Raw genomic sequence first — 56077 nt, 5'->3', positions numbered from 1 at the left:
GTAGGCGACGCCCATCAGCACGACGAACACGATGCCCATCCAGTACGCGCTGAAGTTGCCCGCGGTGAGGCCGGCGAGGACGTTCAGCGACGCGCCGCCTTCCTTCGACGCGGTCACGACCTCGCGCACGTGGCCCGACTCGACCGACGTGAAGACCTTGATGAGCTCGGGGATGATCGCGCCCGCGAGCGTGCCGCAGCTGACGATCACCGAGAGCTTCCACCACGCGCTCGACGCGCCGCCGAGCTCGGGGATCAGCGCCGCGCTGACGCCGAACGTCGCGAGGATCGACACGATCGACGTGAGCCACACGAGCACCGTGAGCGGGTGCTCGAAATTGAACTTGCCGAGGTTGCCGTAGCGGCTCTTCGCGATCGCCTCGTTCACGAGGTACGAGGCGGCGCTCGCCACGACCATCACGACGCGGATCATGAAGAGCCACACGAGCAGCATCTTCTGCGCCTCGGCGGCCTCCGGGCTCGTGAGCACGAGGAGGATGAACGAGATGAGCGCGACGCCGGTCACGCCGTAGGTCTCGAAACCGTCGGCGCTGGGACCGACCGAGTCACCCGCGTTGTCGCCCGTGCAGTCCGCGATGACGCCGGGGTTGCGCGCGTCGTCTTCCTTGATCTTGAAGACGATCTTCATGAGGTCCGAGCCGATGTCGGCGATCTTCGTGAAGATGCCGCCCGCGATGCGCAGCGCCGACGCGCCGAGCGACTCGCCGATCGCGAAGCCGACGAAGCACGGGCCCGCGAACTCACCCGGCACGAAGACCAGGATGAGGAGCATCATCATCAGCTCGACCGAGATGAGCATCATGCCGATGCTCATGCCGGCCTTGAGCGGGATCGCGTAGACCGGGTGTCCCTTGCCCTGGAGCGACGCGAACGCGGTGCGCGAGTTCGCGAACGTGTTGACGCGGATGCCGTACCACGCGACGCCGTAGCTGCCGGCCACGCCGATCAGCGCGAACACGAGGATCATCCCGACGCGCATCCAGCGCTCGCCCGCGGGCAGGTGCGCGAACGCGAACACGCCGTAGTACACGACCATGATCGCCCCGATGAAGGCGAACAGGATCATGATGAAGCGGCCCTGGGTGATCAGGTACGTCTTGCACGTCTCGTAGATCAGCTCGCTGATGTCGAGCATGGTCTTGTGGACCGGCATCGCCTTCAGCTGGTTGAAGATCACGAAGCCGAACGCGAGACCGAGCGCGCACACCGCGAGGCCGCTCATCAAGAGCGTGCGGCCGTCGATGCCGAGCATCGTCACGGTCGAGAAGTCGGGCAGGCGGAGGTTGGCCTCGCCGCCTGCGGCGTGGCCGGTCTCCTGAGCGAGCGCGAGGCTTGGCGCCGCGAACGCCGCGAGCGCGGCAGCGGCGGCTGCCACGCGAGCAAGAAGCGAGGACAGACGGCTGGACATGAGGACTCCTGGGGTCTCCGAACGACCGGAAGCTCCGGACGGTCAATGGCACCGCTGGGCGGGGTGTCGGGGTCGAGCGCCTTCCCTATTCCCGCGCGCCCACCCTCGGCGGGGCCGCCTCATAGCAACGGACGCCGGCCATGTCTACACCCGTTCCCCCCGCCGCGTCTCGGGAGGAGGAAGGGTCGGCGTCCGGTGGGGTAGAATCCTCCGCCGACGGCGGTACGCGGGCGGAGGTGCGGATGCGACGGGGCGTGTGGTGGGGGATCGCGGTGGTGGTCGCGACGATCGCGGTGGGGTGCGGCGAGTCGCACCCACCCGGCGACGACGGCGGGGCTGACGACTTCGACGCGGGCGAGCACGACGCCTCGACCGTCCCCGGGCAGGACGCCGGAACGATCCCCGACGACGACGCGGGCGCGCCGGGCGACGACGCATCGCCGCCCGACCTCGACGCGGGACCGCCCGAGAGCTGCGACTCGCCGGGCGTCGTGGAGGACGTGCCCTGCGGCAACTGCGGCACCGTCTCGCGCTTCTGCACCGCCTCGCGCGTCTGGGAGTACGCGGAGTGCGAGGGCGAGGGCGTCTGCGCGCCCGGCACCATCGACGCGGTCGAGTGCGGCAACTGCGGCACCCAGACGGCGCGCTGCACCACGGCGTGCGTCTGGGAGCGCACCGGTGGCTGCACCGCCGAGGGCGAGTGCGCGCCCGGCACGCGCACCCGCAGCAGCGAGACCTGCACCGCTCCGCAGACCCGCGAATTCCTGTGCAACGACGCGTGCACGTTCGAGCCCGCCAGCGAGTGCTCGGCCGACGCGTGCCCGACCCCCGGCATGCTCCAGGAGGTGCCCTGCGGCATGTGCGGCACCCGCGAGCGCTTCTGCACGTCGGCGCGCGTCTGGGAGTACGGCCCGTGCGGGGGCGAAGGCGTCTGCATGCCCGGCACCACCGGTCCCGTCGCGTGCGGCAACTGCGGCACGCGCACCGCGCGCTGCAACACGTCGTGCGAGTGGGACGGCAGCGGCACGTGCACCGGCGAGGGCGTCTGCGCGCCCGGCACCGTCACCCGGAGCGGCGCGCTCTGCCCGCCCATGCAGACGCAGCGCGTGCAGTGCACCGACTCGTGCACGTACACGCCGCTCGACGCGTGCCGCGGCACGGTGCCGGTCGACGTCATGGTGCTGCTCGACGTGACCGGCTCGCACGCGACCTACGTGCGCGACAACGTCGCGAACTTCGGCACGCGCCTCGTCGCGCCGCTGCTCGCGATCGACGACGTCGCGGTGGGCGTCGCGTGGTACGCGGACTTCCCGATCGATCCGTTCGGCGTCACCGGGGATCGTCCCTTCGAAGGCGGTGTGCAGCCGACGCGCACGCGCGCCGAGATCGACGCGGCGTTCGCCGCGGCCCCGCAGCGCAACGGCAACGACCTGCCGGAGAGCGCCGTGGAGGCGCTCTCGATCCTCGCGGGCGGCACCCCGCCCGCGTCGGCGATCCCCCTCGCGTGCTCGACCGGCCGCACCGCCGGAGGCTGTTGGCGCAGCGGCGTGCGTCGCGTGATCGTCGTCTACACCGACGCCTCGAGCCACAACGGACCGAGCCCCACGTCGACCGCGCTGCACTCGCCCTACACCACGATCCCGACGGCGGCGACGTGGCCCGCGGTGCGCTCGCGGCTCATGACGGACGGCACCTTGCTGCTGGTCCTCTACCGCTCGAACAGCGACGGCGACGCGCCCGGGCAGTACGACGAGATGCTGCGGGATCTCGGGCAGCCCGCGTCGGATCGCATCGCCGCGGACACCCTCACCACGGCCCTCGACGCGGTGGTCGCGCGGGTGCGGTCGATCGCGATGCCCTGAGCCCGTGTGGGGCCGTGGAGGGCGCGCAAGCAGGTTCGCGTTGCGCGCGCGCCCAGCCTTTCCGATGATTGGGGTGCTCGATGTCGCGCCCCGCCCCGTCCGAAGCTCCGCTCGTGTCCGCCGCCGACTCGTTCGTCGGTCGGGTGCTCGAGCAGCGGTACCGCGTCGAGCAGCGTCTCGGCGAGGGCGGGCTGGGCACCGTGTACCGAGCGCAGCACCTGAAGCTCGCGCGCAACGTCGCGGTGAAGGTGCTGCGCGACGATCTGCGCGGCATCCCGCAGCTGCGCGCGCGCTTCGAGCGCGAGGTGAAGGCGCTCTCGTCGCTCTCGCACCCGAACGTCGTCACGATCACGGACTACGGCGTCGAGGGCGGCATGCCCTTCCTCGTGATGGAGCTCGTGGAGGGCGTCGAGCTCGCGAAGATCGTCGGCGAGCCGCTGCCGCCCGAGCGCGCGCTCATGATCGTGCGCCAGATCCTCGCGAGCCTCGCCTACGCGCACGAGCGCGACGTGGTGCACCGCGACCTGAAGCCCGCGAACGTGATCGTGCGGCAGCTGCCCGACGGGCGCGATCACGTCACGGTGCTCGACTTCGGGCTCGCGAAGTTCGTCGGCGACGATCCCGGCGGCGACCTCACGCGCAGCGGGCTCGTCGTCGGCACGCCCGCGTACATGCCGCCCGAGCAGATGGCCGCGGGCGCGCGCCGCGCCGACGCGCGCTCGGATCTCTACGCGGCCGGGCTGATCCTGTTCGAGCTGATCGCGGGGCGTCGTCCCTTCACGTTCGAAGAGCCTGCCGAGCTCTTGCGTGCGCACCTCGTGATGCAGCCGCCGACGCTCGCCGAGGCGCTGCCGGGATCGGTCGTGCGGCCCGAGCTCGAGGAGCTCGTCGCGCGCGCGCTCGCGAAGTCGCCCGACGATCGCTTCCCCGATGCGCGCGCGATGATCGACGCGATGGACGCGCTGCCGTACGAGCCGCTGGTGCGCGGAGGCGTCGGTGGCCACGACGCGCGGCGCGACACGACGCGCCCCGCGCGGCCGACGCCGATCTCCGCGGCCGCCGCGGCGAGCGAGCGCCCGGCGCCGACTCCGACCGCCGCGGAGCGCGCGCGCTCGATGGGCATGCGCGCGGGGATCGCGGCGATCGTGTTCCTGATGACGATCGCGGGCATCGCGTGGACGGCGCGGCGCGCGACGACGGAGCCCGTCGCGGACGCGCCGACGACCGAGCCGGCGCCCCCGGCAGCCCCGCTCGCGCGCAGCGAGGGCCCGGGCACGATCGCGACCCAGCCGACCGCGCCGGTCGCGGCGGCGGAGGTCACGCCGCGCGATCACGATCCCGTCGCTGCGGGCGCCGAGGACACCGAGGCGCTGGTCGGCGAGGAGGACGAGGGCGAGGTCGCGCCCGAGGTCGAGGCGCCGTTCGTCGCGCCGGTGCGGGTCGGACCGCGACCGCCGGCGCGCAACCCGCTGCGAGGTCGCTTGCCGGGCGTGCTCTCGCGCGTCGACGCGCGCATCGAGCGGGGCCGTCCGATCGGCGCGGGCGACATCCGCGCGCTCCAGCGTTATCGCAACGACCGCCCGGGCGACGTGCGGGGCCGCTTGGTGCTCGGTCACGCGTACGCGGCGCGCGGCTGGCTCTCGCCTGCGATGGACCAGTACGAGCGCGCGGTGGGCGTCGACGAGAGCGTGCGCGGCGATCCGGCGATCCTCGAGAACCTGCTGCGCGCGGTGCGCACGGAGTCGCTCAACGCGCGGGCGAGCGAGCTCGTGGTGCGGATCTTCGGCGCCGAGGCGCAAGCGGGCGTGCGACGAGCGATCTCTCGAGTGCGTGATCCCGGGGAGCGCGGGCGGCTCGAAGCGCTCTCTGCTCGGCTCCGGTAGCTCGTCGACTCCGCGCGGGTCCCATCGATCTCGCTCGCACCCGCCCTCGTCCTCGCCCCCGCGGCCCCCGTGCGTCCGCGCTTGCACTTCCGCTACTCTCCCGCGCCATGCATGGCCACCGCTCGGTTCCAGCCGCTCGCGCTCTGATCCTCGCTCTCGCCCTCTCGACCGCCTGCGGGGGCTCCGACTCGTCCGAGGAGACCGTCGACACCACGCCGATCGTCGGCGTCATGGAGCTCCCCATCTCGCTCCGCGGCGATCCGACCGCGCCGAGCGATGCGCTCCGCGTCGAGATCAGCCCGACCGAGCTGCGCCTCGAGAGCCGTCCCGTCTACACGCTCGAGCGCGGGCGCGTGCCCGCCGCCGAGGTCACGCCCGACGGGCTCACCCAGCTCCGCACCGCGCTCCAGGCCGCGCCCGCCCGACCGCGCGTCGCGCTCACCGCGCACGGCATGGTCCCGTACGGCACGCTCGTGCGCACCATCCAGACGCTCACGGCCGCCGGCTATCGCGACATCCTCCTCGCGGTGCGCCCGGTCTCGACCACCGGCGCCGCGCCCACCGCGCCGAGCTGGATGCCGCTCTCCTCGCCGCAGATCGCGCCCTTCGGCCCCGAGCCCGTCGATCCCGCGACCTACGGCGGCCCGGCGCGCGGCTGGGGCGACTTCACCTCGCGCTGGGAGGAGTCGTACGACGCGTGCCGCGCCGCCGGCCCCGGCCAGTACGTCGACTGCGATCCCAAAGCGAGCGTCACGCCCGAGGACGGGCAGATGCAGGTCGTGCTCTGGGCGCGCGGCCGCGGCATGCAGGTGCGCTTCAACCGCGTCGGCGCGCCCCCGCCCGAGCCGAGCAAGGCGCCGAGCGGCCCCGCGCTCATCGAGGGCGTGCGCGCCGCGCCGACCGGCGAGGGCGAGGAGATCCCGCCCGACCCGTCGACGACCGGCGCCTTCGCGTTCCGCGCCGAGGTCGCGACCGCCGCCGACTCCGCGATCTCCGGCGTGACGCGCCCGGTGTGCGGCGCCGCCGCGTGCCCGACCGTCGTCGAGGCCGACGAGGAGACGCCGGTGATGCGCGTCGTCTCGCTGCTCGGCGCCGCGTTCCCGAACGGCGCGACGCCGCCCCACCTCGTCCTCCGCATGCCCGCCGCGCGCTGATCGCGCCTCGTCGCCGGGCTGCGACGGTCAGCCCGGCGACGAGCGTGTGCGCGAGCGCGATCACGACGCGGGGGCGACCGGCTCGGGCTCCTCGTCGTCCTGCTCGTCGTCGCGCGAGGGCACCAGGAGCCGCTCGAGCCCTGCGAGCGGCGGGAGCGAGATCGGCGCGCCGGCTCGCTGCGCGTCACGGAGCGCCGAGACGATCGCCCGGAGGATCGCCAGCACGAGCCCGTCGTGCCGATCGAGGGTTCGCTGATCGACGGCCTGGGGCGGCGTGAGCGTCGCGCTCGTCCCCGAGAGGCGCTCGGTCTCCGCGGCGAGCGCCTCGAGCCGTGCGACGAGCGCGTCGTCGTAGCCGTAGCTGTCGAGCACGACGACCAGCGACTCGTCGCGGCGCGCGTCGGCGAGGATGCGCGCGACCGTGCGGACGCTCGCCACGACGGACGACGCCGTCGCAGCCTTCCCCGCCGCGCGCTCGAGCTCCGCGCGCTGCGGTGCATCGCGCGGCAGCACGTTGCGCAGGAGGTGCGTCGCGACCGCGCGGCGCTCGCGCAGCGCCGTCGCGCGCGACGTCTTGAGCGCCTCCCGCCGTCCGGCGATCTCGCTCGCGACGTCGCGCAGCTGCTGCTCGTGCGCGAGATCGAGCCGCGCGAGCTCGCGCGCCTCGGACACCGCGAGCGTCAGGAGCTCGAGCGCGAGCCCCTGCGGCGCCCGGCCCAGCTTGCGCACCGCGAGGAGCGCGGCGGCGACCACGTTCGGCGCGACCGCGACGATCTCCTCGGTGCGGAAGCCGGTGCCGAGCTCCACGAGCTTGTCGTCGCCGTAGGCACGCACGATCGCGTCGCGCACCGCGGCGACGCGCGCCGCACTCACCGGCGTCAGCTCGCGCTCGATCTCGTCGAGCGACCACGCGCGGCTCGTATCGAGGCCAACGCGGCCCTTCGCGGCTGTCCGCCGCGTCGTCGCCGCCTTCTTGATGGGGGTTGCCTTCTTGGATCGCTTCTTCGCAGCAGCCATGCGCGCGAACGTAGGCGACCTCCCGCGCAGAGCGCGAGGCCCGCGAACGCGGACCCCCGGCCCGCCCGCCGCAGGAAAGCGCGCGTCGAGCACAGGAAAACCCCCGTCGAGCACAGGAAAACCCCCGTCGAGCACAACGCGCGGCGCGTCGAGGACAGCAGAACGCCGTCGAGCACAGCGCGCGACCCGTCGCGCACAGCAGAACGACGTCGAGCACAGCGCGCGACCCGTCGAGCACAGCAGAGCGACGTCGAGCACAGCGCGCGGCGCGTCGAGCACAGCAGAGCGACGTCGAGCACAGCGCGCAGCGCGTCGAGCACAGCAGAACGACGTCGAGCACAGCGCGCGACGCGTCGAGCACAGCAGAGCGTCGTCGAGCACAACGCGCGACCCGTCGAGCACAACACAGCGTCGTCGAGCACAGCGCGCGGCGCGTCGCGCACAACACAGCGTCGTCGAGCACAGCGCGCGACCCGTCGAGCACAGCACAGCGTCGTCGAGCGCAGCGCGCGCGCCTCGAGCACGACGCAACATCGGGGCGAGGCCCGAAGGGCGAGCCCGGCGAATCGGCTCACGATGCCCGAAGGGCGAGTCGGTCCACCACACCGCGCGCCGTTCCCCTCCGCGCGCGGCCGAGACCTCACCAGCAGGGCGCGTGGCAGGGGGCCCGAGCGCTTCCGCAGCGACCCACCCGACGGCAGCCACGTCCCCGCCTGGTTCTCGGCATCGCGGACGCGATGCCGAGAACGATCCCGCCCCCCGACGCCCCACCGTCACTGCAAGCCGGTCGCGAGGCTTAGCGAGGGCCCCTTGCCACGCGCCCCCGCCGAGACCTACTCCCGCGCGGAGATCCCCGAGAGCTTCTCCGGGTTGATCACCAGATCGATCTCCACGATCCGATCCCCATCGATCGTCACCGCCATCACCCCGAGCGGCCGCCCCGCGATGCTCCACGCGATCCCGGTGCGCCCGTTGATCTCCATCAGCTCGAAGCGCACGTCCGCGGACGCCTTGCGCGCCAGCCCGACCACGAAGCGCGCGACACGATCGTCGCCCTGCACCGCACGGCGCGCCGCCTTCGCGCGACCGCCGCCGTCGGAGCGCGCGACCACGTCCTTCGCGAGCATCGCCTGCAGCCCGCCGAGATCGCCCTCCCCGATCGCCATCGCGAAGCGCATCACGAGCTCGCGGTGCCGGTCGGGATCCGCGGGGAAGCGCGGGCGCCCTTCCTTCACGTGCGCCCTCGCGCGCGACATCAGCTGCCGCACCGCGACCTCGTCGCGCTCGAGGATCGCCGCGACCTCGGCGTGCGAGTAGTCGAACACCTCGTGCAGCAGGAACACCGCGCGCTCGAGCGGCGAGAGGCGCTCCAGCAAGAGCAGGAACGCGAGCGAGAGCGACTCGGCGTCCTCGGGATCGCGCGGCTGCACCACCGCGCCCGCGACGTCGGTGCGCACCGGCTCGGGCAGCCACTCGCCGGTGTACTGCTCGCGCCGCGCGCGCGCCGAGCGCAGCTGATCGAGGCAGATGCGCGTGACCACCGTCGCGAGCCACGCGCGCGGCGACGCCACGTCGGCTCTGCTTGCTCGATCGTTCGTCGCAGCCCGTCCGACGCCGCCACGATCTCCGCCGCGCTCGGCATCTGCCGATGCCGACTCGGCTGCGTTCGCGGCATCGTTGAACGGGCTGCTCGGGGCACCCTGCGCGCGCACGAACGCCTCCTGCACCGCGTCCTCGGCCTCGGCGACGCTGCCGAGCATCCGGTACGCGAGCCCGATCAGGAACGAGCGGTGCTCGCTGTAGAGCGCGGCGGGGTCGTTCTTCATGCGGCCTCCGGCGGCGCGGCGAGGCGCTCGGGATCGCGCGCCGGGAGCGCGTGCAGGCGGACGCGCGGGAAGCGGAACTCCCACCAGCCGTCGCGCTCGAGCTCGACGCTGCGCACCGTGTAGCGGCAGATCATCTCCTTCACGATCGCACCGAGGCGGCCCGACAGGAAGGTCGTGCGCGGGGTGCCGCGCGGATCCATCAGCTGCACCAGGCCCTCGCGGCGGCCGAGGCTGATGCAGTAGGTCGCGTCGGACCAGTCGAGCGCGTGCTCGGGCTCGCCGCCGAGCGAGCGCACCGCGTTCTCGGCGGCGTGCACGCCCATCGGCATCGCGCTCTTGCACCCGAACGGGACCGCGGAGCCGAGCACGCCGCTCGGCGCGGCGCAGTCGCCCGCGACGTAGACGTCGGGCGCGCCCTCGAGGCGCAGCATCGCGTCGACGCGGGCGCGGCCGCGCGCGTCGACCGGGAAGCCCCAGGCGCGCAGCGACCCGGGGATCGCGAAGCCGACCGCGCCGACGCACACGTCGAAGGGCAGGCGCTCGCCCGCGATCACCACCGCGCCCGCCTCGACGCGCTCGACCCGCGCGTGCTCGCGCAGCGTGACGCCGAGGCGCGCGAAGACGCGGCGCAGGTGCTCGACGGCGCGCGGGTGGAGGCCGGGGCCGACCTCGCCCGACGTCACGAGCGTCACGCGGAGGCCGCGGTGGCGCTCGGCGAGCTCGGTCGCGCCCTCGATGCCGGTGAGGCCGCCGCCGATCACGACGAGGTGCCCCTCGCGCTGCGCGGCGTCGCGCGCGGCGACCTCGAGCTCCGCGACCGCGTCGGGCTCGAGCGTGAACGCGTGCTCCGCGGCGCCGGGGATCGCGCTCGCGTCGACGCGGCTTCCGATCGCGACGATCAGGCGATCGAAGCGCATCCGCTCGCCGCTCGAGAGCGTCACCTCGTGGCCGGCGCGATCGACCGACTCGACGCGCCCGCGGACGATCCGCACCCGCGTGCCGCGCAGCAGCGTCGCGAGGGGACGCGCGGGGTCGACGGTGCCCGACGCCGCCTCGTGGAGCCGGACGCGCTCGATCATCGCGTCGCGATCCGAGATCAGCACGACCTCGCCGCGATGGCGGAGGCGACGCGACGCGCGCAGCGCCGCCATCACACCGGCGTACCCACCACCGACCACGATCACCCGGGGCTTGGTCTCCATGCTCGCCTTCTCCTTCGTCGTTCGCCCCCAGGACGAGGCAGGCCGGCGGGACGTGACATCGGAGGCCGCTTGCTCGCGATCGCGGGACTCTGAGACGATCACCCCCATGCGCGGTCGCTTCGCACGTCTTCTGATCGTCTCGGTGCTGGTGTCGGGGTGCAGCACGATCGTGGACCCCGACGAGGGTCGCCTCGATCCCCCGGCGGGGAGCGACGGCGGCGGCGGTGTGCTCGACGCGGGCGGGGTCGACGCGGGCGACGAGCCGGGGGTCGACGCCGGGCCTCCGCCGATCGACGGAGGCGGCGGCGAGTGCGTCCCGAGCTGCGTGGGGTCGACGCTGACGCGCTGCGAGGGCGGCAGGCCGGTGGTCGAGGCGTGCGCGCTGCCGTGCGCGACCGAGGGCGTGCGGTGCGGCGAGATGATCCCGTCGAACGTCGGCGCGGAGCTGTGGACGACCGAGGCGCGCGACGTGGTGGTCGCGGGGACCGCGCGCTTCGACACGAGCGCGTGCACCTCGACGATGTCGCTGGCGCGGGTGGTGCCGCAGAGCGCGGGGCCCTCGGTGTGCGTGCTGCAGGTGCGCAACCTGCGCGTCGAGAGCGGCGCGACGCTGAGCGTGGTGGGGAACCTGCCGCTGGCGATCCTGGCGACCGGGGACGTGGAGATCCGCGGGACGCTCGACGCGAGCGCGGCGCTGGAGCGGCCGGGGCCGGGCGGTGGCGCGGGCGGGCGCCCGGGCGCGATCGACGGCAGCGGGTGGGGCCCGGGACGCGGCGGCACGCGGATGGGCAGCTTCGACGACGGCGGGGGCGGCGGCGGCGGGCTCTGCGGGAGCGGCGGCGCCGGCGGCGCGGGCGGCGACGCGGCGGGCGGCGCGGCAGGACCGGCGACCGACGCGCAGCTGCTCGTGCCGCTGCGGGGCGGGAGCGGCGGCGGGCTCGGGCTCGGCGCGACCGGCGGCGGCCCCGGCGCGACGGGCACGTTCGGGCTGGGCGGCGGGGGAGGCGGCGGCGTTCAGATCAGCGCGCTGGGGCGCATCCGGGTCGAGGGCGCGATCCTGGTCGGCGGCGGCGGCGGGCGCGCGGGGCGCAGCGTGGAGGCCGGCAACTGGGGCGCGGGCGGCGGCGGCGGGAGCGGCGGCGGCATCCTGCTCGAGGCGCCGGAGGTGGCGTTCGAGGGCAGCGGGACGCTGGGCGCGACCGGAGGAGGCGGCGGCGGGAGCGCGAGCGCCGGGACGAGCGGCGGCGACGGCGAGGACGGGCGCGTGTCGCTGACCTCGGCGAGCGGCGGCGCGAGCGGCGGCCCGGAGTACGGCGCGAGCGGCGGCGACTCGGGCGGCGGCGAGGTGCTCGCGGGGCGCGCGGGCGAGGCGAACGAGGCGCGGAGCGCGAACGGCGGCGGAGGCGGCGGCGGCGCGGGCTGCATCGTGGTGCGCACCGCGGACGGGACGCTGCCGCCGGGCGTCGAGGACGGATGGAGCCCGGGCGGCGCGGGCGGCGTGTTCGTCGCGCCGGTGCTGGTGCGCTGACGCTCAGCTCAGCCGGGCGAGGCGCGCTTCGGCGATCGCGAGGCCGGGCGCGCGCTCGAGGACGCGGCGCCACGCGGCGCGCGCGGCGTCGCGATCGCCCTGGCGCTCGCGGAGCAGCGCGAGGTTCATGAGCGGGTTGGGATCGACGGGATCGAGCTGCGCGGCGTGCTCGAGCGTGGTCTCCGCGTCGGCGGCGCGGTCGAGGTGGACGAGGCACGCGCCGAGGCCGTTGTGCGCCGCCGCGAGCTGGGGCGCGCGGGTGATCGCCTCGCGGAACGCGGTCGCGCCGGCGTCGTACTGCTCGAGCAGCACGAGCGCGTTGCCGAGCTTGAGCCACGAGGCCGCGTCGGCGTCCTCGCGCTCGATCGCGCGGCGGTAGACGTCGACCGACTCGCTCACCCGGCCGACGTCGCGCAGCAGATCGCCGAGCGCGAGGAGCGGCTCGGCGTCGTTCGGGGCGAGCTCCGACGCGCGCTCGAAGTCGGCGACGGCGGCGTCGAGATCGCCGGTCGCGGCGCGCGCGAGGCCGCGCCCGAGGTGCGCGCCCGCGTCGGCGGGGGCGCGGGTGATCGCCTCGCCGAACGCGTCGCGGGCCTCGTCGTGGCGGCGCGCGACGCGCAGCAGGCGACCGAGGTTGATCCACGGGTCCTGGCCGAGCGGATCGAGCTCGGTCGCGCGGCGGTACGCGCGCTCGGCGCCCTCGACGTCGCCGAGCTGCTCGCGGGCGAGCCCGAGGCGGTTCCACACCGGCGCGCAGCGCGGCTCCTGCACCGCGAGCACGTCGAGATGGGCGCGCGCGGCGGCGCCGTCGCTCGCGTCGAGCGCGAGATCGGCGGCGAGCATGCGTCCGCGCGCGTGATCGGGGGCACGCTCGAGCGCGGCCTCGACCTCGCGGCGCGCGTCGGCGTCGAGCATGCGTCCGCGCGAGAGCGCGGCGGCGAGCACGTGGAGCTCGGGCGTCTCGCCGAGGTGCGTGAGCGCCGTCGCGAGCTCGCCCTCGGCGAGGATGAGATCGCCGCGCTGGAGATCCTCGATCGCCTCGGCGTAGTGGGTGAGGCCGCGGAGCTCGGCGTCGTCGCGCCCGAGATCGCGCGCGCGCTCGAGCAGCGAGATCGCGGTCGAGGCCTGGATGCGATCGAGGGTGGGCGCCTCGACGAACGGGGCGTCGAGGCGCGCGCGCGCCTCGGCGACGAGCTGATCGGCGGTCGCGTCGCGATCGGCGCCGAGGGCGAGCGCGCCCGCGGTGACGAGCGCGGTGCTGATCGTGGCGACGAGGACGACGCGGCGCTGGCGCATGACCCGGAGGAGATCGGGCGCGCGGGGCGGAGTCAAGAAATCGCCGGGGCCTCCCGCCCGCGCGCTCCCGTACGGGGCGAGCACTCATGGTGGCCATCGGCTCGCCGCTCCGGACCCTCCCGTACGCGCGCGCCGCGCGCTCCCGTCCGGGCCCTCCGGGGCGAGCACTCATGGTGGCCATCGGCTCGCCGCTCCGGACCCTCCCGTACGCGCGCGCCGCGCGCTCCCGTCCGGGCCCTCCGGGGCGAGCACTCCTGTCGGCGAAATCGGCTCGCCGCTCCGGGGCGCCCGCGATATCCAGGCTCGGCATGGACCCCGACTTCTGGCGCACGCGCTGGGCCGAAGGACGCATCGGCTGGCACCAGGGCGCGCCGAGCCCGCACCTGGTCAGCCACGCGCGCGTGCTCGAGGGCGCGGGGCGCGTGCTGGTCCCGCTCTGCGGGAAGTCGGTCGATCTCGCGTGGATCGCGGCGCGGCCCGGCGGGCCCTCGGTGGTCGGCGTGGAGCTCGTCGAGGAGGCCGCGCGCGCGTTCTTCGAGGAGCAGTCGATCCCGGTGCACCGCACCCACGACGGTCCCTTCGTGCGCTACGAGGGCAGCACGATCGAGATCGTCGTCGGCGACATCTTCGAGATCACCACGGCGGAGATCGGGCGCTTCGAGGCGTGCTTCGATCGCGCCGCGATGGTCGCGATGCCGCCCTCGATGCGCGGCGCGTACGTGGCGCAGCTGCGCTCGCTGCTGGAGCCGGGCGCGCGCGTGCTGCTCGTCGCGCTCGAGCACGACGCGCCCGACGGACCGCCCTTCTCGCTGCGCGAGGACGAGGTGCGCGCGCTCTACGCGGGGGCGAAGGTGACGCGGCTCGGCGCGATCGAGACCGAGACGTCGGCGGCGCTCGCCGCGCGCGGGGCGCGCGAGGTCGCGTACGAGATCGAGATCTGATGCGCGACTTCGCCACGCCGATCGCGTGCGCGCTCGCGCTGGCCGCGTCGGCGACGCTCGGAGCGCTCGCGCCGGAGTCGACGTGGGCGCCGCAGCCGGTCGCGCCTCCGGCGCGTCCTGCGCGGATCGTGTCGCTGACGCTGCCGGCCGACGAGATCGTGCTCGCGCTGGTGTCGCCCGAGCGCGTGCTCGCGCTCGAGGCGTACGTCGACGACGCGCAGGCCTCGAACGTCGTCGACGAGGCGCGCGCGGTGCGCGGTCGCATGCACCAGCCGATCACCGCGGAGGCGGTGATCGCGGCGCGCCCCGATCTCGTGCTCTTGTCGGGCTGGTCCGATCCGCAGCTCGAGGCGCTGCTGGGCGTGCAGGGCGTGCCCGTCGAGCGCGTGCTCTCGGCGCAGTCGCTCGAGGGCACGCGCGCGCAGATCACGCGCATCGGCGAGCTGCTCGACGAGCGGCAGCGAGCGCGCGAGGTGATCGCGGCGATGGACGCGCGCATCGACGCGGTGCGCGCGCGCGGCGCAGCGCGCACGTGGCGACCGCGGGTGCTGCTCTTCTCGTGGAGCGGGCACACGCCCGCGGAGGGCACGCTGTTCTGCGAGCTGGTGGACCTCGCGGGCGGAAGCTGCGCGAGCACCGAGGCCGGGCTCAGCGGGTACGCGCCGCTCACGATCGAGCACCTGCTCGAGCTCGATCCCGACGTGATCGTGACCAACCGCTACCGCGCCGACGGACGTGCGCGCGCCGTGGTGCCCGAGCCGGCGCTCGAGGACGATCCGCGGCTGCGCACGCTGCGCGCGGTGCGCGAGGATCGCGTCGTCGCGCTGCCGAGCGCGCACCTGCTCGCGACGAGCCACCACGTCGCGTCGCTCGCGGAGGATCTCTCCCGCGCGCTCGACGCGCTCGAGCCCGCGCGATGAGGCGTGTGCTCCCCGCATCGATCGTCGCGCTGGCGCTGATCGCGCTCGCGATCCCGCTCGCCACCGCGATCGGGCCGAGCACGCTCGCGGTCGATCGGGTGCTCGCGGTGCTGCTCGGGATGGCGCGCGACGTCGCGCCGTGGGAGCGCGCGGTGGTCCTCGACGTGCGGCTGCCGCGCGTGGTGGTCGCGCTGCTCGGCGGCGCGGCGCTCGGGATCTCGGGCGCGGCGATGCAGGGGCTCTTCCGCAACTCGCTCGCCGAGCCCGGCGTGCTCGGGGTGTCGGGCGGCGCGACGCTGGGCGCGATCGTCGCGCTCTACGCGGGCGCAGCGCTGCCGCTCGTCGTGGTGCCGGGCGCGGCGTTCGCGGGCGCGCTGGGGTGCGCGCTCGTGGTGTACCGGCTCGCGAGCGCGGGCGGTCGCGCGCGCACCGCGTCGCTCTTGCTGGCGGGCGTCGCGGTGAGCGGCGTCGCGACCGCGCTCGCGTCGATGGTGCTCTCCATCGCGGTCGCGGACTGGGAGCTCGGACGTCAGATGCTCTCGTGGATGATGGGCGGGCTCGAGGGGCGCAGCTGGACGCACGCGGCGATCGTCGCGCCGCCCATCGTCGTCGGCGGTGGGCTGCTCTTCGCGCGGGCGCGCGAGCTCGACGCGCTCGCGCTCGGCGAGGAGAGCGCCGCGGGGCTCGGCGTCGACGTGCCCGCGCTGCGGCGCGCGGTGCTGATGCTCGTCGCGCTCGCGACCGGCGCCACCGTGGCGGTGATGGGCGCGATCGCGTTCCTCGGGCTGATGGCGCCCCACGTCGTGCGGTTGATCGTCGGGCCCGCGCATCGACGCGTGCTGGTGGGCTCGGCGGTCGCGGGCGGGCTCGGGCTCGTCGCGGCGGACGCGCTCTGTCGCGCGGTCGCGGGGAGCGTCGATCTGCGGCCCGGTGTGGTCACCGCGATCCTCGGGGGGCCCTTCTTCTTGTGGCTCCTGGTGCGTGATCGCGCGGCGGGAGGCGAGGCGTGAAGGAGTCCGTGCCGGCCCCGCGCCCGGCGAGCACTCCCGCTGGCGTGAGCGCGCGGCTCGAGCTCGATCACGTCGAGGCGGGTTATCGCGGCCGCGCGGTGCTGCGCGAGGTGTCGCTCGCGCTCTCGCCGGGCGAGGTCGTCGGGCTCGTCGGGCCGAACGGCGCGGGCAAGAGCACGCTCCTGCGGGTGGCGTCGGGCGCGCTCGCGCCGCGCGCGGGGGCGGTGCGGCTCGAGGGGGCGTCGATGGCGGCGATGTCGCGGCGCGACGTGGCGCGACGTCTCGCGTGGCTCCCCCAGGCGCAGAGCACGGACCTCGCGTTCCGGGCACGCGAGGTCGTCGCGATGGGCCGGCTGCCGCACCTCGGGCCCTATGCACCGGCGGGCGCGCACGATCGCGCGGCGGTCGACGCGGCGATCGCGGCGACGGGGATCGAGCCGCTCGCGGAGCGCAGCTTTCCGACGCTCAGCGAGGGCGAGAAGCAGCGCGTGCTGCTCGCGCGCTGCCTCGCTCAGGAGCCGGGCGTGCTGCTCCTCGACGAGCCCACCGCGGCGCTCGACGTGCGGCACGCGTGGTCGCTGATGCGCGTGGTGCGCGAGCGCGCGAGCGCGGGCATCGCGGTGCTCGCGGCGATCCACGATCTCGCGCTGGCGGCGCGCACCTGTGATCGCGTGATCGTGATCGCCGCAGGGCGCGTGGCGCGCGACGGGCGCCCCGAGGACGCGCTCGACGCGGCGGTGATCGCCGAGACGTTCGGCATGCGCGCGCGGGTGCAGCGCGAAGAGGCCGGCATCGCGATCACGATCCTCGGCCCCAGCGGGTGACCGAGCCCGCCCGGGCCCTGCGGGACGAGCACTCCTGCACAGAATCTCGGCTCGCCCGCAGTCCCCTGCCGTACGCGCGCTGCGCGCGCTCCCGTCCGGGCCCTGCGGGACGAGCACTCCTGCACAGAATCTCGGCTCGCCCGCAGTCCCCTGCCGTACGCGCGCTGCGCGCGCTCCCGTCCGGGCCCTGCGGGACGAGCACTCCTGCACAGAATCTCGGCTCGCCCGCAGTCCCCTGCCGTACGCGCGCTGCGCGCGCTCCCGTCCGGGCCCTGCGGGACGAGCACTCCTGCACAGAATCTCGGCTCGCCCGCAGTCCCCTGCCGTACGCGCGCTGCGCGCGCTCCCGTCCGGGCCCTGCGGGACGAGCACTCCTGCACAGAATCTCGGCTCGCCCGCAGTCCCCTGCCGTACGCGCGCTGCGCGCGCTCCCGTCCGGGCCCTGCGGGACGAGCACTCCTGCAGAGAATTCCCGCCCGCGAGCGTCCGAGAGCGCGATCCGGACCTCGGAATCGCCCTCCGCGACCGTCCGAGAGCCCGTTCCAGCCGCCGGATGGCGCGCTCGGGGCGCGCGCGGAGCCGTTTCCGGGCGCCGGATCGCGCTCTCGGACGGTCGCGGAGCCCCTTCCGGCCGCCCGATCGCGCGCCCCGAGCGCCCGCGGAGGCCCTCGCGAGCGCCGGATCGCGCCTCCCGGGCGCCCGCGGCGGCTCCTCCGGGGGCCCGACGGCGCCCGCGGACGCGCGCGCTCGCCTTTTCCGCTTCCGAGCCGGTGTACTAGAGATCCCGCGATGCCCCGCTTCCGCGCTCGCTCCGCGCCGCCCGACGTCATCGCGATCGACGGCCTGCAGGTGAACTGCGTCGTCGGCGTCTACCCGCACGAGCGGCACGAGCCGCAGCCGCTGCGCGTCGATCTCAAGCTGATGCTCGACACCGCGGTCGCGGGCGAGACCCAGCGCCTGCGCATGACCGTCGACTACGCGATGATCGCGTCGCAGCTCGCGTTCCTGCTCCAGAGCTGTCGCTTCCACCTGCTCGAGACCGCGGCGCACGCGCTCACGCGCTACCTGCTCGCGCCGCCCGCGCTGGGCGAGGATCGACCGCGCGTCCAGGGCGTCACGCTCCGCCTCACCAAGCCGAACGCGCTCGGCGGCCACGGCATCCCGTCGCTCGAGGTGCACCGCGTGCCCGCCGACGTGCGGCTGCGCCACGAGACGAAGCCGTGGGGCACCGTCGACGTGGTGCACGAGACGAAGACCGAGGGCATCTACCGCCTCAACGTCGCGCCCGGGCAGCACATCCCGCTGCACGCGCACCACGTGATGCAGGAGTCCGAGATGGCGCTCGGCGACGGGCTGGTGCTCAGCGGCAAGCGCATCCCCGCGGGCCAGGTGCACCGCTGGCCGCACGGCAAGAAGCACCTCTGGGAGAACCCGAGCGATCGCTGGCAGTCGATCCTGTGCGTCGACTCGCCGCCCTTCCTGCCGCACGACGAGCAGCTCGCGGAGGGCACGCCCGACGAGGTCGCGCCCGAGCCGCCTTTCTTGCCGCTGCACTCCGTCGAGGCGCCGAGCGGTGTCGAAGCGCCGAGCGGTGTCGAAGCGCCGAGCGGTGTGGTGCCGACGTGAGGGCGGTCGAGAGCGTGATCGTCACCGGCGCGAGCCGGGGGATCGGTCGCGCGACGGCGGAGCGACTGATCGCGAGCGGTCGTCGGGTCGCGGCGGTGGCGCGCGACGCGCGTGCGCTCGACGCGCTGGTCGCGGGCAGCGGCGGGCGTGCGGTCGCGATCGACGCGGACCTCGCGTCGCCGGACGCGCTGCGCACCGTCGTGCCGCGCGCGATCGAGGCGCTCGGAGACGTCGACGCGCTCGTCTCGTGCGCGGGCATCGCGAAGCATCGCCCGCTCGCCGCGATCGACGAGGCGCTGTTCGACGAGCACGTCGCGCTCAACGTGCGCGCGCCGCTCTTCCTCTCGCGTGATCTCGCGCGCCACCTCGACGCGCGCGATGCGAGCGGCGCGATCGTGCACCTCGCGTCGACGCTCGCGCTGCAGGGCGTCGCGGGCACGAGCGTGTACGCCGCGACGAAGGGCGCGATCGTCGCGCTCGCGCGCACCCTCGCGATCGAGCTCGCGCCGCGGGTGCGCGTGTCGTGCATCGCGCCCGGCGCGGTCGACACCGAGATGATCCGCGCGCCCCGCAGCGAGGAGAGCCTGCGCGAGCTCGCCGCGCTGCACCCGGTCGGGCGCATCGGGACCGCCGACGAGATCGCCGAAGCCGCCGAGTACCTGCTCGAGGCACGCTTCGCGACCGGCACGCTGCTCGTGCTCGACGGCGGCCTGACGGCCGCCTGATCTCCGGCGTTCTGCTACCGTCCGCGCATGTCGAGCACCCACGACGGGTCGCCGCGTCTCAACGCCTTCCGCCCCGTCCCGCGCACCGGCGTCATCTACGTCACGGCCGAGGCCACGCGCCGCGGCTACCGCCAGGACGATCCCGACTGGTGCAACCTCGGGCAGGGCCAGCCCGAGACCGGCCCGCTCCCGGGCGCGCCCGCGCGCGTCACGCACGTCGACATCGATCCGGCCGATCAGGAGTACTCGCCGGTGCCCGGCCTGTGGGAGCTCCGCGAGACGGTCGCGTCGCTCTACAACAAGCTCTACCGGCGCGGCCTGCCCTCGCAGTACAGCGCGGAGAACGTCGCGATCGGCGGCGGCGGTCGCGTGTCGGTCATGCGCGCGTGCGCGGCGGTCGGCGGCGTGCACATGGGGCACTTCCTGCCGGACTACACCGCGTACGAAGAGCTGCTCGACGTCTTCCGGCGCTTCACGCCGATCCCGATCCTGCTCGATCCCGAGACCGGCTACGACTTCAGCGTGCGCCAGCTGCGCCGCGAGATCCTCGGTCGCGGCCTCGGCGCGCTGCTGCTCAGCAACCCGTGCAACCCGACGGGCAAGGTGATCGCGGGCGAGGAGCTGCGCGCGTGGGTCACGCTCGCGCGCGAGCTCGACTGCGCGATGCTGATGGACGAGTTCTACTCGCACTACGTGTGGAAGGACGGCGTCACGATGTCGTCCGCCGCGCAGTACGTGGAGGACGTCGATCACGATCCGATCGTGCTCTTCGACGGGCTCACGAAGAACTGGCGCTATCCGGGCTGGCGCATCTGCTGGACCGTCGGCCCCAAGAGCGTGATCCAGGCGATGTCGAGCGCGGGATCGTTCCTCGACGGAGGTCCCTCGCGCCCGATGCAGCGCGCGGCGATCGCGCTGCTCGACGAAGAGGGCACGCGCGCCGAGACCGACGCGATCCACACGTCGTTCCTCGCGAAGCGCAAGGTGCTGCTCCAGGGCCTGCGCCGCCTCGGCGTGCGCTTCGACCTCGAGCCCGAGGGCACGTTCTACTGCTGGGGCGACGTGAGCGGTCTGCCTGCGTCGCTGCGCACCGGCGAGCAGTTCTTCCAGGCCGCGCTCGAGCGACGGATCATCACCGTGCCCGGCGTGTTCTTCGACGTCGATCCCGGCAAGCGTCGCGGCGGACGTCCGAGCCGCTTCCAGCACCACGTGCGCTTCTCGTTCGGGCCTTCGATGCCGACCCTCGAGCGCGCGCTGGTGCGCCTCGGCGAGATGATCGCCGAGGCGACCTGATCGCGTCGCGCGCGCGAAGGGCGCTACGCTCGGCGCATGGCCCTTCGCTTCGCGCTCGCTGCCGCCGTGGTGCTCTGCACCGCGTGCTGCGTGAACCCGGTGGACCCATCGCCGGTGCCGCCGCCCACGGGGCCATGCGGCGCTCGCCCATGCCTCGATGCCGGCGGGCCCGTCTTCCGCGACGGCGGCGAGACGTTCCCCGGCGCGTGCTTCATCCCGGGCTTCGCCCAGCCCTGCGAGCGCGAGTGCGCGCACTCCCAGCTGACGTGCTTCCGCGAGCGCCGCACGACGACCGACGTCGAGCACGAGGGCGGCACCGCGACGCTCGAGGTGGTCGCCTTCCCGAACGGCCTGTGCAGCACGGCGTGCTCCGTCGACGCCGAGTGCGGCGACTGCGGGCAGTGCGTGCCGTACGCGCTCGCGGGACGCGCGCGCTTGCAAGGGATCGTCGGCGGCACCGGCGTGTGCCGCCCGCGTTGCTTCGGGCTCGAGTGCGGCGCCGGCTACGCGTGTGATCCGCTCGTCGGCGCGTGCCTCGAGGCCTGCACGACCGACGAGCAGTGTCGCTTCTCGACGGTCGACACCGACGGCGACGGCGACGACGACGCGCTCGCGTACGACGCCGAGAGCACGCTCGTGTGCGCGAGCGGCGTGTGCACCGCGGACGCGGTCTCGATCGGTCCCGCGTGCTTCGAGGGCATCGAGTGTCCCGCGGGGTTCGAGTGCCTGCGCGACCCCGAGCGCATGCGCACCGGGATGTGCGGGCGCGTCGGCTGCTCGACGGACGAGAGCTGCGGCCCCGACGCGGCGTGCGTCGAGCGCGAGGACGGCACGACGATCTGCACCCAGGCGTGCACGGTCGGCGCCGAGCGCCCCGAGGACCGCATCGGCGGCACCGGCCGCGGCGCCGGATGCGCCGAGCGCTTCGCGTGCTTGCACCACGGCCCGGCAGCGACGGATGGCGCGTGCCTCCCCGGTACGTACGACGACGTGCTCGAGCCCAACGTCGGCGAGCGCTGCTCCGCCGACTGGGAGTGCTACTCGCCGTACGGTCGCGGCCGCTGCCTGCGCGCGCGCCCCGACGAGGGCGAGGGCACGTGCGTGGTCGAGGACTGCATCGCGGGCCAGGCGGATCAGCTCTGGCCCGGCGTGACCGTGCCGTCGCCGACGATCTGCGATCAGACCGCGGCGACGTGCCTTCCGATCACCGCGACGCGCTCGCGCACGCTCTGCGCGGTGACGTGCGCGAGCGCGAGCGACTGCTTGCCGGGCTGGGCCTGCGTCGCGCTCCCCGGAGGCGATCGCGCGTGCTTCCCGGGCTGCACGGTCGACGAGGACTGCCGCTCGGGCACGACGTGCCGCGCCGATGACGACACGCCGTGCGACGACGCTGATCGCGGCTGCGTCTGCGAGTGAATCGCCTGCGTGCTCGTCCCGGAGGGCCGGGACGGGAGCGCGCGGAGGCGCGCGGACGGAAGGGACCGGAGCGGCGAGCCGATTCCTCGTCTCAGGAAGTGAGCCCGACTCACTTCTGCGCGACGGCATGCGCGAGCGGCGCGGGGCGCGCGACGAGCTCGCGGTACACGAGGTACCCGAGGGGCGCGATCGACCCGAACAGCACGGTCCCGATCACCCACGGCCAGAGCGCGAGCCCGCGCTCGCGCGCGTCCTTCGCGAGCCCCCGCAGGACGAGCACGAAGCAGATCGCGAGGTCGATCAGCATCTGCATGCCCCACGGCTCCTCGCGCGCGACCGAGAAGAACCCGAGGTAGCCCTCCTCGAGCACCACCATCCCGCTGAAGAGCGCGAAGGGAACCAGCACGAGCAGCGGCACGATCATCCGGACGTTCATGACGAGCACCTCCGATGCTCCGAAGCTGTCGTCGTCGCGCGATCCGAACCATGACGTGCGAGGTAAGGACGCCCGGACGCACGACGTTCTAGTCTCCTCGACATGGACCTCGCGCACGCTCGATTCGGCCCGATGCTCAAGCGCTTCCGCGGCTCGCGCGGGCTCAGCCAGGAGCGCCTCGCCGAGCACGCGGAGGTCTCGCCGCGCCACGTGAGCTTCCTCGAGAACGGCCGCGCGGCGCCGAGCCGGGAGATGGTGCTCGTGCTCGCGAGCGCGCTCGATCTCCCGCTGCGCGAGCGCAACACGCTGCTCGTCGCCGCGGGCTTCGCGCCGGTGTACGCGAGCTCGCCGATCGAGAGCGCGACGCTCGAGCCGGTGCGCCGCGCGCTCGATCACCTGCTGCGCGCGCACGAGCCGTTCGGCGCGCTCGTGGTGGATCGCGACTGGAACGTCGTGCGCATGAACGCGGGCGCGACGCGCCTGCTCGGCTGGGCGCTCGAGGGGCTGACCCCGCCGCCGGAGGCGCTGGCCAACCTGCTGGTCGCGATCTTCCATCCCGAAGCGCTGCGCCCGCGCATCGCGAACTTCGAGGAGATCGCGAGCGCGATGATCGAGCGCGTCGAGCACGAGCTCCAGCTCGAGACCGACGACGCGCGCCGCGCGCGGATGACGTCGCTGCTCGGCTCGCTGCACGACGCGCCGCGCGGGAGCGCGCCGAGCGCGGGCCCTGCCCTTCCCTTCCTCCCGGTGCGCCTGCGCCGCGGCGATCGCGAGCTGCGCCTGTTCACCACGCTCACGACGCTGGGCACGCCGCTCGACGTGACCGCGCAGGAGCTGCGCATCGAGTCGTACTTCCCGGCGGACGCCGACACCGAGCGCGCCCTGCGCGATCTCGCGGGCGAGACGTTCAGCGCGTGATCACGCGGTCTGCGCGACGCTCTGATCGCGCGTGCGCGACGGGCGATCGACCACCACCGCGCGCTTGTCGAGGATCAGATCGTCGAGCACGAGCAGATCGATCTGCGTGCCGAGGAAGCAGCGGATCGCGTCCATCGGCGTGTTCACGATCGGCTCGCCCTTCACGTTGAACGACGTGTTCATGATCACCGGCACCCCGGTGATGTCGAAGAACGCGCGCAGGATCTCGTGGAAGCGCGGGTTGTCCTCGCGCCGCACGGTCTGGACGCGCGCGCTGCCGTCGACGTGGGTGACCGCGGGGATGCGATCACGACGGTGCTCGTGCACCGGCACCGTGAAGAGCATGTACGGGCTCTCGCCGCCGAGACCGGTGAGGTCGAACCAGTCGTTCGCCTCTTCGATCAACACCGCGGGCGCGAACGGGCGGAACCCCTCGCGCAGCTTCACCGCGTGGTTGACGATGTCCTTCATGTCCGCGCGGCGCGGATCGGCGAGGATGCTGCGGTTGCCGAGCGCGCGCGGGCCCCACTCCATGCGGCCCTGGTAGAAGCCGACGACCTTGCCGTCGGCGACCGCCTCCGCGATGGCGCGCGCGAGATCGCCCGGACGGCTCGCGCGCACCGCGTGCCGCATCTCGCGCACCGCCGAGCGCGCCTCCATCGTCGTGTACGAAGGTCCGAGATAGACCTTCGCGCGACGCTCGCTGACCGGCATCTTCGGCGCGCCGCCGAGGATCGCGTGATAGCCGTAGAGCGCCGCGCCCGCGGCGGTGCCCGCGTCGTGCGAGGCCGGCGCGACGTGCACGCCGTCGAACATGCCCGAGCGCGCGATCTTGCCGTTCATCGTGCAGTTCAGCGCGACGCCGCCCGCGAGGCAGAGGTGCTTCTCGCCGGTGCGATCACGGAGGGTTGCGAGCCAGCGCATCACCGCGCGCTCGAGCGCCTCCTGCAGCGCCGCCGCGAGGTCCATGTGCCGCTGCTCGATCGGCTCGTCGTCCCGGCGCGGCATCCCGAGCTCGCGCAGCATCGACGACGGATAGCCGCTGCCGGCGCGCATCAGTCCGTCGCGCACCACGAGCCATCCGAGCCACTCGGGGTCGATCACGAAGCGACCACCCGCGCCGGTGCGCACGACGCGCTCGAAGAAGCGGCGATAGCGCGCGGGATCACCGTACGGCGCGAGCCCCATCACCTTGTACTCGTCGCCCGTCTCGAACCCGAGGAAGTACGTGATCGACTGGTACAGGTAGCCGACGCTGTTCGGCGCGTACGTCTCGTCGACGAGGTGCAGCCCGCGCGCGTCGCCGACGAACGCGGTGCTCGAGTGGCTCTCGCCCTGCGCGTCGAGCGCGACGCAGACCGCGCGCTCGAACGGCGACTCGTAGAACGCGCTCGCGGCGTGCGCGAGGTGGTGCCAGAGCACGCGGTACTTGCCCGGCGGCGGCGCCCATCCGGTGCGCTCCACGAACGTGCGCGCCGTGCGCGCGTCGTCGAGCTTCGACGCGCGATGCACCGCGCGCAGTCCGCTGACGGCACCGGTGAGCAGCGCGCGACCGAGCGGGCTCATGCGCGGCGCGTTCTCCCGGATCATCCCGGGCTGCCACATCCGATCGTGCGAGTGGTAGTAGCAGACGAGATCGAGCTCCTCGAAGCCGCGGAGCCCTGCTTCTTTCAGGCAGTGCTCCATCGCGCGGATCGGGAACGCGCCCGAGTGCTTGTCGCGATTGAAGCGCTCTTCTTCGGCCGCTGCGACGAGCTCTCCGTCGATCACCAGCGCGGCCGCGGAGTCGTGGCTCGATCCGAATCGCGCGACGTATCCGTCGAGCCCGCCGTTGTACCCCAGCACCTTCATCGAAGACCTCGCGCGTACCGCGGAGGCGATGCGCGACGGCGCACCTCCACCCCGTGGCATCCCGCGCGTATCTCCGTGTGCAGCGCACGTGCCCTCCTGCGGCGCGCGCGGAATCGCGCTGGATTCGCGCGTCGTGCGTGCCTCGTCGCTGCCTCATCGCTGCCTCGGGCGAGGCAGGACGCACCGATGATCCCGCTCGCGGACGCCTGATCGAACGAGGCCGGCGACCTCGGCCTGTCGCTTTTTTCGCACGTCGGGTGATGTCGGATAGCGTCCCACGCATGCCGACATCCGCCGCCGTCGCCCGGGTCTCGCTCGTTCGTCCCTCGCTCTCGAATGCCCCGCACATCGCGGGATCGCGGAGCGCGCGCCCGGCCAAGGCGCGCGTGAGCGTCCCCGCGACCCGCGAGGCGTCGCCCTTCATCAAGTGGGTCGGCGGAAAGGGCAAGTTGCTGGCGCAGCTGCTCCCGCTGCTGCCGCCGGGCGCGGAGCTGATGCGCCACGTCGAGCCGTTCGCCGGTGGTGCGGCGATGTTCTTCGCGCGTCGCCCTTCGCGCGCGATGCTCTGCGACGTGAACCCCGCGCTCGTCGACACGTACCTCGCGGTGCGCGACGAGGTCGGCGAGGTGATCGCGGCGCTCGAGCCGCTCGCGCAGAAGCACGAGGCCGCGAACGGCACGTACTACGAGGTCCGCGAGCGCTACAACGCGCGGCGTGGGCTCACGCGCGCGCAGCGCGCGGCGATGTTCGTCTACCTCAACAAGACGTGCTTCAACGGCCTGCACCGCGTGAACCGCAAGGGCGAGTTCAACGTGCCCGAGGGCCGCTACAAGAACCCGCGCATCCTCGATCACGACACGCTGCGCGCGGCGTCGGCGGCGCTGCAGGGCTGCGAGATCGTGAACCAGGGGTTCGAGCAGCTGCTCGGCACGGCGAAGCCCGGCGACTTCGTGTACCTCGACCCGCCGTACGAGCCGGTGTCGCGCACGAGCAACTTCACGAGCTACGCGGAGGAAGGCTTCGCGCAGCGCGATCAGGAGCGCCTGCGCGACGTGTACGCGGAGCTCGATCGCCGCGGCTGCAAGCTGATGCTGAGCAACAGCGACGTGCCGTTCATCCGTGGCCTCTACGCGAAGTGGCGCATCGACCTCGTGGCCGCGCCTCGCGCGGTGAGCTGTGATGCGCGCGGGCGCGGGCTCGTCAGCGAAGTCGTGGTGCGGAACTACTGATCGAGCCGCTCAGGAGAGCAGGAAGAGAGTTTTTTGAGGAAGGCAGGAGGAGAAGGAAGACCACGGCGATGGGTCTTCCTTGTCTCGCTCTCCTGATCGCGGTGGTCTCAGCTCTCTCGCGCTCGGCGGATGAACTGCGCGGTCAGCTGCGCGTTGCGCGCGGCGCAGTCGCTCATGCGGTTGAGCACCGTGGGGTTGCGCAGGTCCGCCCCGCGCGTCGCGCGGATCTCGATCTCGTCCACTGCGACGCCGCCCATCGCGAACACGAGGTGCATGTCGAGCCTCGAGTCGCGCGCGACGAGCACGCGGTAGTAGCCGAGCTCGAGGAAGCCCGGCATCACGACGAGCTGGATCGGCTCCGCGCCCGTCGAGGCGACGACCTGCACACCGGGCGCCTGTCGCTGCAGCTCGAGCAGGTACGTCGCCTCGATCGCGGTGTGCACCTCGACGTAATTCGCCTGCTCGTCCGGAGGCAGGCCCGCGAGGTACTGCTGCTCGGGCACGCCGCCCACGAGCGCGCGCGACCAGTCGAACGACACGCCGACCACCGATGCCGAAGCGAGCGCCGACGGCGGTCCCGACGCGCGGATCACGCGCCACGGTGGACCACAGCCCGCGAGCAGGAGGAGCGAGAACGCGAGGAACGCGAAGCGGAATCGTGAGGTCATGTCGCGCGGAGGATATCACCCGATCCGGGGACGCTCCGCCGGCGCTCACTGCATCTTCACGCCCGACGCGACGAGGAAGTCGCGCACCACTTGTTTGTCGGTGCGCAGGATCTCGTCGGGCGTGCACGACTCCTCGATGCGACCCTGGTACAGCATGTTCACGCGGTGCCCGATCTTGAACACCGACGCCATGTCGTGGGTGATCACGACCGAGCTCACGCCGTACTTCGAGCTCGTCTCCGCGATCAGATCGTCGACCAGGCGCGAGCTCACCGGATCGAGGCCGCTCGTCGGCTCGTCGTAGACGAGGATCTCGGGCTCGAGAACCAGCGCGCGCGCGAGCGCGACGCGCTTCGCCATGCCGCCCGAGATCTGCCCGGGGAGCTTCTTCGCGGCGTGCGCGACGTTGAGATCGCCGAGTCGCTGCATCACGCGCTCCTCGATCTCCTTGCGCTTCATCTTCGTGTGCTCGCGCAGCGGGAACGCGACGTTCTCGAAGCACGTCATCGAGTCGAAGAGCGCGCCGAACTGGAAGACCATCCCGAACTTCTTGCGGATGGGCACGAGCTGCCAGTCGTCGAGCGGCACGATGTCGACTCCGTCGACCTCGATGCGCCCGGAGTCCGGCTGCTCGAGGCGCAGGAGCTGCCGCGTGAACACGCTCTTGCCGGCGCCCGAGCCGCCGATGACGACGTTGATCTTCCCGCGGTGCACGTCGAACGTGACGCCGCGCAGGACCTCGACGCCCTCGTAGCTCTTCTTGAGATCGACGATGCGGACCTGGATCGGGTCCTTCTCCGCCGGCTTCTCGTCGCTCATCCGCCCTGGCCCAGGAAGATCGCGGTCACCACGTAGTCGAGCACCAACACCGCGACCGCGCTCTGCACGACCGCGCGGTTCGTCGCCTGCCCGACCCCCGCCGCACCGCCCGTCGCGTAGTAGCCCTGACGGCACGCGATCATCGTCACCGCCATGCCGAACACCGCCGCCTTCACGAGGCCCTGCGCGAGATCGCTGCCCTCGACGAACCAGCGCGCGCGCTCCTCGAACACGCCGCCGTCGAGCCCGAAGAGCTTCACCGCGACGAAGTACGCGCCGCCGTAGCCCACGAGATCGAAGACCAGCGCGAGCGCGGGCACCATCGTGAACCCCGCGATCACGCGCGGCACGATCAGGTACTGCACCGGGCTCACCGACATCGTCGTGAGCGCGTCGATCTGGCTCGTCACGCGCATCGATCCGAGCTCGGTCGCGATCGCGCTGCCCGCGCGGCTCGACACCATGAGCGCCGCGAACACCGGGCCGAGCTCGCGGGCGAGCGCGACGCTCACGATCGATCCGGTCTGGCTCTCCGCGCCGAAGTCGCGCAGCGAGTCCACGAGCTGCAGCCCGAACACCGCGCCCACGAAGGTGCCGGTGAGCCCGACGATGAAGATCGACTGCACGCCGATGAACTCCATCGCGTCGACGAGCTGACGGGCGCGATACGGCGGGCGCACCATCCAGCGCAGCGTCTCGTACGCGAGCCGCGCCATCGTGCCGATCTCCGCGAGGAGCGCGATCGGGATCGCGAGGAGCGCGTCGGCCGCGCGCTCCCACAGCTTCGGTCCGGTCGGCTCCGCGACCTCCACCGCGCTCGTCTTCGTGCCGGCCTCCGGCGTGTTCGACGCCACATCGGACTCTTACCACGCCTCCCGAGGAGGCCCGGTATCTCGCGCGGATCTCCCCGAACGCGGAGGTCCGTCCCGAGCGATCACCCCGCACGGCGTCGCCGCGTGCTCCGAACGTGCTCTCGTCCCGCTTCGGAGGGCTATGCTCCGGGTCTCGTGAGATCGACGTTCGTCGCGTACCTCACCGTCGGCAACTACCTGCTGCTCACGCTGCTCTGGTCGACGATCGTGGTCCTCTACCTGCGATCGCGGCGGCTCGCGCGGAAGGTCGATCCGCTGGTCGCGACGCTCGCCGCGGTGCTCGCGCTCGACGCGACGAAGAGCGCGATCGAGAGCGCGTACTTCGGCGTGGTCTGGGCCTCGGAGTACGAGATCGCGCTCCCCTCGCTCGGCGCGTTCCTCGCGCGCCCCGAGATGCTGATCGCGCCGAAGATCCTCAACCTCGTCACCGCCGTCGCGGTGCTCGCGGTGATCGTCAGGCGCTGGATCCCGCGCGAGCTCCGCGAGCGACGCGAGCGCGTCGAGTCCGACGCGCGGCTGCGGCGCGAGCTCGAGTCGTCGCTCGCCGACGTGCGCGCAGCCGAGGAGCGCTGGGAGCTCGCGATCCGCGCCAACCAGGACGGCATCTGGGACTGGGATCTCACGACGCAGCGCGTCTGGATCTCGCCGCGGCTCGAGGAGCAGCTCGGATACGTGCCCGGCGAGCTCGCACCACACATCACGCCCGAGCTCTGGCAGCAGCTCGTCCACGAAGAAGACGCCCGCGCGGTCGCGACCGCGAGCACCGCGTACCTGCGCGGCACCACGCGCGACTTCGACGTCGAGGTCCGGCTGCGCTGCAAGGCCGGCCACTACCGCACGTTCCGCGCGCGCGCCGCGGCCCAGCGCGGTCCCGACGGTCACGCGCTGCGCGTCGTGGGATCGCTCGCCGACATCACCGAGCAACGTCTTGCCGAGGCGTCGCTCGCGCGGCGCCGGAGCATCGAGCGCCTGGGCCTCGTCGCGAGCGGCGTCGCGCACGACGTGAACAACCTGCTCGCGGTCGTGCGCGCGAACGTGGAGCTCGCGCGCGCGACCACCGCGAGCGACTCGCGCGCGGCGGCGGCGCTCGCGGACATCGACGACGCGGTCACGCGCGGCGCCACGCTCACGTCGCGGCTGCTCGCGTCGACGGGGCGCGGTCGCTTCGCGGTCACCGACGTCGACGTCGGCGCGCTCGCGCAGGACATGACGCGACTGCTCTCGAGGTCGGCGCCCGAGGCGGTGCACATCGAGACCGACGTCGCGCGCCCGGTGCCGCCGGTCGAGGCCGACGCGGCGCAGGTGCAGCAGGTCGTGATGAACCTCGTGACCAACGCGATCGAGGCCGTCGATCCCCAGCGCGGCTCGGTGCGCGTGAGCGTGCGCGTCGAGGACGTGCGCGAGCCGGTGCCCGCCGTGGTCGCCGAGGACTCCGCGCTGCCGCCCGGACGCTACGTCGCGCTCGAGGTCGCGGACGACGGCGTCGGCATGAGCGACGCGGTGCGCGCGCAGATGTTCGAGCCGTTCTTCACCACGAAGCCCGAGGGACGCGGGCTCGGCCTCGCGGCGATGCTGAGCACGCTACGCGCGCACCGCGCGGGCCTCCGATTGCGCAGCGCGCCCGGCGAGGGCACCACGTTCACCGTGCTCTTCCCCGCGAGCGAGCGCACGAGCGCCGAGGCACGCCCTCCGCGCGAGCTGCGCGCGCGCCGCAGTCGCTGCGCGCTGATCGTCGACGACGACGAGAACGTGCGCACCGCGGTGAGCCGGATGACGGAGCTGCTCGGGCTCGAGCCGCGCGCGGTGGGCAGCGCGGGGGCCGCGCTCGACGTGCTCGACGAGGCCGGCGAGCTCGCCGTCGTGCTGCTCGATCTGCGCATGCCCGGCGGCTACGACGGGCACGACGTGCTGATGCGCATCCGCGAGCGCCGGCCCGAGCTGCGCGTCGTGATGATGAGCGGCTTCCACAAGCTCGTGCCGATGAGCGACGCGCGCACCATCGCGCTCCAGAAGCCGTTCTCGATGGAGCAGCTGCGCGACGCGCTCACGCGCCTCGGCGTGGAGATCGGGCCCTCCGAGGCGGCGAACGAAGCCCCGCGCGCACCGTGAGCGATCCCGGTCTCGATCCGGGAGTTGGTGCTAGATTCGCCGCGCGATGCGCATCGAGGTGAACGGCGAGCCGCGCGACGTCACGGACGGGCTCACGGTGCGCGAGCTGCTGGTGCTGCTCGCGCTCGGAGATCAGCTGGTCGCGGTCGAGCGCAACGAGGAGATCGTGCCGCGCGCCGAGCACGGCAGCGCGCGGCTCTCGGAGGGCGATCGGCTCGAGATCGTCCACTTCGTCGGTGGAGGATGATCGTGGAAGCGCCGCAGGAAGATCGGATCGCCGTCGGACGCTACTCGTTCCGCTCGCGGCTCTTCGTCGGGACGGGCAAGTACCGCGACGCGCAGGAGACGCGCGAGGCGCTCGCCGCGTCGGGCGCGGAGGTCGTGACCCTCGCGGTGCGCCGCGTCGATCTCGGCGCGCTGCGTCCTGGGGCTGCAGGTGAGGGTTCGATCGTCGGGCACCTCGTCTCGAGCGGCTACGCGATCCTGCCGAACACCGCGGGCTGCTACAGCACCGAGGACGCGCTGCGCACGGCGCGCCTCGCGCGCGAGATGCTCGGCACCGACCTCGTGAAGCTCGAGGTGATCGGCGACCCCAAGACGCTCTTCCCCGACGTGGTCGCGACGCTCGAGGCGGCGCGCGTGCTCGTGAAGGAAGGCTTCACGGTGCTGCCGTACATCACGGACGACCCGATCTCGTGCAAGAAGCTCGAGGACATCGGGTGCGCCGCGGTGATGCCGCTCGCCGCGCCGATCGGCAGCGGGCTGGGCATCCGCAACCCGTACAACCTCGAGATCATCCTCGAGCACGCGAAGGTGCCGGTGATCGTCGACGCCGGCGTCGGCACCGCGTCCGACGCCGCGATCGCGATGGAGATGGGCTGCCACGGCGTGCTCATGAACACCGCGATCGCCGGCGCGCGCGAGCCGGTGCGCATGGCGCGCGCGATGAAGCTCGCGGTCGAGGCGGGGCGCGACGCGTACCTCGCGGGCCGCATCCCCAAGCGCCTCTACGCGACGGCGTCGAGCCCGCTCGAGGGCGTGATCGGCAGCACCAAGAGCTGATGCGCGCGCTCGCGGTCGTGCTCGCGGCGTCGTTCGCGTTCGCGCCGCTGCAGTGCGGCTCGGCGCCCGATCCCGATCGCCGCCGCGAGGACTCGCCCGAAGAGGCGCTGCTCGGGCTCGCCGAGCGCTTCGGCGAAGAGGGCGACGAGGGCGCGCGCCGCACCACGCTTCGTCACCTGGTCGAGCGCTACCCCGACTCGCGCGAGGCCGGGCGCGCCCGGATGTGGCTCGAGCAGGACGAAGCGAGCACGGGCGCGCCGTGACGTTCGATCTCCTGCTGATCACCGACCCGTCGATCGCAGGCTGGCGCGACGCGGCGGTCGCGGTGATCGAGCACGCACCGCGCGGCCGCGTCGCGCTGCAGGTGCGCGACGTGCGCGCCGGCGCGGCCGAGCTCGCGATGCTCGCGCGCTCGCTGCGCGACGTCACGCGCGCCCACGGCGTGCCGCTCCTCGTCAACGATCGCGCCGACGTCGCGCGCGCGGTCGATGCCGACGGAGCGCACCTCAAGGAGCGCGGGCTCGAGGTCCACGACGCGCGCGTCGTGCTCGGCGAGCGCGCGATCATCGGCGCGTCGTGCCACGACGAGGCCGGCCTCGCGCGGCGCGCCGGCGCCGACTACGTCGTGCTCGGGCCCTTCGCCGACGTGCCGGGCAAGGGCGACGCGCTCGGCGCGCAGCGCTTCGCGTCGATGGTGCGCACCACCCGCGTCCCGGTGCTCGCGCTCGGCGGCATCGACGCCGCGCGCGCCGCCGACGCCGTGCTCGCCGGTGCGCACGGCGTCGCCGTGATCCGCGCCGTGCTCGCCGCGCCCGATCCCGTCGGCGCGATGCGCGCGATGCTCGGCGCGATCGACGCCGCGCGGATCACTCGAGGAACGGCACCTTCGTCGTGACGCCCGCGCCCCAGAACTCGTCGGTGCCGGTCGCGGCCGTCGCGATGTGGCCCTCGCCGGTCGTGCGATCGATCTCGACGAGCTCGCCGTCGTTCGAGAAGCCGTAGAGCACGCGGCCCCAGTACCCGAGCCCGAAGAGCTGCGTGTAGCCCGTCGAGCCGAGCACCGTCACGCGGCTCTCGCCGCTCGGCAGGAAGTCGATGCGCGCGAGCACGTCGGTCGGCTCGTCCTCGCGCTTCAGCGTCGCGTACGTGCCGAGGCCCTCGATCGAGACGAGGTCGCCGCTCGACAGCCACTCGTCCGGGTACGTGCCGAGCAGCTCCGCGCTCGCGTCGCGCACGTCGATCTCGTAGTACGCGCCGGCGTTCGTCGCGCCGATCATCGTCTCCGCCGCGCCGAGCGTGCCCGCCGCGACGAACGTGAGCGCGAAGAAGCGCTCGCCGTCGACGTCGAAGTCGCCCACCGGCGTCGCCACCGCGGTCTCGGGGTCGATCTGGAACAGCGTGTCGTAGCCCGCCGTGTACACGTCGCCGTCGGCGTTCACCGCGAGGTCGATCATGTCGGGCGCGTTGCCCCCGCCCGCGAGCGTGAAGCGGCCCACCGTCTCGACGGTCTCGGTGTACGGCGAGAACGTGAAGAGCGTGTCCGCCGAGTGCGCGTAGACGAGCACGTCGTCGAGGCGCGGACCGCCGTCGGGGCGCGGACCGCTGTCCGGCGTGGTCGTGCTCCCGGCGTCGAACGAGCCCGCGTCGAAGGGCGACAGTGGGTCACCACCACCACGGTCGGTGCAGCCTGCGAGCGCGGACAGGACGGAGAGCACGAGAAGAGCGGTACGGCAGCGCATGGCCGCGGGTGTACCGCGGACGGTTTTGTGCGCCAAGCGCGCTCCGGGTGGGTGCGTGCGTAGGCTCTCCTCCCGCACATGGGGACGCGGGACGAGCACTCCAGCAAAGGCAACACATCGGCTCGACCGCCCGTCCCTACCGTCCGCGCGCTCCGCGCGCTCCCGTCCGGGACCGGCGGACGAGCACTCCCCGCAGAGCTCAACATCGGCTCGACCGCCCGTCCCTACCGTCCGCGCGCTCCGCGCGCTCCCGTCCGGGACCGGCGGACGAGCACTCCCCGCAGAGCTCAACATCGGCTCGACCGCCCGTCCCTACCGTCCGCGCGCTTCGCGCGCTCCCGTCCGGGACCGGCGGACGAGCACTCCCCGCAGAGCCCAACATCGGCTCGACCGCCCGTCCCTACCGTCCGCGCGCTCCGCGCGCTCCCGTCCGGGACCGGCGGACGAGCACTCCCCGCAAAGAGTTGACCCCCCTCCGCGTGCACGGCAGCTTGGCTCGCATGCGTTCCGCCCTCGCCCTCGGGACCATCGCTTTGTTGGTCGCTCCCGCGCTCGCGCACGCCGATCAGGAGCGCGCGGTCGCGACGCTCGAGTCGCTGCAGGACGCCTGTCGCATCGCGCAGGCGCGCCCGGCGCGCGAGCTGCTCGTGGTCGACGTCGAGCCGGGCTGGACGTTCGGGACGCTGAGCGAGGACGGGTTCCTCGCGATCGAGTCGCGCCGCAACTTCCGCGCGCTCGGTGGTCGCGTGGAGCTCTACCCGGCGCGCCTCGAGCCGCTCGGCCTGGTCGCGACGGCGGAGCGCGCCGACGAGCTCGAGGCCGCGCGCCAGCGCGGGGCGCGGCTGCGCATCGGGTTCTTCCTCGGCTTCGACGAGCCGGAGCGCACCTCGTGCGTGCTGCGCTCGCGACACGCGGTGAGCACGGTCCGCATGGACGTCGGGTACGTCGAGCTGCTCGCGGAGGACGGCGCGGTGCTCGCGCGCGAGGACACCGAGCGGTATCGCGCGTGGCGCGACGACGCCGAGCGCCAGGCCGTGCCGGGCGAAGGTCCGCGCGCCGCGCTCGGGACGCCGAGCACGCCGAGCGGCGCGGTGCCCGAGCCGTGGCAGACGGGCGTCGTTGCCGCGGGCACGGGCGAGGTCGCGCGCGCGCTCGCGGTCTGTCATCGCGACGGCATCGCGCGCGGCGCGGAGACGACGGGCCGCATCGTGGTGCGGGTGCGCGTCGACGGGCGCACCGGCCGCGTGGTCGAGAGCCGCCCTGCGATCTCCGACGTCGGCGACAGCGCCGAGGCCGAGTGCGTCGCGGGCGCGCTGCGCGCGATCACGCTCCCGCCGGTGACCAGCGACGCGCGGACGTTCGACCTCGACGTGCCAGTGCGCGTCGTCGCCGACTGATCGAGCCGCGCTCGTCGAGCGGGAGCGCCCGGAATTCGGGTCGGGCGAGATGGCCCCCGCATCGCGGGATGGCCCGCCCACCCTCGCGCATCCGCGGCCCCGGCTCGGACGACCGGCCCCCCCGGGTCGCGCGATGCACCCCCCGGGTCTCGCGATGACACCCCCCGCGATCGACCCGATGATCCCCCGCCTCCTCGGGCTCACCCCCCGGCTCGATCCCTCTCGGTCCCGCGGGGACCACGAGCCCTCGATGCGGGGCACCGAACGCCCGAGGGTGGTCGCGCCGATCTCCGAGCCGCGGCGCGCAGCGATCGTCGCGCGGCGCGCCCCACGCGAGGCGCAATCATCGCGACCGCGCGCGGGTCGCGGCGAGCCCGACGCGGGCGATCGACCGCCCGACACCCGTGCCGAACGCGCGAGAGCCCCTCGCCGAAGCGAGGGACGCAGCAAGCGGCGCCGTCCCGCGCTTCGCGCGCGCCGTTGCCGCCACCAGGCGAATGCGACGGCAGAGCCCGTTCAGTCCGGGCGAATGCGACAGCAGAGCCCGAATCGCGAGCGTCGGGGCCGCGGCGAAGCGCGGACCCGTCGCGAGCCATCCCAGCCCCTCCCAGCGAGGCGGCAGAACCGCGGTACCGGGCGGGGGGCTCGCAGAGGCCGACCACGGACGGTCGTGAGCATCGCGGCAACGCGCAACGCGCGCGCCGCGATGCGACCACCGCGTCCCGACGCTCTCACGCGCGCGTCGAGCAGCCCGCGAGCACACCGGGCGTCGGAGCCACCGCCCCCCGCCTCACGCCGAGACCTCTCACGAGCCGCGCTGCACCCGATCGAGCTCGCTCCAGTAGCGATCCGCGAGCTGCACGATCCCGCGGATCGCGCTGCGGAACGCGCGGCGATCGAAGTTCGAGTCGGTGTTGAGCACCATCGCGAGGCGCACCTCGCCGTCGCTGGGATCCCACTCGAGCTTGCCGAGCAGCATCTGCCAGTTGAGCTCCATCAGCCGGCGCATCACCGCGTCGGTCGTCGGCGCGTCCTGGGGCGCCACGAGGAAGCGCTCGACGTAGACGTACACGGTGTCGGTGCGGTCGCTGTACGCCGTGCGGATGCGGAACTCGCGCTGCGAGCTCGGGCCGCGCTGGGTGAGCTCGCACGTCGCGCGCTGCGCGTCGGTCGCGTTGCACGCGAAGCCCTCGATGCCCATGTGCTCGAGCTCGGTGCGCATCGCGGCGAGGTACCGCGGCTGCCCCTCGGGCACCGTCTCGGTCGCGCGCGCGGGCGCCTCTTCGGTGCCCTCCTGCGCGAGCGCCGGCACCACGTCCACGAGCCTGCCGACCGCGACGCCGAGGAGGAGCATCGCGATCCCGAGCACACGGTTCCGCATCGTCATGATGCGGCCTGGAATCTCACGATCAGTCGAGGATGTCGAGCGCGCCGTGGGGGATCTCGTCGGGCAGACCGCCCTCCGCCGCCGTGAGCCGCATGAAGACCTCGCCGCGGCATCCGCTCGCCTGCACCGGGCCGAACGTGCGGCTGTCCTCGCCGAGGTGCGCGCGGTTGTCGCCGAGCAGGTAGAGCCCGTTGATCCGCGTCATCGCGCGCAGCGCGAACGGGCGATCGGCGCGATCGAAGAAGAGGTGCTCCTCGTAGTCGTCGAACTCCTCGGTGCCCCACGACATCGTGAACGTGTGCCGCGTCTCTCCGTCGGTGAACCGCACCTGACCGCGCACGTCGTGGGTCACGCGATCGCGACCGAGCCGCAGCTGTCCGCGCTCCGCCGCGATCTCGCCGCCGGGCATCACCGCGACGCGCCCGATCACCCAGCGCGCGGGATCATCCTGCGGGTGACGGCAGAGCGCGATGTCGTCGCGCTCGAGCCGCGCGTCGCGCCACACGAGCACGCGATCGCCGAGGATCATCGTGGGCGCCATCCCGTTGTGCCGCACGGTCACCACGTCGACGAACCACACGCGCAGCACCGCGATCGCGATCCCGCCGATCACGGCGAAGAACGCGAGCACCTTGAGCAGCCCCTTCCAGAACCCGCGCGGCATCCGCGACGAGCCTAGATCAGATGGGGCGCCGTCGAGAGATTCTCGCTCAGCGCGCGGACGCGAGGATCGCGCACGCGCCGTCGAGCACGATGGGCTGCACGTCGCGCGTCGCGGGGAGCGCGGCGCTGCGCCCCTGCACGATCTCGAGCTCACCGATCTCGACGCGGCCCGCGAGCACGGTGATCGAGCGCAGCGCGTCGTGCGGCGGCAGCGCGAGCGCGCCGGTGCCCGAGGCGCGCCAGACCTCGAGCGCGTCCGACTCCAGCGCGGCGTCACGCGCGCCCGCGAGCGCTTCGAGGCGCGCTGCGCCCGCACGATCCGGCGCGCCCGCGCGATGACGCGCCCGCGCGAGGAACGCATCGCCGCGCGGCGCGCTCCACTCGGTCACCGCGAGCGCGTCGTCGACGTGCAGCGCGCGCGGCGCGCCCTTCGGATCGACGCGACCGTCCGCGTCGTAGCGGCGGTTCCAGTCCCAGTAGCGATAGGTCACGCCGCGCTTGCCGGGCAGCACGCGCTGCGGCTCGACCAGCGTCACGCCCGCGCCGATCGCGTGCGGCGTGCCCGCCTGCACGAGCACGAAGTCGCCCTCCACGACCGGCACGAACGAGAGCAGCGCGGACAGGTCCTCGCCCTGCGCGATCGCGCGCGCGACGGCGTCGCGCGTGGCGTGCGGCGCGAGCCCGAGGAAGATCCCCGCGCCGTCCTCCGCGTGCTCGACGTACCAGCTCTCCGGCTTGCCCGACTCGCCCTCGCCGAGCCCGGCGTACGCGTCGCTCGGATGGATCTGCACCGAGAGCGGCTCGGCCGCGTCGAGGAGCTTCACGAGGAGCGCGGTCCCTCCGCGCGACGCCTCGCGACCGAGCAGCGCGGGCGCGGCGCCGAGCACGTCCGCGAGCGTGCGCGCGTCGGTGTCGAGCCGCGAGGGCAGCTCGGGGCCCGCGGAGAGCTCCCACGACTCGCCGATCCGCGCGTGCTCGTCGACGCGCCCGCGCTTGAGCACGCGCGCGATCCGATGACCGCCCCACGGTGTGCGGGCCGGCGAGGTGACGTTGCCTTCGGCGAGGAGGAGCGGGCTCACGTGTCGAGAACTTGGTGGGGTGATGTGGGATGCGTAGTCTCGGAGGTGCTCAGGAGGTCGTCCGCCATGCTCCAGGCCGAGCGTCGTATCCACAAGGTCTTCGTGACGCGCAACACCGAGTACCACGTCCGTCGCGACGTCTGCGTGGCGGTGCGCGATCGCCGCAGCGGCGAGTGGCTGCGCGGGCACCTCGCGCTGCGCCAGCGCGTGCACGGTGGGCTGAAATTCACGCGCGCCGGAGGGATCCTGCCGAACCTGGGCCAGCCGGGCGTCGGCGAGTCGATCTTCTTCCACGCGGGCGGGCGCGATCTCGTGACGAGCCCCGTGCTCTCGGTCGAGCGCCCCGAGAAGCGCGTCGTCTCGACCTACCCCGCGACGCGCTGACGCTGTGTTTTCGGGAGGGGTCTTGGAAGCCCCCTCCCCCCGACCGGCAAAGCCGGATCGGGGCCCCTCTCCCCGAACGCTGCGCGCGGGGCCCCAGCCCCGCTTGCACGCACGCATGGAGCGCATCGACAGCGGTCACGGGGAGAGGAGGTCGGCGATCGCGCTGCCCTCGAGGACCTCGTCGTCGTCCTCGACGCGCACCCGCTCGAGCAGCACGCCGCCCTCCTTCGCGCGCACCACGACGCCCTCGGGCGCGACGAACGCCTCGCCGGCGCGGAGCGCGCTCGGGAACGCGCCGCGCCACGGGCGGGCGCGCTGCACGGTGACGAGCGTCTCCTCGAGCAGCGCGCTCGCGCCGGGCTCGGGCGCGGCGGCGCGCACGCGACGGCAGAGCGCGTCGGCGTCGTCGTCGGCGAAGCGCAGCGCGAGGTCGTCCTCGTCGGGCGGCGGCGCCTCGGTGACGAGCGCGGGATCCTGCGGCTCGCCGGGCAGCGAGAGCCCCGCGTCGAGCACGTCGGCGCAGGTCACGAGCAGCCCGAGCGAGGGCCGATCGAGGCGCCGCGCGAGCGTCCACGCGGTGTCGTCGTCGCGGATCGGCACGCTCACGCGCGCGATGACCGCGCCGGTGTCGTACTCGGCCTCGAGCCGGTGGAGCGACACGCCGGTGATCGGATCGCCCGCGGCGATCGCGTGGAAGTACGGATCGGGCCCGCGCCATCGCGGCAGGAGCGAGGGATGCACGCCGAACGCGCCGCGCGGCGCGGCCTCGAGCAGCTCGACCGGGATGCGCTTGGGCCAGAACCACGAGAGCAGCGCGTCGTAGCGCGTGCCGAGGAGCGCATCGCGCACCGCGGGATCGGAGAGCGAAGGACGCCCGAGGAGCAGCGTCTCGCGCGGGAGCCTCCGGCGCAGCCGGGGCATGCCGGGCGCGTCGGGGTGCCCGATCACGCACGCGACCGGGACGTGGCCCGCGCGGAGCAGCACGGTCGCGCCGAGCGGCAGCCCGAGGTACAGGAAGCGCACGGAAGTGGTATACCCGCCCGTCTCGCCCGGCGCCGACGGTCGAGCCTCCGAGACGTCGAGAACGCATGTCCGAGCCGCGCAGAACCATCCGCGTCGTCGCTGCCGTCGTCGAGCGCAACGGTCGCTATCTGATCACGCAGCGAAGGCCGAACGCGGTGCTCCCGCTGCTCTGGGAGTTCCCCGGCGGAAAGGTCGAGGCGGGCGAGACCGACAGCGAAGCGCTGCGGCGCGAGCTGCTCGAGCGCCTGGGCGTCGACTCCGAGGTGGGCGAGTGGATCTCGGAGACGGTCTGGGACTACGAGCACTACCGCGTGGAGCTGACGCTCTACGAGTGCACCATCCGTCCCGACGCCGCGGGGAGAGGCCCGGCGGATCTCCAGGCGCTCGCGGTGCACGCGTACCGCTGGGTCACGTCGGACGAGTTCGATCAGTACGAGTTCACGCCGGCGGACGAAGCGAGCATGAACAAGCTGCTCGGCGTCTGCGACGCGTGAGAACGAGGAGAGCGATGCGCGGTGGTGTGGTGAGCGCGGCGGTGATCGCGCTGGCGATGACCGGATGCGGCGGCAACGAGCCGCAGTTCGAGGGCACGGGCGAGCAGCACGAGGCGCATCACGAAGCGCCCGCGCACCACGCGGAGGGCGCGCCGCATCACGCGGAGGCTGCGCCGAGCGGTCCGCGCCCGACGCGCGTGATGGACGACGGCGCGCGGCTCTTCGGCGCGGAGCTGGGCGAGGCGCCGCTGGTCGCGCTCTCCGAGATCACGGCGAGCCCCGATCGCTACGCGGGCCAGGTCGTGCGCACCGAGGGCACGATCGAGCGCGTCTGCCAGGCGATGGGCTGCTGGATGGAGCTGCGCGGCGAGAACGCGCCCGCGGTGCGCGTGCCGATGGCGGGCCACGCGTTCTTCCTCCCGCGCGACGTCGCGGGGCGCGCGGCGACGATCGAAGGACGCGTCGCGGTGCAGGCGCTCAGCCCCGACATGCGCGCGCACCTCGAGTCGGAGGGCGCGCTCGCGACGGCGTCGTCGCTGTCGATCGACGCGACCGGCGTCGTCGTGCGTTGAGCGGATGAGCGACGCGCCCAGCAAGTGCCCGACGTGCGGCACCGCGGTCCCCGCGGGCGCGGCGCGATGTCCGGGCTGTGGGCGCGTGTTCGGTGAGGCGAACCGCTGCCCGCACTGCAACGCGATCGCGGCGGTGCGGCGCAAGGGCGCGGGCTACGTGTGCGTCGCGTGCGGCGGCGCGCGGCAGGTGGGCCCGGGCACGACGGTGCTCGGTGACGAGGGCCCGTCGCGCGTCGAGCAGCTCACGGTCGGCGGCGTCGATCCTGCGAGCCGCGCGATGGCGCGGCTGGTGCGCCTCGCGGGCGTGCTGCTGGTCGCGGCGGGCCTCGTCGCGGGCGCGGCGGGCTTCGTCGCGCCGGGCGCGCCGATCGTGCTGATGATGGTCGTCGCGGCGGCGCTCGGGATCAGCGGGATCACCGCGATGAGCCAGGCGGCGCGCGTGGAGACGCGAGCGCGCGAGCGACGCAAGAAGCAGCTCGAGCGGCGCATCCTCGGGCTCGCGGAGCTGCGCGGGGGCGAGCTCACCGCGACGGACGTCGCGAAGGAGCTGCACCTCGGGCTCGAAGAAGCGGACGCGACGCTCACCGCGATGGCGGACGGTGCGCGCGTCGCGGTCGAGGTCGATGCGGACGGGATCGTCCACTACGTGTTCCGCGAGATCGTCGCGAAGCGCGGACCGAAGGTCCGCGTCGAGACGAGCGAGGCCGAGGAGATCGCAGCCGAAGCAGCGGCGCGCGTCGAGCGCGAGCTCAAGAAGCGCGAGCGGCTGTGACGTCGCGGGAGGGTGTCGGACGCCCCCTCCCGAACACCGCGGAAGATCGAGGGGCGCGCCGAGCGACGAGCGCGCTATGCTGCCTCCGTGCGCTTCGTGCTCAAGGCCGCGCTGCGTCCCGTTCCACGCCACGCGGTGGTGGACGAGGTCGCCATCTCCGGCGTCGAAGAACAGCTCGGCGAAGAGGGCGAAGAGCTGCAGGAGATGCTCGACGCGACCTATCGCGAGATGGATCGCAAGCAGCCAGCGCTCGCGACGTGGCTCGGCGAGCAGGTGTCGAGCCGCACCGACGATCTCGCGCAGTCGCTCGGCTACTTCCTCGTGGTCACCGTCTACATGGCGTTCCGCGAGGCGTTCCCGACGCGCCTCACCGAGGTCGACGAGACGAGCCTGAAGCTCGCGATCGACACGCTCGCCGCCGACGAGGAGCTGCGCGCGAACGATCCCGCCGAGGTGATGGAGAGCGACGACGTCGTCGCGATGGGTCAGCCCGTGCTCCTGCACTTCGTGCAGCACCATCTCGAGCAGGCGCTCTCGCAGGCGGGCGAGGATCCCGATCTCGAAGCGTTCGATCACATCTACCGCGCCGTGCTGGTCGAGGTGATCGCGCTGAGCCACGCGGTGAAGTCGCCCGACGGCACGGCGCCGCAGGACGAGATCCTCGCGTAGCTACTCGGCGTGGCGCGAGATCGCGGCCGCGTCCTCGCGCGACACGCGCAGGAAGCGCACGCCCATGCCCTCGGCGCGTCCGTCGTGCGGACCGCGCACCCAGCTCACGACCGCGTCGACCACCACGCGATGCCCGTCGGGCAGCAGGAGCCCGAGCGTGAGCTCGGTGCCGATCGGAAGTGGATCGCCGGTCGCGACGAAGAGCCCACCGGTCGAGAGATCGCTCGCCTCGCCCGCGACGAACGTCGCGCCGCTCTGCGCGCCGATCGCGCCCTCGATGCGCACGCGCGGCGCGGTGCGGCGCTCCTTCGCGTCGCTCGATCCGGCGCGCGACGATGGCGCGGCCGAGGGCGGCGTCTGGCTCGGCGGCACCTCGCGCAGCGCACGCTCGAGCTCGGCGCGCGCCGGATGGATGGTCGCGAGGCTGCGCGCGACCAGCGGGCCGGCGCGATCGAGCAGCGTCGTCGCGCCCGGCGCGTGCAGCGCTCCGAGCGCGTCGCCGAGCACCGTCGCGGCGTCGACGAGTCGATCGCGCACCGCCTCGGGCTCGCCGATCTCCGCGCGATAGAGCGCGGCGACCGCGACGGTCACGCGCTGCGCGATCGCGCGGCCGAGCTCGGTGGACGCGACCTCGGCGTCGAGCAGCGCGATGGCCTCGGCGAGCACGGCGCGGGCGTCACGGGCTGCCGCGACACCGGCCTTCCGGAGCTCCTTGCGCCGCGCTCGATCGCTCAAGCGCGGATCACTCGTCGTAGAACATCGGCGGGCGCTTGCGGATGAAGCGCAGGATCAGCTCGCGCGCCTCGTGATCGAGCGACTCGAACTGGATGCCCATGCCGGGCTCGCTCTCCGACATCATGTCCATCGGGTCGCGCACGAAGCGCACGGTGCCGAGGATCGTGTGCTCGAAGTTGCCGGGCAGCGTGATGAGCGCGCGCACCTTCGTTCCGCGCGGGAAGATGTTGTACGTCGCCGCGAACACGCCGCCCTCGGCGATCTCGCCGGAGAAGCCGACGTAGAAGTTCGACTCCGTGGTCGCGCCGATGTTGACCTCGAGCGACTCGCGCGGGACGTCGCCGCGATAGCTCGGCTCGGCGGGCGCCGGCGCGGACGTGCGGGGCGCGGCGACGGGCGGCGTGAACCCGCCTTGCGCGGGAGCCTGCGCAGCGGGCGGTTGCTGCGCGGGGATGGGCGCGGTGAAGCCGGCGCCGTGCGAGGGCGCGACCTCGTCGCGCATCGTCGTGTTCGCGTCGGTGATCGGCGAGCCGGTCACCACGGGCACCGCGGCGGGGGGCGGCGCGTACGCGGGCTGCTGCGACTGCGCGCTCGGCGGCGGGACGCGCGAGGGCTGCGTGCTCAGCGGGAAGAGCATCGAGAGCGTCTGCGCGATCGCCTCGGTCGCGGTACCCACGCCGGCGTGCTGGCCGCGAACTTCCTGGAGGAGCGCGAGCGTCTGGCTGACGAAGCCGAGCGCGCTCTTCACGCTCGCCTTGCCGTCGGGCTCGGACGACGCGCGCTCCGCCTCGAAGAGCGCGCCGACCGCTTGCGCGATGTTCTGCGCGACGGCGAGCACGTCGGGCGGGATGTTCGGATCCTCCTGGAGGGCGGCCAGCGCCTTGCTGAGGTTCTCGCGCGCTTGGCGCGCCGTGCTCGCACCGGAATAGGACATGGTCCGATCTATCTCCCCGCTCGACGCGGATGCTAGTCCGCGACGCCCGCGGATCCAAGCGCGGAAGGCGAGTGCGGGGGCGACGGCGGGTGCGGGGGCGACGGCGGGTGCGAGTGCGACGGCGGGTGCGGGGGCGACGGCGGGTGCGAGGGTGAGGGCGGCGTGCGAGTGCGAGTGCGGCGCCGCGTGCGCGTGCGATGGCGCCGCGAGCGCGAGGGCGCGTACGAGTGGGACGGCGCGGGCGTGCGCGACGGTTCGCCGGGCGAGTGCGGCCCTCGCGCCCCAGGCAGCGCTCGCGAGCGAGAAGCAAGCGGGGCTGGAGCCCCGCGCGCAGCGCGAAGCGGCCGGGGTCGACAGGGGGCGGAGCCCCCGGGGAAGCTCAGAGCTCTTTCGTGAACACGACGCGCGTGCGGTTCGGGCCCGCGTAGTCGTGATCTTCGACCACCGAGAAGCCCAGCGCGCGGTGGAACTCGATCGAGCCCTCGTTGCCCACGTTCGTGATCGCCTTCACGCGCCGGGCGCCCGCCTGGCGCGCGCGGTCGACGAACACTTCGTAGAGGCGCTTGCCCACGCCGCGACGACGGTGCTCGGGATGGATGCCGACGAGGTGCACGTACGCGGTGTGCGGCACGTCGCCGCCCGCGCTCGGCGCGAGGAACCCGAGCAGGAAGCCGATGACCTCGCCCTCGTCGTCCGCGATCAGCGCGTGCTCGCCGAGCTCGTAGAAGAAGATCGGGTGCGCCTGCTCGCGCGATGGGCCGCCCCACCAACGATCGAGGACCGACACGACGTGGTCGTAGTCCGTCTTCGTGATCCCCCGGATCTGCATCGCGAAGCGACCTTAGCACAGCAGGCTCGCGAAGAGCCCCGCTCAGCCTCGCTCGAGGCGCTCCAGCGCGTCGCGGAACGCGCTCGCGTCGGCGCGCCGCAGCGCGAGCAGCGCGGCGATGCGCTGCAGGCGCTTCTCGGCCGCATCGGCGCGCGCGAGCGCCTCGCCCGCTGCGCGCGCCGCCGTGCGATCGAGCCACGCTGCCGCGGCCAGCGCGAGCGCGACACCGAGCGCGAGCGCGCCCGCCGCCGCCCACAGCTGCCCCGCGGTCGCATCGGTGCCGAAGAGACCGCGGATACCGCCGAGCAGCGAGAGCCCGAGACCACCGGTGAGCCCGACGAGCGTCGCGCCGATCGCGATGCTGCGCGACGCGCCGGGACGCATCGCGCGCACCGCGACGCTGCGCCAGAAGTCCGCCTCGCGATCGACGCGCACCGCGAGCTCCGCGATCGGATCCTCGCCGCGTACGTCGGGCAGCTCGGAGCGCGCGAGGAAGCGCTGCCAGTCCTCGCGCTCGGCGTCGAAACGACGCGTCGCTTCTTGCAGCCCGCCGCTCACGCTGCGCAGCGCAGCCTCGGCGGTCGCCGCCGTGCGCGAGCCGACCGAGCTCGTCGTGCTCGGGACCTCTGCGGAGGACAGCGCCTCGTCCTCGGTGCGCACCGCGGCTTCGGACATCGCACGAGCATAGATCGAGAGACGTGGGCTCCGGCACCCTCGATCGCTGAGCGTGCAGCGGTCCGACGAGAGCGGAACTCAGCGCGATCGTCGCAGCGCGCGTCGTCGCCAGAGGAGCGCGGCCGCGCCGATCGGGAGCGCGCTGCCGATCACGATCCACTTCGGTCGCGTGCTCTCGCGCATGCGCGAGACCTCGTCGGCGACGATCTGCTCCGCGCCTGCGCTCGCGCGCGTCGCGAGGCGATCGAGCTCGCTCGTGCCGAGCGCGACGCCGACGATCAGGAAGCCCGCGGTGAACGCCATCGCCGCGCCGAGGAAGAGGTGCACCTCGGGCCCGTCGGGATCGCGCACCACGCCCGCCGCGAGCGTGAGCACGAGCAGCGGGAACGCCGCCGCGACGCCCCACCCCGGCTCCCACAGCCCGAGCGACGCCGCGAGCGCCGCGCCCAGCGCGCCACACGTCGCGATCGCGAGCGGGCCCCATCGGATGCGCATCTCAGAACCTCGTCGCGCCGCCAGTGCCACGGTGGCACTCGCTCACCCGAGCTGCTCGTCGAGCTTCGCGATCTTCGCCTCGACGTCGGCGAGGATCTCGGGCTGGCCCTCCGCGAGCGCGGCCGCGCGCGTGAGCATGCGACGCGCTTCGGCGAGCAGGCCGAGCTCGGTCAGCACGCGCGCTGCGTCGCGGTGGTACGCGAGGTGATTCGCGCGATCGCTGCCGTTCGCGAGGCTGCGATAGAGATCGGCGGCGCGCTCGAGGCGGCCCGCCTTCTCGTGCAGCTCGGCGAGCGGGCGCGCCGTCGAAGCGGGGAAGTCGAGGCGCGAGCGCGACACGAAGAAGCGCAGCACCTTCTCGAGCAGATCGATCGCCTCGGCGTCGTGGCCCGCGTCGCGCTTCGCGAGGCCGAGCTCCTGGTACGCCTCCCAGCTCGGGCGATCCTCGTCCATCAGCTCGATCGCGGTCTCGAGCACCTCGACGGCCTCTTCTGCGTGGCCTTTCTGACGCAGGTACACGCCGAGCTGCAGGAACGGGCGCGGATCGCCGGGCATCACGTCGATGCCCTTCTGCAGCCAGTCGATCGCCTTCTCCTCGTCGCCCTGCTTGTCCGCGAGCGCAGCGAGCGCGACGTGCGCGGCGAGGCGCGCGTCGGGGTTGCCCTCGTCGCCCACGCGCTCGAGGAACGCGCCGAGCGCCTTCGCGCCGCCCTCTTCGTCTCCGTCGATCAGGCGCGCGCGCCCGACCTCGAGCCACAGATAGACCGCGTCGGACGACGACGACTCGACGAGCCGCTCGAGCACCGCGCGCGCGCTCTTCGCGCGCACCTTCTGCTGCTCGACGTCGCTCTCGTCGGCGACCGCGTGGACCGCGAGGATCGCGGCGCGAGCTTCCTCGCCGTGCGCGTCGAGCTCCTCGAGCTGCGCCTCGTCCCAGTTGCCCGCGATCACCGCCCAGCGCTCGTCGTCGGTGAGCTCGGGCACCGCGGTCGCCTGCTCCACGGCGTCGCGACGCTCGAGCATCTCCATCGCGCGCCGCGCGCGCTCGCGCACCTTCGGGCTGCGCGCGAGATCGATCGCGGTCGCGAGCTCACCGCGCGCGATCTCGATCTGACCGTCGCGGCGCAGCGCCTCGGCCTCCTCGATGCGGGCCTCGGCCATCGCGTCCGCGCACGCGACGAGGCGCGCCTCGCAGTGCTCGCGCAGCTCGCTCGCGCCCTTCGCCTTCTCGAGCGCGCGCTCGTACGCCTGGCGCGCTTGGAAGAAGTCCTTCGCGTCCCAGAGACGATCGCCCTCGCGACGCTCGTCCTCCGCGCTCGCACCACCGAACATCCGCTTGAGGAACGACATATCAACTGCCCTTCTTCGCGACGCGCTGCGCAGCCGCGGTCTTCACCGCGGCGGAGACTCCTCGGCTCCGCGCGAGCGTGCGCAGGTCGCCGATCTGCAGGTGCGACAGGAACTTCATCGCGATGCCGACCGGCGTCTTCGGGTTGAACACGAGCGCCTTCTTGACCTCGTAGTTGCCGAGCCACTCGCGCTTGTTGCCGATGAAGCGCAACACTTCCTCGGGCACCTGGCGGCTGTTCGCGATGCCCGAGGCCTCCGCCTCGGTCGTCATCGGCGAGGCGATCGCGGCCATCGCGACGATGCGGTTCGAGTCGCGCACGAGGAGCGCGCGCGCCGCGGCGTTGCCGACCAGCGTGAGGCGCAGCTTCTCCTGCAGCGTCATCTGCGCGATGCGCAGCGAGAGCGGGCGGAACTCGTCCTTCACCGCCTCGGTGCCCTCGACCGCGTCCTGATCGATCGCCTCGGCGTCGCGATCCTCGGAGAGCGCCTCGCCGAACAGCTGATCGCCGGGGAGCGGCTCGTCGCTCGGCTCGGGGAGCAGCTGCCCCTGGATCGCCTCGACGTGCGCCTGGTACGTGTGCACGCCCTCGAGCTCGACGCCGTGGCGCGCCGCGAGCTCGACGAGACGATCGACCGTCGACATGCGCGTGCTGCGGTTCTTGTAGAGCGCCTCGATGATCGCGGGCGCGCCGAGCACGCGCTGCTCGTTGATCGCGATGCGCTCGCACACCCGCTCGGGGCACGTGCGCGCGATGCGCGCGACGGTCGCGTCGGCGGTCGCGTCGTTCGCGACGATGCGCTCGAGGCGATCGGCGCTCTCCACGACGCGATCCGCGAGCGCGTCGAGGAACGACGCGGGCATCGGCGCGTCGCACGCCGCGTCGAGCACCTCGGGCGGGAGCTTCTCGAGCGTGCCGCGCGCGCTCTCGGCGATCTCGGGCGCGGGATCGCTCGCGAGCTGCAGGAGCAGCATCACGAGATCGCCGCCCTTGAGCGGGACCACGCCGCGCGCCGCCATCGTGCGCGCGGGCGTCGGTGCCTGCGGATCGCCGAAGCGCCTCAGCGACTCCGGCAGCTCGTCGCGCGTCAGCGGGAGCGGCTTGACGACATCCATGAGCGCCGAAGGTGTACCACAGGGATGCAGGCGCTCTCGGTGCTCACCAGAGGACGTCTTGGTCCTCGACCACGCCGGGGACGTTCTCGATCACGAGCCTGCGATCGCCGCTGCGCAGCGACCCGCGGAACGTCCCGGAGGGCTGCACGAAGCGCGACTTCACGAGGCGCAGATCGAGGTCCTCGCGGTGGATGCCGGAGACGTCGAACGCGAGATCGACCGCGCCGTCCGGCGTCGTGATGCGCCACGCGCGCTGGTACGCGTCGCGATCGAATTCGAAGCGCCCCTCGGGCAGCGGCACGAGCGCGCCGTCGATCCACAGCGCGCACTCGGGCTCGCCGACGAAGCCCTGCACGAGGTTGAACGCGACGCGCTCGCCGCTCTGCGCGCGGCCCATCGCGAACGCCCAGTTCCACTGGGTGCGCCGCGCGAGCAGGCCGTGCGTGTGGTCGTATCCGCCGAGCGCGTCGTCGAGCGAGACGCGCCGTCCCGCGATCAGCGCCGCGCCGCGCACGCCCATGAGCGCGCGCTTCTCGGTGGTGTTCACCACGCCGCGCGGGACCGGGGCGACCGCGGTGAGCGAGGGCGGCGCGCCGCGCTCGTCGAGCGTCGCGTGCACCTCGAGATCGGGCAGCTCGATCGCGACCTCGATGCCGGGCTCTCCGTCTCGCGCGAGCACCCGCAGCGAGCCGCGCGGGTGGACGAAGCGCGCGTCGATGCGCGCGTCCTTCGTCGAGCGCACGCGACAGATGCGCGGCACGCCGACGAGCGAGCGATCGACGACCAGCCCGCGCCCCGCTTCCCAGACGAACGTGAACGCGCTCGCCGCGTAGCCGAGGTCGACGATCGCGAACGCGATCATGCGATCGGGCTGCGTGATCGAGCCCCAGAACCAGCGCTTCTCCGTCGCGAGCCGCTCGAAGCGATCGCGCGAGAGCGACGCGAGCTCGGTGCGGCGGAACGCGCCGCGATAGCTGCCCCACGCGGGCGCGCCGGTGCGTGGATCGAGGAGCGTGCTCGGGATGTCGACGAGGGTGCGGGTCACGGGGTCGGCATCATGGCACATCGCCCCGCGACGACGACCGCGCGCATCACTCGTCGTCGTCGTCGACGAGCGTGAGCGCGGGCGGCTCGGCGTCCTGCGCGTCTTCGTCGGCTCTCGCGCGCGGCTCGCCGCCCTGCGGCTCGGGCCTCGGGAAGCGCTTGCGCGGACGAGGACGTGGGAGGACCACGTCGTGGAGCGCGTCGAGCATGCCGGGCGGGACGCTCGCGGGCACGATGTGGAGCGCGGGCTCGTCGTCGTCGGGCTCGTTCTCGAGCACGACGATCTCGGGGTCGTGCCAGCTGTCGCCGGGCAACGTCGCGCGCGGGGGCGCGCCGCTCGGCGGGCGCGTCGGGTGCGGGCGCGTCGCGTGGCGCTTGGGCACCGCGAGCGCACCGGGGAGCGCGTCGAAGCGCACCACGGCGATCGCGACGTTGTCGTCGGCAGGCGCGGCCTTCGCGCGCGCGAGCAGCGCCGAGACCTGACCGCGCACGCTGTTCGTGGTCAGCAGCGTCTCCGCGATGTCCTCGTCGGAGAGCACGTCGGTCAGGCCGTCGGTGCAGAGCACGAACACGTCGCCGAGCGCGAGATCGAACGAGCGCACCGAGACGCGCACCGTCTCGCTCATCCCGAGCGCGCGCGTGATCACGTTCTGCGGGAGCTTCGCCGCCTTCTCGTCGTCGATCTCGGGCGTGAGCTCGAGCACGTCCTGCGCGAGCGAGTGATCCTGCGTGAGCAGCTCGAGACGCCCCGCGCGCAGGCGATAACAGCGCGAGTCGCCGACGTGCGCGACGTGCAGCACGGCGGTCTCGAGGTCGGGCGCGAGCGCGACGATCGTCGTGCCCATGCCGCGATAGCGATCGGCGGAGCGCGCGATCTCGAGGACCTCGCGGCTCGCGCGGTGGATGCCCGCGGAGAGGCGCCGCGCGAGCAGCGGCAGGCCGAGCCGATCGAAGGTCTGGGTGGTGCGCGCGCTCTTCTGGGTGGCCTCGAAGTGACGCGCGAGGCTCGCGAGCGCGATGCTGCTCGCGACGTTGCCCGCGTTCTCTCCGCCCGCGCCGTCGGCGACCGCGAACAGCGCGAGATCGGGGCGCAGCAGGAAACCGTCCTCGTCGTGCTCGCGACCGCCGATGTCCTTGTCGGCCGCAGCCATCACCTCGAGCGCGGGGGCGGGGGACGGCTGGCTCTCCGTCGAACTCATCGACGCGGGAGTCTATCAAAGGCGGGTCGCTCGCCGTGCGAGGATCGCCTCCGCGAGGGCGTGCTACGATCGGGCCGCGTTCTTCGATGACCCCGAGCTGTCCCATCTGTCATCGCGCGTTGCCGTCGTCGGCGCCGGACAAGAGCCCGACGCATCCGTTCTGCTCCGCGCGGTGCAAGCTGATCGACCTCGGCAACTGGCTCGACGGCTCGTACCGCATCGCGGGCCCGAGCGCGCTTCCGGACGACGACGACGGCGACGGCGAGAACGCCCCCTCGTAGCTTCGTCGCGGGGAGCGGATCTCCGCGACTGCCAAGGAGACTTCATGCGCTCGAGCTTCTTCGCTCTGGTCCTGCTCGCGATGGTGCTGCTGCCGAGCCTGGACCCAGCGATCGCCGAGGCGCAGCAAGCCGGGACGACGACGAGCGCTCCCGCGACGACGAGCCCGCCCCCGCCGGCGCGCACCGAGCACGCGCGGTCCGAGACGAGCGGCTCGACCGCGACGATCACGCGCGGTGGCGATCCCACGACCGCGCCGGTGCGTGAGCGTGCTCCGGCCGAGGCCGAAGAGGAGCTGCCCGTCAACGAAGAGGACGACGGGCGCAAGGCCGACTTCATCTGGCTCGAGGTGGAGGGCGGCGTCTCGTACGTCGATCTGATCGCGTTCCAGCAGGACAACTTCAGCGCGCCCGACGGCACGACCGTCGACGGGTTCGAAGAGGTCACGGGCGTGGGGCCGATGGTCGGCGTCGGGCTCGGCTTCCGCATCTTCTTCCTCGCGCTGGGCGCGCGCGCGACGCTCGCGAGCTATCCGGGGTTCGAGATCGGCACGGTCGGCGGCGAGGTGCAGTTCCGCCTGCCGACGCCGATCATCGAGCCGTGGATCCGCGTCGGCGCGGGCTACGCGTGGATGGGCAGCGCGAACTACGAGGACGCGCGAGAGAGCGACACGACCGTGTACGGCTGGATGCTCAACGGCGCGGTCGGGCTCGACTTCTTCATCACGTGGTGGCTGACGCTCGGCATCGGCGGGGGCCTCGACGTCCTGAACATGACGCGGCAGCCGATCAACTCGCTCGAGTGCCCGCCCAACGAGTTCTGTCCGACGGAGGACGGGGACGCGATCGGCGCGCAGGGACGCGGCTTCGTGCAGGTCGGTCTGCACTTCTGAGCCGCGCGCGAGCTCACCACGCGAGCGGCGCGTCGGGCGCGAACGGGCGCGCGGTGCGCGCGACGGCGGGCGGCAGCCGCGCGGCGCGCACCGTGACGTAGCGTTCGAGATCGAGCGCCGGAGCGAGCTCGGGCGCGCTCGCCGTGCGGTGGAGGATCGTGCCGACGAGATCGGCGACGAGCGCGCAGCGCGCGGTGTCGAGCGTCCATGCCAGCGTGCGCACGGAGGCATGGACCGCGACGTGCGCGAGGAGCGGCTCGAGCTCGCGCGCGTCGCGCACGACGAGCAGTCCTTCGGGGATCCCGGCGCGCGCGGTCACGAGCTCGACGTCGAGGCGCTTCGCGAGCTCGGTCGCGTGCGCGCGATCGTCGTCGGCCACGATGATGCGGCGCGGGCGATCGCCGACCGCGTCGAGCGCGGCGACGACGCTCGGCGTGAGCACGCGCGCGACGTGATCCGGATCGAGCGGCGCGCGCGGCGCGCTCGCGTCCAGCAGCAGCGCGCCGTGCTCGACGAAGAGCCAGTCGCGCAGGTCGCGTGGAGGAGGCACCGCGTCGGCGCGATCGAGGGCGGCCGCGAGCACGTTCGCGAGCGGGCGCGCGGCGTCGTGCTCCGCGAGCTGCGGGACGCACTCGCGCGCCGCGCCGCGATCGCCCGCGAGCAGGCTGCTCCACGCGAACTGGAAGAGCGCGCCGGGATCGTCGGCGAGGCACGGATGGAGGGCGAGCGTGGCGGCGCTCTCCGCGGGGCGCGCCGCGCGCGCGAGCAGGATCGCGAGCTCCGAGCGCAGGACCGCGTCGAACGGCGACATCGCGAGCGCGTCCTCGAGCGTCGTGATCGCCGCGCCGAGCTCGCCGCTGCGCGCGAGCGCGCCCGCGAGATCGAAGAGGCGCTCGGTGTCCGCGGGGTCGTCGGCGGCGCGATCGAGGCGCACCGCGAGCTCGATGCTCCCGCGCGCACGCGCCGCGCGTGACGCGATGCGGCGCGCGTCGACGCTCGTCGATCGCAGCGCCGCGGTCCACGCCTCGTCGTGCGCGCCACGCTCGATCGCGGCGCGCGCCTCCTCGAGCGCGACGTCGCGACGCGCGAAGAGACGACGCCAGAAGCTCACGCGCCGCGCACCGACGCGAGCACGCGATCCGCCGCGCGCTCGCCGCTCGCGATCGCGTCGGGGATGCCGACGCCGCGCATGCCGTTGCCCGCGAGCCCGAGACGGTCGTGACGCGACGCGCGCGCTTCGATCGCCTCGACGCGCGCGAGGTGCCCGACTTGGTAGAGCGGCATCGCGCGCGGGTAGCGCATCACCTTGGTGAACGCCGGGCTCGCCTCGATGCCCATGAGCGCGCGCAGCTCGCGCCGTGCGCTGCGCACCAGCGCGTCGTCGTCGCGATCGGCGGCGTCGGGATCGTGGAGACCGCCGACGAACACGCGGATCAACGCCCATCCCGCGGGCGCACGGTCCGGCCACTTCGTGCTCGCCCACGTCGACGCGAGGATCGATCGACGCTCGACGGCAGGCACCACGAAGCCGAACGCGTCGAGCGCGTGGGGCACCTCGCTCTCGCGCCACGCGAACGTGACCGTCGCGGCCGAGCCGTGGGGGATCGCCTCGAGCCCGTCCGCGAGCACACCGTCGACGCCGCGCAGCATCGACGCGATGCGATGCGACGCGACCGCGAGCACCACCGCGTCGCACGACCGCGTCTCGCCCGACTCGAGCACCACGCGCCAGCCCTGCCCTCCGCGCTCGATCGCGCGCACCGGCGTATTCGTGCGGAGCCGCGGCCCGATCGCGCGCACCAGCGCGTCGATCATCACCTGCATGCCGCGATCGAAGCCGATGAAGAGCCCGTAGCGCGCGCCGCTCGCCGCGTCGCTCTTCTTCGCGCTCGACGCGGCCGCGCGCAGCGCGCGGGTCACGCTCCCGCGCTCGCGCTCCATGCGGGTGAAGCGCGGCATCGTCGCCTCGAGCGAGAGCACCTCGGCGTCGCTGCCGTAGATGCCCGAGATCATCGGCTGCGCGAGCCGCTCGAGCATCTCCGCGCCGAAGCGGCGGCGCACGAAGCGCGCGAGGCTCTCCTCGCCCTCGGGCGCGCGGCGCGGAGGCACGACCACCTCGAGCCCGGCGCGCACCTTCGCGCCCGACGACACGACCTCCGACGCGAGGAACGCGAACGGATCGACCGGCGCCATCATCGAGAAGCCCTCGGGGATGCGCACCAAGCGCCCGCCCGACACGACGTACGCGCCGCGCTTCGCGGTGTTCGTCGACACCACACGATCCTCGATGCCGAGCCGCCTCACGAGCGCGAGCGCGTGCGGCTTCTCGGTGAGGATCGAGTCGGGCCCGAGCTCGATCACGAACCCGTCGCGCTCCTCGGTGCGCAGCCATCCGCCCGGGCGCGCGCTGCCCTCGAGGATCTCGAGCTCGATCGACGGATCTTGCTCGAGCACTCGGAACGCGGCCGCGAGGCCGCTGATCCCGGCGCCGACGACGATCACCCGCCGCGCGCCGTTCGGCGTCATCGCGAGCTCGCCTCGTGGACGTGATCGACGAGCGCGCGCGCCTGCGCGAGATCGACCTGCGGGACCACGCCGTGGCCGAGGTTGAACACGTGACCAGGGCGGCCACCCGCCGCGCGCAACACCGCGTTCGCCTTCTCGATCATCACCTCGCGGGGCGCGAGCAGCGCGATCGGATCCATGTTGCCCTGCACCGCGACGTCGCCGAGCGCGCGCCACGTCGAGCCCAGCTCGCACCGCTGATCGAGGCCGATCACGTGACCGCCCGCCTGCTTCATGAGCGGATAGAGCGCGGGGTTGCCGGTGCCGAAGTGGATCGCGGGCACGCGATCACCGAGCGCTGCGAAGATCGACGCGACGTGCGGCTGCACGTAGCGCGCGTAGTCGTCGGGCCCGAGCGCGCCGACCCACGAGTCGAAGAGCTGGATCGCCTCCGCACCCGCATCGATCTGCGCGACGAGGTACGAGGTGATCGCGCCCGAGAGGCGCTTCATCAGCTCGTGCCACGCGCCCTCGTCGGCGTACATGAAGCGCTTGGTCTGCGAGTACTCGCGCGAGCCGCCGCCCTCGATGACGTACGACGCGAGCGTGAACGGCGCGCCCGAGAACCCGATCAGCGGCACGCGCCCCGCGAGCGCCTTCTTGGTGCGGCGCACCGACTCCATCACGTAGCCGAGCGACGCGTTCGCATCGATCGACGGCGAGACACGATCGACGTCCGACGCGAGGCGCACCGGCCGCTCGATGCGCGGGCCGTCGTCCTTCGTGAACTCGAAGCCGATGCCGAGCGGCTCGAGCACGAGCAGGATGTCCGCGAACACGATGGCCGCGTCGACCCCGAGATCGTCGACCGCGCGGAGCGCGACCTGCGCGCACAGATCGGGGTCGTGGCAGAGCTCGAGGAACGAGACCTTCTCGCGGATCGCGCGGTACGACGGTTGGTACCTCCCCGCCTGTCGCATGAGCCACACGGGCGTGTAGGGAGTGGGCTTGCCGCGGCACGCATCGAGGAAGACGGACATGCGGGCGGAGTCTAGCTGCCCGTCATCGATTCGTCGCCCTCGAGCGCGCTCGCGAGCGCCTCGTAGCGCGCGGCGCGGAACGTCGCGAACGAGGACGCGCCGGTCGCTTCGCGCAGTGGATCCGAAGGCGCGAGCCGCGCGTGCTCGAGGCGCGCGATCAGCGCGCGCACTTCGCGATCGTCGAGATCGACGCGCGCCGCGACGACGTCGGACGGAATCGGGTCGCTCGTCGCGAGCACGACCAGCGAGCGATCGCCCGCAGCGCCGTGCGACGCGATGCGCCCGCTGCGATCGAGGTACGCGTACATGCCGGCGACGTCCGCGCTGCCCTCGCGCAGCGCCGCGAGCGCGGCGTCGTACGAGCCGACGAAGCGCTGCTCGAGGAACGTCTGCTCGGGCTCGATGCCCGCTGCGCGCAGCACGACGCGCGGCATCGCATAGCCCGCGGCGGACCAGCGATCGACCCACGCCGCGCGCGTCCCCGTCAGCGCGAACCGCTCGAGACGCGCGGCGCGCGCGCGATCCCCGACGAGCACGCTTGCGTAGTCGTCCGCGTCGTCGAGCTCCACGCACGCGAGACCGCGCGCGATGTCGTCCCGGTGCGCGCGGGCGAACGCGACCGGCGAGAGCCAGGCGAGATCGAGCTCGCCCACGTCGAGCGCCTCGACCAGATCCGCGTGGCTCGCGTGGCGCAGCAGCGTGATCTCGACGCCGAGGTGCGCGCCGAGCGCGAGCGCGGTCTGCGGCGAGAGGTCGCGCTCCTTGCTCGCGACGAGCCCGAGCCGCAGGCGACCGGCGCGCGCGGCGATCGCGGCTTGGATGCGCGCGCCGCGACGCGCGAACATCGTGGGCTCGGCCTCGTCGAACGGCTCGGGCTCGAGCTCGTCGAGCG

Annotated in this window: 54 protein-coding genes and 1 pseudogene (2 of these 55 running past the window's edge); 27 read left to right on the top strand and 28 right to left on the bottom strand. The window is 73.5% G+C overall.

Annotated features, from left to right (window positions below; genetic code table 11):
• On the bottom strand, positions 1–1428 hold the 5' portion of the coding sequence (locus DB32_RS14545) for a sodium-translocating pyrophosphatase (protein WP_083457389.1). The gene continues 1134 nt to the left of window position 1, outside the view; only the first 1428 of its 2562 coding nucleotides appear in the window; it begins with the start codon at positions 1426–1428; its stop codon lies beyond the left edge, outside the window.
• A gap of 242 nt (positions 1429–1670) precedes the next feature.
• On the opposite strand from DB32_RS14545, the gene DB32_RS14540 reads away from it, so the two are divergent.
• The 3 genes from DB32_RS14540 (at position 1671) to DB32_RS14530 (ending at position 6327) form a co-directional block, all read left to right on the top strand.
• A complete protein-coding gene (locus DB32_RS14540) occupies positions 1671–3290 on the top strand; it encodes a vWA domain-containing protein (RefSeq protein ID WP_157069043.1) in 1620 nt (539 codons plus the stop codon).
• 80 nt (positions 3291–3370) lie between these two features.
• Positions 3371–5173 carry a serine/threonine-protein kinase gene (locus DB32_RS14535; protein WP_083457388.1) on the top strand — a complete coding sequence of 601 codons (1803 nt, stop codon included), beginning with the start codon at positions 3371–3373 and terminating at the stop codon, positions 5171–5173.
• Positions 5174–5403: 230 nt separating this feature from the next.
• Positions 5404–6327 (top strand): ExbD/TolR family protein, encoded by a 924-nt coding sequence (locus tag DB32_RS14530; RefSeq protein WP_157069042.1) that lies wholly within the window; start codon positions 5404–5406, stop codon positions 6325–6327.
• A 60-nt stretch (positions 6328–6387) separates the two neighbouring features.
• On the opposite strand, the gene DB32_RS14525 is transcribed toward DB32_RS14530, so the two are convergent.
• The 3 genes from DB32_RS14525 to DB32_RS14515 form a co-directional block, all read right to left on the bottom strand.
• The gene (locus DB32_RS14525; RefSeq protein WP_053233057.1) at positions 6388–7344 is read right to left on the bottom strand and encodes a hypothetical protein; all 957 of its coding nucleotides are present in this window, start codon (positions 7342–7344) and stop codon (positions 6388–6390) included.
• 833 nt (positions 7345–8177) lie between these two features.
• A complete protein-coding gene (locus tag DB32_RS48210) occupies positions 8178–9170 on the bottom strand; it encodes a sigma-70 family RNA polymerase sigma factor (protein WP_053233056.1) in 993 nt (330 codons plus the stop codon).
• Positions 9167–10372: an NAD(P)/FAD-dependent oxidoreductase gene (locus tag DB32_RS14515; RefSeq protein WP_075097521.1), complete on the bottom strand. Its 1206-nt coding sequence runs from the start codon at positions 10370–10372 to the stop codon at positions 9167–9169. Before DB32_RS14515 ends, DB32_RS48210 begins: the two co-directional genes overlap by 4 nt.
• Positions 10373–10478: 106 nt before the next feature.
• Between DB32_RS14515 and DB32_RS49960 the strand changes: the two genes are divergently transcribed.
• A complete protein-coding gene (locus tag DB32_RS49960) occupies positions 10479–11900 on the top strand; it encodes a hypothetical protein (RefSeq protein ID WP_053233054.1) in 1422 nt (473 codons plus the stop codon).
• Positions 11901–11903: 3 nt separating this feature from the next.
• Here the strand turns inward: DB32_RS49960 and DB32_RS45265 are convergent, their stop codons facing one another.
• Positions 11904–13196, bottom strand: coding sequence for a tetratricopeptide repeat protein (locus DB32_RS45265; protein ID WP_053233053.1), 1293 nt, complete (start codon positions 13194–13196; stop codon positions 11904–11906).
• Between the two features lie 308 nt (positions 13197–13504).
• Here DB32_RS45265 and DB32_RS14500 point away from each other — a divergent pair, with 308 nt between their 5' ends.
• From DB32_RS14500 to DB32_RS14465, 8 genes and pseudogenes are all read left to right on the top strand, one after another.
• Entirely contained in the window at positions 13505–14137 is a 633-nt protein-coding gene (locus tag DB32_RS14500) for a class I SAM-dependent methyltransferase (protein ID WP_053233052.1), read from the top strand.
• Positions 14137–15057 carry an ABC transporter substrate-binding protein gene (locus tag DB32_RS14495; protein WP_053233051.1) on the top strand — a complete coding sequence of 307 codons (921 nt, stop codon included), beginning with the start codon at positions 14137–14139 and terminating at the stop codon, positions 15055–15057. The genes DB32_RS14500 and DB32_RS14495 overlap by 1 nt, the downstream gene beginning before the upstream one ends.
• Positions 15054–16067: a FecCD family ABC transporter permease gene (locus tag DB32_RS14490; RefSeq protein WP_075097520.1), complete on the top strand. Its 1014-nt coding sequence runs from the start codon at positions 15054–15056 to the stop codon at positions 16065–16067. Before DB32_RS14495 ends, DB32_RS14490 begins: the two co-directional genes overlap by 4 nt.
• Positions 16068–16180: 113 nt before the next feature.
• Positions 16181–16891 (top strand): annotated as a pseudogene (locus DB32_RS14485) (ABC transporter ATP-binding protein); the annotation flags it as partial.
• Between the two features lie 789 nt (positions 16892–17680).
• The gene (locus tag DB32_RS14480) at positions 17681–18517 is read left to right on the top strand and encodes a dihydroneopterin aldolase (RefSeq protein WP_053233048.1); all 837 of its coding nucleotides are present in this window, start codon (positions 17681–17683) and stop codon (positions 18515–18517) included.
• Positions 18514–19242 carry an SDR family NAD(P)-dependent oxidoreductase gene (locus DB32_RS48205; RefSeq protein WP_053233047.1) on the top strand — a complete coding sequence of 243 codons (729 nt, stop codon included), beginning with the start codon at positions 18514–18516 and terminating at the stop codon, positions 19240–19242. Before DB32_RS14480 ends, DB32_RS48205 begins: the two co-directional genes overlap by 4 nt.
• 27 nt (positions 19243–19269) lie before the next feature.
• Entirely contained in the window at positions 19270–20535 is a 1266-nt protein-coding gene (locus tag DB32_RS14470) for a pyridoxal phosphate-dependent aminotransferase (RefSeq protein ID WP_053233046.1), read from the top strand.
• A gap of 36 nt (positions 20536–20571) precedes the next feature.
• Positions 20572–21951, top strand: coding sequence for a hypothetical protein (locus tag DB32_RS14465; RefSeq protein ID WP_053233045.1), 1380 nt, complete (start codon positions 20572–20574; stop codon positions 21949–21951).
• A 109-nt stretch (positions 21952–22060) separates the two neighbouring features.
• Here DB32_RS14465 and DB32_RS14460 read toward each other — a convergent pair whose 3' ends face one another.
• A complete protein-coding gene (locus tag DB32_RS14460) occupies positions 22061–22387 on the bottom strand; it encodes a hypothetical protein (protein WP_157069041.1) in 327 nt (108 codons plus the stop codon).
• A 102-nt stretch (positions 22388–22489) separates the two neighbouring features.
• Here DB32_RS14460 and DB32_RS14455 point away from each other — a divergent pair, with 102 nt between their 5' ends.
• A complete protein-coding gene (locus DB32_RS14455) occupies positions 22490–23305 on the top strand; it encodes a helix-turn-helix domain-containing protein (RefSeq protein WP_053233043.1) in 816 nt (271 codons plus the stop codon).
• Here the strand turns inward: DB32_RS14455 and DB32_RS14450 are convergent, their stop codons facing one another.
• Positions 23306–25156 carry a carbamoyltransferase family protein gene (locus DB32_RS14450; RefSeq protein ID WP_053233042.1) on the bottom strand — a complete coding sequence of 617 codons (1851 nt, stop codon included), beginning with the start codon at positions 25154–25156 and terminating at the stop codon, positions 23306–23308. It abuts the gene before it with no gap.
• A gap of 386 nt (positions 25157–25542) precedes the next feature.
• On the opposite strand from DB32_RS14450, the gene DB32_RS14445 reads away from it, so the two are divergent.
• Positions 25543–26385: a DNA adenine methylase gene (locus tag DB32_RS14445; RefSeq protein WP_053238815.1), complete on the top strand. Its 843-nt coding sequence runs from the start codon at positions 25543–25545 to the stop codon at positions 26383–26385.
• A 107-nt stretch (positions 26386–26492) separates the two neighbouring features.
• On the opposite strand, the gene DB32_RS14440 is transcribed toward DB32_RS14445, so the two are convergent.
• The 3 genes from DB32_RS14440 to DB32_RS14430 are packed head-to-tail and all read right to left on the bottom strand — an operon-like array spanning position 26493 to position 28726.
• A complete protein-coding gene (locus DB32_RS14440) occupies positions 26493–27053 on the bottom strand; it encodes a hypothetical protein (RefSeq protein ID WP_053233041.1) in 561 nt (186 codons plus the stop codon).
• A 45-nt stretch (positions 27054–27098) separates the two neighbouring features.
• Complete coding sequence (locus tag DB32_RS14435) at positions 27099–27872, bottom strand: ABC transporter ATP-binding protein (protein ID WP_053233040.1); 774 nt, start codon at positions 27870–27872, stop codon at positions 27099–27101.
• Positions 27869–28726, bottom strand: coding sequence for an MlaE family ABC transporter permease (locus tag DB32_RS14430; protein WP_240481201.1), 858 nt, complete (start codon positions 28724–28726; stop codon positions 27869–27871). Before DB32_RS14430 ends, DB32_RS14435 begins: the two co-directional genes overlap by 4 nt.
• A 153-nt stretch (positions 28727–28879) precedes the next feature.
• On the opposite strand from DB32_RS14430, the gene DB32_RS14425 reads away from it, so the two are divergent.
• From DB32_RS14425 to DB32_RS14405, 5 genes are read left to right on the top strand one after another with little or no spacing between them, the layout of a single operon-like run.
• A complete protein-coding gene (locus DB32_RS14425; protein ID WP_053233039.1) occupies positions 28880–30853 on the top strand; it encodes an ATP-binding response regulator in 1974 nt (657 codons plus the stop codon).
• 46 nt (positions 30854–30899) lie between these two features.
• Positions 30900–31100 carry a sulfur carrier protein ThiS gene (thiS, locus tag DB32_RS14420; protein WP_053233038.1) on the top strand — a complete coding sequence of 67 codons (201 nt, stop codon included), beginning with the start codon at positions 30900–30902 and terminating at the stop codon, positions 31098–31100.
• Positions 31101–31102: 2 nt separating this feature from the next.
• On the top strand, positions 31103–31915 hold the full coding sequence (locus tag DB32_RS14415; RefSeq protein ID WP_275935475.1) for a thiazole synthase: 813 nt from the start codon (positions 31103–31105) through the stop codon (positions 31913–31915).
• Entirely contained in the window at positions 31915–32178 is a 264-nt protein-coding gene (locus DB32_RS48200) for a tol-pal system YbgF family protein (RefSeq protein WP_053233036.1), read from the top strand. The genes DB32_RS14415 and DB32_RS48200 overlap by 1 nt, the downstream gene beginning before the upstream one ends.
• On the top strand, positions 32175–32810 hold the full coding sequence (locus tag DB32_RS14405) for a thiamine phosphate synthase (protein ID WP_053233035.1): 636 nt from the start codon (positions 32175–32177) through the stop codon (positions 32808–32810). Before DB32_RS48200 ends, DB32_RS14405 begins: the two co-directional genes overlap by 4 nt.
• Here the strand turns inward: DB32_RS14405 and DB32_RS14400 are convergent.
• Positions 32782–33630 (bottom strand): hypothetical protein, encoded by an 849-nt coding sequence (locus DB32_RS14400; RefSeq protein WP_053233034.1) that lies wholly within the window; start codon positions 33628–33630, stop codon positions 32782–32784. The two genes, DB32_RS14405 and DB32_RS14400, sit on opposite strands and share 29 nt — an antisense overlap.
• 560 nt (positions 33631–34190) lie before the next feature.
• Between DB32_RS14400 and DB32_RS14395 the strand changes: the two genes are divergently transcribed.
• Positions 34191–35051, top strand: a complete 861-nt coding sequence (locus DB32_RS14395) for a hypothetical protein (RefSeq protein WP_053233033.1) — start codon at positions 34191–34193, stop codon at positions 35049–35051.
• A gap of 805 nt (positions 35052–35856) precedes the next feature.
• Here DB32_RS14395 and DB32_RS14390 read toward each other — a convergent pair.
• From DB32_RS14390 to DB32_RS14380, 3 genes are read right to left on the bottom strand one after another with little or no spacing between them, the layout of a single operon-like run.
• Positions 35857–36438: a YbjN domain-containing protein gene (locus DB32_RS14390; protein ID WP_053233032.1), complete on the bottom strand. Its 582-nt coding sequence runs from the start codon at positions 36436–36438 to the stop codon at positions 35857–35859.
• Positions 36439–36460: 22 nt separating this feature from the next.
• On the bottom strand, positions 36461–37102 hold the full coding sequence (gene lepB / locus DB32_RS48195) for a signal peptidase I (RefSeq protein ID WP_053233031.1): 642 nt from the start codon (positions 37100–37102) through the stop codon (positions 36461–36463).
• A 46-nt stretch (positions 37103–37148) separates the two neighbouring features.
• Positions 37149–38180, bottom strand: a complete 1032-nt coding sequence (locus DB32_RS14380; protein WP_053233030.1) for a type I phosphomannose isomerase catalytic subunit — start codon at positions 38178–38180, stop codon at positions 37149–37151.
• A gap of 66 nt (positions 38181–38246) precedes the next feature.
• Between DB32_RS14380 and DB32_RS48190 the strand changes: the two genes are divergently transcribed.
• The gene (locus tag DB32_RS48190) at positions 38247–38564 is read left to right on the top strand and encodes a hypothetical protein (protein WP_053233029.1); all 318 of its coding nucleotides are present in this window, start codon (positions 38247–38249) and stop codon (positions 38562–38564) included.
• A gap of 135 nt (positions 38565–38699) precedes the next feature.
• On the opposite strand, the gene DB32_RS14370 is transcribed toward DB32_RS48190, so the two are convergent.
• Positions 38700–39587 (bottom strand): methionyl-tRNA formyltransferase, encoded by an 888-nt coding sequence (locus tag DB32_RS14370; RefSeq protein WP_053233028.1) that lies wholly within the window; start codon positions 39585–39587, stop codon positions 38700–38702.
• A gap of 65 nt (positions 39588–39652) precedes the next feature.
• Here DB32_RS14370 and DB32_RS14365 point away from each other — a divergent pair, with 65 nt between their 5' ends.
• The 4 genes from DB32_RS14365 (at position 39653) to DB32_RS14350 (ending at position 42094) form a co-directional block, all read left to right on the top strand.
• On the top strand, positions 39653–40081 hold the full coding sequence (locus tag DB32_RS14365) for a (deoxy)nucleoside triphosphate pyrophosphohydrolase (RefSeq protein WP_053233027.1): 429 nt from the start codon (positions 39653–39655) through the stop codon (positions 40079–40081).
• A 14-nt stretch (positions 40082–40095) separates the two neighbouring features.
• A complete protein-coding gene (locus DB32_RS14360; protein ID WP_083457381.1) occupies positions 40096–40653 on the top strand; it encodes a DUF4920 domain-containing protein in 558 nt (185 codons plus the stop codon).
• A 4-nt stretch (positions 40654–40657) separates the two neighbouring features.
• Complete coding sequence (locus DB32_RS14355; protein ID WP_053233025.1) at positions 40658–41425, top strand: zinc ribbon domain-containing protein; 768 nt, start codon at positions 40658–40660, stop codon at positions 41423–41425.
• An 87-nt stretch (positions 41426–41512) separates the two neighbouring features.
• Entirely contained in the window at positions 41513–42094 is a 582-nt protein-coding gene (locus DB32_RS14350; protein WP_053233024.1) for a hypothetical protein, read from the top strand.
• On the opposite strand, the gene DB32_RS14345 is transcribed toward DB32_RS14350, so the two are convergent.
• From DB32_RS14345 to DB32_RS14305, 9 genes are all read right to left on the bottom strand, one after another.
• Positions 42095–42829 (bottom strand): TIGR02266 family protein, encoded by a 735-nt coding sequence (locus DB32_RS14345; RefSeq protein WP_083457380.1) that lies wholly within the window; start codon positions 42827–42829, stop codon positions 42095–42097.
• Between the two features lie 7 nt (positions 42830–42836).
• Positions 42837–43763, bottom strand: coding sequence for a PilZ domain-containing protein (locus DB32_RS14340; protein ID WP_053233022.1), 927 nt, complete (start codon positions 43761–43763; stop codon positions 42837–42839).
• 379 nt (positions 43764–44142) lie between these two features.
• Entirely contained in the window at positions 44143–44592 is a 450-nt protein-coding gene (locus DB32_RS14335; protein WP_053233021.1) for a GNAT family N-acetyltransferase, read from the bottom strand.
• A gap of 42 nt (positions 44593–44634) precedes the next feature.
• A complete protein-coding gene (locus tag DB32_RS14330) occupies positions 44635–45267 on the bottom strand; it encodes a hypothetical protein (RefSeq protein ID WP_053233020.1) in 633 nt (210 codons plus the stop codon).
• A gap of 78 nt (positions 45268–45345) precedes the next feature.
• On the bottom strand, positions 45346–45762 hold the full coding sequence (locus DB32_RS14325; RefSeq protein WP_053233019.1) for a hypothetical protein: 417 nt from the start codon (positions 45760–45762) through the stop codon (positions 45346–45348).
• A 42-nt stretch (positions 45763–45804) separates the two neighbouring features.
• A complete protein-coding gene (locus DB32_RS14320; RefSeq protein WP_053233018.1) occupies positions 45805–47112 on the bottom strand; it encodes a tetratricopeptide repeat protein in 1308 nt (435 codons plus the stop codon).
• Between the two features lies 1 nt (position 47113).
• Complete coding sequence (locus tag DB32_RS14315; RefSeq protein ID WP_053233017.1) at positions 47114–48226, bottom strand: hypothetical protein; 1113 nt, start codon at positions 48224–48226, stop codon at positions 47114–47116.
• Between the two features lie 43 nt (positions 48227–48269).
• Positions 48270–49271, bottom strand: coding sequence for a DUF2804 domain-containing protein (locus tag DB32_RS14310; protein WP_053233016.1), 1002 nt, complete (start codon positions 49269–49271; stop codon positions 48270–48272).
• Between the two features lie 46 nt (positions 49272–49317).
• Entirely contained in the window at positions 49318–50469 is a 1152-nt protein-coding gene (locus DB32_RS14305) for a PP2C family protein-serine/threonine phosphatase (protein ID WP_083457379.1), read from the bottom strand.
• Positions 50470–50555: 86 nt separating this feature from the next.
• Between DB32_RS14305 and DB32_RS14300 the strand changes: the two genes are divergently transcribed.
• Both DB32_RS14300 and DB32_RS14295 read left to right on the top strand, forming a co-directional pair.
• On the top strand, positions 50556–50750 hold the full coding sequence (locus DB32_RS14300) for a DNA gyrase inhibitor YacG (protein ID WP_053233014.1): 195 nt from the start codon (positions 50556–50558) through the stop codon (positions 50748–50750).
• Between the two features lie 44 nt (positions 50751–50794).
• Entirely contained in the window at positions 50795–51640 is an 846-nt protein-coding gene (locus tag DB32_RS14295) for a hypothetical protein (RefSeq protein ID WP_053233013.1), read from the top strand.
• A gap of 13 nt (positions 51641–51653) precedes the next feature.
• Here DB32_RS14295 and DB32_RS14290 read toward each other — a convergent pair whose 3' ends face one another.
• The 4 genes in view from DB32_RS14290 to DB32_RS14275 are tightly spaced (at most 11 nt apart) and all read right to left on the bottom strand, a layout consistent with a single transcriptional unit that may run on beyond the window.
• Entirely contained in the window at positions 51654–52751 is a 1098-nt protein-coding gene (locus tag DB32_RS14290) for a hypothetical protein (RefSeq protein WP_053233012.1), read from the bottom strand.
• Positions 52748–54166: a protoporphyrinogen oxidase gene (hemG, locus tag DB32_RS14285; RefSeq protein WP_053233011.1), complete on the bottom strand. Its 1419-nt coding sequence runs from the start codon at positions 54164–54166 to the stop codon at positions 52748–52750. The genes DB32_RS14290 and hemG overlap by 4 nt, the downstream gene beginning before the upstream one ends.
• Positions 54163–55185: a uroporphyrinogen decarboxylase gene (gene hemE, locus DB32_RS14280; RefSeq protein WP_053233010.1), complete on the bottom strand. Its 1023-nt coding sequence runs from the start codon at positions 55183–55185 to the stop codon at positions 54163–54165. The genes hemG and hemE overlap by 4 nt, the downstream gene beginning before the upstream one ends.
• Before the next feature lie 11 nt (positions 55186–55196).
• Positions 55197–56077 carry the 3' end of a serine/threonine-protein kinase gene (locus tag DB32_RS14275; RefSeq protein ID WP_053233009.1) on the bottom strand. 892 nt of this gene lie beyond the right edge of the window, so the window shows 881 of its 1773 coding nt (coding positions 893–1773); its start codon lies off the right edge, out of view; the stop codon is at positions 55197–55199.

Source organism: Sandaracinus amylolyticus, assembly GCF_000737325.1.
Taxonomy (GTDB): Bacteria; Myxococcota_A; Polyangia; order Polyangiales; family Sandaracinaceae; genus Sandaracinus; species Sandaracinus amylolyticus.
The sequence above is the reverse complement of the archived record's forward strand: the minus strand, read 5'-3'. Positions and strand labels throughout refer to the sequence as shown.

Coding starts and splice junctions, on each gene's coding strand:
- DB32_RS14540 (WP_157069043.1), top strand. CDS start 1,671: ATGCGACGGGGCGTGTGGTGGGGGATCGCGGTGGTGGTCGCGACGATC.
- DB32_RS14535 (WP_083457388.1), top strand. CDS start 3,371: ATGTCGCGCCCCGCCCCGTCCGAAGCTCCGCTCGTGTCCGCCGCCGAC.
- DB32_RS14530 (WP_157069042.1), top strand. CDS start 5,404: ATGGAGCTCCCCATCTCGCTCCGCGGCGATCCGACCGCGCCGAGCGAT.
- DB32_RS14525 (WP_053233057.1), bottom strand. CDS start 7,344: ATGGCTGCTGCGAAGAAGCGATCCAAGAAGGCAACCCCCATCAAGAAG.
- DB32_RS48210 (WP_053233056.1), bottom strand. CDS start 9,170: ATGAAGAACGACCCCGCCGCGCTCTACAGCGAGCACCGCTCGTTCCTG.
- DB32_RS14515 (WP_075097521.1), bottom strand. CDS start 10,372: ATGGAGACCAAGCCCCGGGTGATCGTGGTCGGTGGTGGGTACGCCGGT.
- DB32_RS49960 (WP_053233054.1), top strand. CDS start 10,479: ATGCGCGGTCGCTTCGCACGTCTTCTGATCGTCTCGGTGCTGGTGTCG.
- DB32_RS45265 (WP_053233053.1), bottom strand. CDS start 13,196: ATGCGCCAGCGCCGCGTCGTCCTCGTCGCCACGATCAGCACCGCGCTC.
- DB32_RS14500 (WP_053233052.1), top strand. CDS start 13,505: ATGGACCCCGACTTCTGGCGCACGCGCTGGGCCGAAGGACGCATCGGC.
- DB32_RS14495 (WP_053233051.1), top strand. CDS start 14,137: ATGCGCGACTTCGCCACGCCGATCGCGTGCGCGCTCGCGCTGGCCGCG.
- DB32_RS14490 (WP_075097520.1), top strand. CDS start 15,054: ATGAGGCGTGTGCTCCCCGCATCGATCGTCGCGCTGGCGCTGATCGCG.
- DB32_RS14480 (WP_053233048.1), top strand. CDS start 17,681: ATGCCCCGCTTCCGCGCTCGCTCCGCGCCGCCCGACGTCATCGCGATC.
- DB32_RS14470 (WP_053233046.1), top strand. CDS start 19,270: ATGTCGAGCACCCACGACGGGTCGCCGCGTCTCAACGCCTTCCGCCCC.
- DB32_RS14465 (WP_053233045.1), top strand. CDS start 20,572: ATGGCCCTTCGCTTCGCGCTCGCTGCCGCCGTGGTGCTCTGCACCGCG.
- DB32_RS14460 (WP_157069041.1), bottom strand. CDS start 22,387: ATGAACGTCCGGATGATCGTGCCGCTGCTCGTGCTGGTTCCCTTCGCG.
- DB32_RS14455 (WP_053233043.1), top strand. CDS start 22,490: ATGGACCTCGCGCACGCTCGATTCGGCCCGATGCTCAAGCGCTTCCGC.
- DB32_RS14450 (WP_053233042.1), bottom strand. CDS start 25,156: ATGAAGGTGCTGGGGTACAACGGCGGGCTCGACGGATACGTCGCGCGA.
- DB32_RS14440 (WP_053233041.1), bottom strand. CDS start 27,053: ATGACCTCACGATTCCGCTTCGCGTTCCTCGCGTTCTCGCTCCTCCTG.
- DB32_RS14435 (WP_053233040.1), bottom strand. CDS start 27,872: ATGAGCGACGAGAAGCCGGCGGAGAAGGACCCGATCCAGGTCCGCATC.
- thiS (WP_053233038.1), top strand. CDS start 30,900: ATGCGCATCGAGGTGAACGGCGAGCCGCGCGACGTCACGGACGGGCTC.
- DB32_RS48200 (WP_053233036.1), top strand. CDS start 31,915: ATGCGCGCGCTCGCGGTCGTGCTCGCGGCGTCGTTCGCGTTCGCGCCG.
- DB32_RS14390 (WP_053233032.1), bottom strand. CDS start 36,438: ATGACGATGCGGAACCGTGTGCTCGGGATCGCGATGCTCCTCCTCGGC.
- lepB (WP_053233031.1), bottom strand. CDS start 37,102: ATGCCGCGCGGGTTCTGGAAGGGGCTGCTCAAGGTGCTCGCGTTCTTC.
- DB32_RS48190 (WP_053233029.1), top strand. CDS start 38,247: ATGCTCCAGGCCGAGCGTCGTATCCACAAGGTCTTCGTGACGCGCAAC.
- DB32_RS14365 (WP_053233027.1), top strand. CDS start 39,653: ATGTCCGAGCCGCGCAGAACCATCCGCGTCGTCGCTGCCGTCGTCGAG.
- DB32_RS14360 (WP_083457381.1), top strand. CDS start 40,096: ATGCGCGGTGGTGTGGTGAGCGCGGCGGTGATCGCGCTGGCGATGACC.
- DB32_RS14355 (WP_053233025.1), top strand. CDS start 40,658: ATGAGCGACGCGCCCAGCAAGTGCCCGACGTGCGGCACCGCGGTCCCC.
- DB32_RS14340 (WP_053233022.1), bottom strand. CDS start 43,763: ATGTCCTATTCCGGTGCGAGCACGGCGCGCCAAGCGCGCGAGAACCTC.
- DB32_RS14335 (WP_053233021.1), bottom strand. CDS start 44,592: ATGCAGATCCGGGGGATCACGAAGACGGACTACGACCACGTCGTGTCG.
- DB32_RS14330 (WP_053233020.1), bottom strand. CDS start 45,267: ATGTCCGAAGCCGCGGTGCGCACCGAGGACGAGGCGCTGTCCTCCGCA.
- DB32_RS14325 (WP_053233019.1), bottom strand. CDS start 45,762: ATGCGCATCCGATGGGGCCCGCTCGCGATCGCGACGTGTGGCGCGCTG.
- DB32_RS14320 (WP_053233018.1), bottom strand. CDS start 47,112: ATGTCGTTCCTCAAGCGGATGTTCGGTGGTGCGAGCGCGGAGGACGAG.
- DB32_RS14315 (WP_053233017.1), bottom strand. CDS start 48,226: ATGGATGTCGTCAAGCCGCTCCCGCTGACGCGCGACGAGCTGCCGGAG.
- DB32_RS14305 (WP_083457379.1), bottom strand. CDS start 50,469: ATGAGTTCGACGGAGAGCCAGCCGTCCCCCGCCCCCGCGCTCGAGGTG.
- DB32_RS14300 (WP_053233014.1), top strand. CDS start 50,556: ATGACCCCGAGCTGTCCCATCTGTCATCGCGCGTTGCCGTCGTCGGCG.
- DB32_RS14295 (WP_053233013.1), top strand. CDS start 50,795: ATGCGCTCGAGCTTCTTCGCTCTGGTCCTGCTCGCGATGGTGCTGCTG.
- hemG (WP_053233011.1), bottom strand. CDS start 54,166: ATGACGCCGAACGGCGCGCGGCGGGTGATCGTCGTCGGCGCCGGGATC.
- hemE (WP_053233010.1), bottom strand. CDS start 55,185: ATGTCCGTCTTCCTCGATGCGTGCCGCGGCAAGCCCACTCCCTACACG.